This window comes from Sporomusaceae bacterium (genome assembly GCA_031460455.1).
Lineage (GTDB): Bacteria > Bacillota > Negativicutes > Sporomusales > UBA7701 > Anaeroselena.
Genome location: JAVKTQ010000020.1, coordinates 1 through 57,192 on the forward strand (window position 1 = coordinate 1; position 57,192 = coordinate 57,192).

The 57,192-nt window shown below is 54.2% G+C and carries 59 protein-coding genes and 2 riboswitches (1 of these 61 only partly in view); of the genes, 48 read left to right on the forward strand and 11 right to left on the reverse strand.

Annotated elements, in window-relative coordinates; genetic code table 11:
- Nucleotides 1–554: 554 nt before the first annotated feature.
- A complete protein-coding gene (locus tag RIN56_18800; GenBank protein MDR7868848.1) occupies nt 555–803 on the reverse strand; it encodes an SHOCT domain-containing protein in 249 nt (82 codons plus the stop codon).
- 283 nt (nt 804–1,086) lie between these two features.
- Between RIN56_18800 and RIN56_18805 the strand changes: the two genes are divergently transcribed.
- From RIN56_18805 to RIN56_18840, 8 genes are all read left to right on the forward strand, one after another.
- Nucleotides 1,087–1,386 carry a DUF421 domain-containing protein gene (locus tag RIN56_18805; GenBank protein MDR7868849.1) on the forward strand — a complete coding sequence of 100 codons (300 nt, stop codon included), beginning with the start codon at nt 1,087–1,089 and terminating at the stop codon, nt 1,384–1,386.
- A 149-nt stretch (nt 1,387–1,535) separates the two neighbouring features.
- Nucleotides 1,536–1,727 (forward strand): hypothetical protein, encoded by a 192-nt coding sequence (locus tag RIN56_18810; GenBank protein ID MDR7868850.1) that lies wholly within the window; start codon nt 1,536–1,538, stop codon nt 1,725–1,727.
- A gap of 84 nt (nt 1,728–1,811) precedes the next feature.
- Nucleotides 1,812–1,994, forward strand: coding sequence for a hypothetical protein (locus RIN56_18815; GenBank protein MDR7868851.1), 183 nt, complete (start codon nt 1,812–1,814; stop codon nt 1,992–1,994).
- Nucleotides 1,995–2,136: 142 nt separating this feature from the next.
- Entirely contained in the window at nt 2,137–2,910 is a 774-nt protein-coding gene (gene lgt / locus RIN56_18820; protein ID MDR7868852.1) for a prolipoprotein diacylglyceryl transferase, read from the forward strand.
- A 19-nt stretch (nt 2,911–2,929) separates the two neighbouring features.
- Nucleotides 2,930–3,571 carry an isoprenylcysteine carboxylmethyltransferase family protein gene (locus RIN56_18825; GenBank protein MDR7868853.1) on the forward strand — a complete coding sequence of 214 codons (642 nt, stop codon included), beginning with the start codon at nt 2,930–2,932 and terminating at the stop codon, nt 3,569–3,571.
- 480 nt (nt 3,572–4,051) lie between these two features.
- Complete coding sequence (locus tag RIN56_18830) at nt 4,052–4,216, forward strand: hypothetical protein (GenBank protein MDR7868854.1); 165 nt, start codon at nt 4,052–4,054, stop codon at nt 4,214–4,216.
- 61 nt (nt 4,217–4,277) lie between these two features.
- Nucleotides 4,278–4,970 carry a response regulator transcription factor gene (locus tag RIN56_18835; GenBank protein ID MDR7868855.1) on the forward strand — a complete coding sequence of 231 codons (693 nt, stop codon included), beginning with the start codon at nt 4,278–4,280 and terminating at the stop codon, nt 4,968–4,970.
- Nucleotides 4,967–6,076, forward strand: coding sequence for an ATP-binding protein (locus RIN56_18840; protein ID MDR7868856.1), 1,110 nt, complete (start codon nt 4,967–4,969; stop codon nt 6,074–6,076). The genes RIN56_18835 and RIN56_18840 overlap by 4 nt, the downstream gene beginning before the upstream one ends.
- On the opposite strand, the gene RIN56_18845 is transcribed toward RIN56_18840, so the two are convergent.
- Complete coding sequence (locus RIN56_18845) at nt 6,077–6,265, reverse strand: hypothetical protein (protein MDR7868857.1); 189 nt, start codon at nt 6,263–6,265, stop codon at nt 6,077–6,079.
- Between the two features lie 437 nt (nt 6,266–6,702).
- On the opposite strand from RIN56_18845, the gene RIN56_18850 reads away from it, so the two are divergent.
- The 11 genes from RIN56_18850 to RIN56_18900 all read left to right on the forward strand — a co-directional run bounded on the left by RIN56_18850 (nt 6,703) and on the right by RIN56_18900 (nt 17,249).
- Nucleotides 6,703–7,992 (forward strand): TolC family protein, encoded by a 1,290-nt coding sequence (locus tag RIN56_18850; GenBank protein MDR7868858.1) that lies wholly within the window; start codon nt 6,703–6,705, stop codon nt 7,990–7,992.
- 23 nt (nt 7,993–8,015) lie between these two features.
- A complete protein-coding gene (locus RIN56_18855) occupies nt 8,016–9,299 on the forward strand; it encodes an efflux RND transporter periplasmic adaptor subunit (GenBank protein MDR7868859.1) in 1,284 nt (427 codons plus the stop codon).
- Between the two features lie 11 nt (nt 9,300–9,310).
- Nucleotides 9,311–12,472, forward strand: a complete 3,162-nt coding sequence (locus RIN56_18860) for a CusA/CzcA family heavy metal efflux RND transporter (GenBank protein MDR7868860.1) — start codon at nt 9,311–9,313, stop codon at nt 12,470–12,472.
- Nucleotides 12,473–12,491: 19 nt separating this feature from the next.
- Nucleotides 12,492–12,932, forward strand: coding sequence for a hypothetical protein (locus tag RIN56_18865; protein ID MDR7868861.1), 441 nt, complete (start codon nt 12,492–12,494; stop codon nt 12,930–12,932).
- Nucleotides 12,933–12,955: 23 nt separating this feature from the next.
- Nucleotides 12,956–13,507 (forward strand): C40 family peptidase, encoded by a 552-nt coding sequence (locus tag RIN56_18870; GenBank protein ID MDR7868862.1) that lies wholly within the window; start codon nt 12,956–12,958, stop codon nt 13,505–13,507.
- 19 nt (nt 13,508–13,526) lie between these two features.
- Nucleotides 13,527–13,955 carry a hypothetical protein gene (locus RIN56_18875; protein MDR7868863.1) on the forward strand — a complete coding sequence of 143 codons (429 nt, stop codon included), beginning with the start codon at nt 13,527–13,529 and terminating at the stop codon, nt 13,953–13,955.
- 142 nt (nt 13,956–14,097) lie between these two features.
- Nucleotides 14,098–14,259, forward strand: coding sequence for a hypothetical protein (locus RIN56_18880; GenBank protein ID MDR7868864.1), 162 nt, complete (start codon nt 14,098–14,100; stop codon nt 14,257–14,259).
- A gap of 276 nt (nt 14,260–14,535) precedes the next feature.
- The gene (locus RIN56_18885; GenBank protein ID MDR7868865.1) at nt 14,536–15,225 is read left to right on the forward strand and encodes a response regulator transcription factor; all 690 of its coding nucleotides are present in this window, start codon (nt 14,536–14,538) and stop codon (nt 15,223–15,225) included.
- Nucleotides 15,218–16,330, forward strand: a complete 1,113-nt coding sequence (locus tag RIN56_18890) for an ATP-binding protein (protein ID MDR7868866.1) — start codon at nt 15,218–15,220, stop codon at nt 16,328–16,330. Before RIN56_18885 ends, RIN56_18890 begins: the two co-directional genes overlap by 8 nt.
- Nucleotides 16,331–16,492: 162 nt before the next feature.
- Complete coding sequence (locus tag RIN56_18895; GenBank protein MDR7868867.1) at nt 16,493–16,657, forward strand: TPM domain-containing protein; 165 nt, start codon at nt 16,493–16,495, stop codon at nt 16,655–16,657.
- A gap of 259 nt (nt 16,658–16,916) precedes the next feature.
- The gene (locus tag RIN56_18900) at nt 16,917–17,249 is read left to right on the forward strand and encodes a hypothetical protein (GenBank protein ID MDR7868868.1); all 333 of its coding nucleotides are present in this window, start codon (nt 16,917–16,919) and stop codon (nt 17,247–17,249) included.
- Between the two features lie 70 nt (nt 17,250–17,319).
- Here RIN56_18900 and metA read toward each other — a convergent pair whose 3' ends face one another.
- A complete protein-coding gene (metA, locus tag RIN56_18905) occupies nt 17,320–18,234 on the reverse strand; it encodes a homoserine O-succinyltransferase (GenBank protein ID MDR7868869.1) in 915 nt (304 codons plus the stop codon).
- A gap of 643 nt (nt 18,235–18,877) precedes the next feature.
- Nucleotides 18,878–18,978: riboswitch (SAM riboswitch) on the forward strand.
- A 206-nt stretch (nt 18,979–19,184) separates the two neighbouring features.
- Between metA and RIN56_18910 the strand changes: the two genes are divergently transcribed.
- From RIN56_18910 to cysK, 8 genes are all read left to right on the forward strand, one after another.
- Nucleotides 19,185–20,003, forward strand: a complete 819-nt coding sequence (locus RIN56_18910) for a MetQ/NlpA family ABC transporter substrate-binding protein (GenBank protein ID MDR7868870.1) — start codon at nt 19,185–19,187, stop codon at nt 20,001–20,003.
- A gap of 17 nt (nt 20,004–20,020) precedes the next feature.
- Nucleotides 20,021–21,079 carry a methionine ABC transporter ATP-binding protein gene (locus tag RIN56_18915; protein ID MDR7868871.1) on the forward strand — a complete coding sequence of 353 codons (1,059 nt, stop codon included), beginning with the start codon at nt 20,021–20,023 and terminating at the stop codon, nt 21,077–21,079.
- Nucleotides 21,048–21,701, forward strand: coding sequence for a methionine ABC transporter permease (locus RIN56_18920; GenBank protein MDR7868872.1), 654 nt, complete (start codon nt 21,048–21,050; stop codon nt 21,699–21,701). The genes RIN56_18915 and RIN56_18920 overlap by 32 nt, the downstream gene beginning before the upstream one ends.
- Nucleotides 21,702–21,792: 91 nt before the next feature.
- Nucleotides 21,793–21,893, forward strand: a riboswitch (SAM riboswitch).
- Nucleotides 21,894–22,003: 110 nt separating this feature from the next.
- Nucleotides 22,004–22,168 (forward strand): YezD family protein, encoded by a 165-nt coding sequence (locus tag RIN56_18925; protein ID MDR7868873.1) that lies wholly within the window; start codon nt 22,004–22,006, stop codon nt 22,166–22,168.
- 23 nt (nt 22,169–22,191) lie between these two features.
- The gene (locus RIN56_18930; GenBank protein ID MDR7868874.1) at nt 22,192–22,380 is read left to right on the forward strand and encodes a YezD family protein; all 189 of its coding nucleotides are present in this window, start codon (nt 22,192–22,194) and stop codon (nt 22,378–22,380) included.
- A gap of 66 nt (nt 22,381–22,446) precedes the next feature.
- The gene (locus RIN56_18935) at nt 22,447–23,736 is read left to right on the forward strand and encodes a homocysteine synthase (GenBank protein ID MDR7868875.1); all 1,290 of its coding nucleotides are present in this window, start codon (nt 22,447–22,449) and stop codon (nt 23,734–23,736) included.
- Nucleotides 23,737–23,888: 152 nt separating this feature from the next.
- Entirely contained in the window at nt 23,889–24,743 is an 855-nt protein-coding gene (larE, locus tag RIN56_18940) for an ATP-dependent sacrificial sulfur transferase LarE (GenBank protein ID MDR7868876.1), read from the forward strand.
- Complete coding sequence (gene cysK, locus RIN56_18945; GenBank protein ID MDR7868877.1) at nt 24,736–25,674, forward strand: cysteine synthase A; 939 nt, start codon at nt 24,736–24,738, stop codon at nt 25,672–25,674. The genes larE and cysK overlap by 8 nt, the downstream gene beginning before the upstream one ends.
- 653 nt (nt 25,675–26,327) lie before the next feature.
- Here cysK and RIN56_18950 read toward each other — a convergent pair.
- The gene (locus tag RIN56_18950; GenBank protein ID MDR7868878.1) at nt 26,328–27,116 is read right to left on the reverse strand and encodes an enoyl-CoA hydratase-related protein; all 789 of its coding nucleotides are present in this window, start codon (nt 27,114–27,116) and stop codon (nt 26,328–26,330) included.
- A gap of 22 nt (nt 27,117–27,138) precedes the next feature.
- A complete protein-coding gene (locus tag RIN56_18955; GenBank protein ID MDR7868879.1) occupies nt 27,139–28,110 on the reverse strand; it encodes a nitronate monooxygenase in 972 nt (323 codons plus the stop codon).
- Between the two features lie 427 nt (nt 28,111–28,537).
- Between RIN56_18955 and RIN56_18960 the strand changes: the two genes are divergently transcribed.
- From RIN56_18960 to RIN56_19025, 14 genes are all read left to right on the forward strand, one after another.
- Nucleotides 28,538–29,722, forward strand: coding sequence for a CoA transferase (locus RIN56_18960; protein ID MDR7868880.1), 1,185 nt, complete (start codon nt 28,538–28,540; stop codon nt 29,720–29,722).
- Between the two features lie 40 nt (nt 29,723–29,762).
- A complete protein-coding gene (locus tag RIN56_18965; GenBank protein ID MDR7868881.1) occupies nt 29,763–30,914 on the forward strand; it encodes an acyl-CoA dehydrogenase in 1,152 nt (383 codons plus the stop codon).
- Between the two features lie 40 nt (nt 30,915–30,954).
- Complete coding sequence (locus RIN56_18970) at nt 30,955–31,725, forward strand: electron transfer flavoprotein (GenBank protein ID MDR7868882.1); 771 nt, start codon at nt 30,955–30,957, stop codon at nt 31,723–31,725.
- 14 nt (nt 31,726–31,739) lie between these two features.
- Nucleotides 31,740–32,636, forward strand: a complete 897-nt coding sequence (locus RIN56_18975; GenBank protein ID MDR7868883.1) for an FAD-binding protein — start codon at nt 31,740–31,742, stop codon at nt 32,634–32,636.
- A gap of 31 nt (nt 32,637–32,667) precedes the next feature.
- Entirely contained in the window at nt 32,668–33,960 is a 1,293-nt protein-coding gene (locus tag RIN56_18980) for an FAD-dependent oxidoreductase (GenBank protein ID MDR7868884.1), read from the forward strand.
- A complete protein-coding gene (locus tag RIN56_18985; GenBank protein ID MDR7868885.1) occupies nt 33,957–34,241 on the forward strand; it encodes a ferredoxin family protein in 285 nt (94 codons plus the stop codon). The genes RIN56_18980 and RIN56_18985 overlap by 4 nt, the downstream gene beginning before the upstream one ends.
- Nucleotides 34,242–34,258: 17 nt before the next feature.
- On the forward strand, nt 34,259–35,395 hold the full coding sequence (locus RIN56_18990; GenBank protein MDR7868886.1) for an acyl-CoA dehydrogenase family protein: 1,137 nt from the start codon (nt 34,259–34,261) through the stop codon (nt 35,393–35,395).
- Between the two features lie 133 nt (nt 35,396–35,528).
- Complete coding sequence (locus tag RIN56_18995) at nt 35,529–36,929, forward strand: anion permease (protein MDR7868887.1); 1,401 nt, start codon at nt 35,529–35,531, stop codon at nt 36,927–36,929.
- 69 nt (nt 36,930–36,998) lie between these two features.
- Nucleotides 36,999–37,811, forward strand: coding sequence for a hypothetical protein (locus RIN56_19000; GenBank protein ID MDR7868888.1), 813 nt, complete (start codon nt 36,999–37,001; stop codon nt 37,809–37,811).
- Between the two features lie 126 nt (nt 37,812–37,937).
- Nucleotides 37,938–39,182: an MFS transporter gene (locus tag RIN56_19005; GenBank protein ID MDR7868889.1), complete on the forward strand. Its 1,245-nt coding sequence runs from the start codon at nt 37,938–37,940 to the stop codon at nt 39,180–39,182.
- A gap of 8 nt (nt 39,183–39,190) precedes the next feature.
- The gene (locus RIN56_19010; protein MDR7868890.1) at nt 39,191–40,006 is read left to right on the forward strand and encodes a methyl-accepting chemotaxis protein; all 816 of its coding nucleotides are present in this window, start codon (nt 39,191–39,193) and stop codon (nt 40,004–40,006) included.
- A gap of 160 nt (nt 40,007–40,166) precedes the next feature.
- Nucleotides 40,167–42,134: a sigma 54-interacting transcriptional regulator gene (locus RIN56_19015; protein MDR7868891.1), complete on the forward strand. Its 1,968-nt coding sequence runs from the start codon at nt 40,167–40,169 to the stop codon at nt 42,132–42,134.
- A 157-nt stretch (nt 42,135–42,291) separates the two neighbouring features.
- The gene (locus tag RIN56_19020; protein ID MDR7868892.1) at nt 42,292–42,678 is read left to right on the forward strand and encodes a MerR family transcriptional regulator; all 387 of its coding nucleotides are present in this window, start codon (nt 42,292–42,294) and stop codon (nt 42,676–42,678) included.
- Between the two features lie 74 nt (nt 42,679–42,752).
- Nucleotides 42,753–43,889, forward strand: a complete 1,137-nt coding sequence (locus tag RIN56_19025; protein ID MDR7868893.1) for an MBL fold metallo-hydrolase — start codon at nt 42,753–42,755, stop codon at nt 43,887–43,889.
- Nucleotides 43,890–43,951: 62 nt separating this feature from the next.
- Here the strand turns inward: RIN56_19025 and RIN56_19030 are convergent, their stop codons facing one another.
- From RIN56_19030 to RIN56_19040, 3 genes are all read right to left on the reverse strand, one after another.
- Entirely contained in the window at nt 43,952–44,290 is a 339-nt protein-coding gene (locus RIN56_19030; protein MDR7868894.1) for a cupin domain-containing protein, read from the reverse strand.
- Nucleotides 44,291–44,393: 103 nt separating this feature from the next.
- Complete coding sequence (locus RIN56_19035; protein MDR7868895.1) at nt 44,394–45,494, reverse strand: DUF362 domain-containing protein; 1,101 nt, start codon at nt 45,492–45,494, stop codon at nt 44,394–44,396.
- Nucleotides 45,495–45,520: 26 nt separating this feature from the next.
- A complete protein-coding gene (locus tag RIN56_19040) occupies nt 45,521–46,627 on the reverse strand; it encodes a DUF362 domain-containing protein (protein MDR7868896.1) in 1,107 nt (368 codons plus the stop codon).
- Between the two features lie 194 nt (nt 46,628–46,821).
- Between RIN56_19040 and RIN56_19045 the strand changes: the two genes are divergently transcribed.
- The 7 genes from RIN56_19045 (at nt 46,822) to RIN56_19075 (ending at nt 53,350) form a co-directional block, all read left to right on the forward strand.
- Nucleotides 46,822–47,184, forward strand: coding sequence for an alpha/beta hydrolase (locus tag RIN56_19045; GenBank protein ID MDR7868897.1), 363 nt, complete (start codon nt 46,822–46,824; stop codon nt 47,182–47,184).
- 302 nt (nt 47,185–47,486) lie between these two features.
- Nucleotides 47,487–48,131, forward strand: coding sequence for a flavodoxin (locus tag RIN56_19050; GenBank protein ID MDR7868898.1), 645 nt, complete (start codon nt 47,487–47,489; stop codon nt 48,129–48,131).
- Nucleotides 48,128–48,802, forward strand: coding sequence for a DUF4405 domain-containing protein (locus RIN56_19055; protein MDR7868899.1), 675 nt, complete (start codon nt 48,128–48,130; stop codon nt 48,800–48,802). Before RIN56_19050 ends, RIN56_19055 begins: the two co-directional genes overlap by 4 nt.
- A gap of 49 nt (nt 48,803–48,851) precedes the next feature.
- The gene (locus RIN56_19060; protein ID MDR7868900.1) at nt 48,852–50,066 is read left to right on the forward strand and encodes an aldo/keto reductase; all 1,215 of its coding nucleotides are present in this window, start codon (nt 48,852–48,854) and stop codon (nt 50,064–50,066) included.
- Nucleotides 50,067–50,096: 30 nt separating this feature from the next.
- The gene (locus RIN56_19065; protein ID MDR7868901.1) at nt 50,097–50,777 is read left to right on the forward strand and encodes a flavodoxin family protein; all 681 of its coding nucleotides are present in this window, start codon (nt 50,097–50,099) and stop codon (nt 50,775–50,777) included.
- Nucleotides 50,778–51,263: 486 nt separating this feature from the next.
- Nucleotides 51,264–52,286, forward strand: a complete 1,023-nt coding sequence (locus tag RIN56_19070; protein ID MDR7868902.1) for a DUF3231 family protein — start codon at nt 51,264–51,266, stop codon at nt 52,284–52,286.
- Between the two features lie 38 nt (nt 52,287–52,324).
- Nucleotides 52,325–53,350, forward strand: a complete 1,026-nt coding sequence (locus RIN56_19075) for a DUF3231 family protein (protein ID MDR7868903.1) — start codon at nt 52,325–52,327, stop codon at nt 53,348–53,350.
- 83 nt (nt 53,351–53,433) lie between these two features.
- Here RIN56_19075 and RIN56_19080 read toward each other — a convergent pair whose 3' ends face one another.
- The 3 genes from RIN56_19080 to RIN56_19090 all read right to left on the reverse strand — a co-directional run.
- Nucleotides 53,434–54,651 carry an IS256 family transposase gene (locus RIN56_19080; protein MDR7868904.1) on the reverse strand — a complete coding sequence of 406 codons (1,218 nt, stop codon included), beginning with the start codon at nt 54,649–54,651 and terminating at the stop codon, nt 53,434–53,436.
- A gap of 298 nt (nt 54,652–54,949) precedes the next feature.
- Nucleotides 54,950–55,714 (reverse strand): LytTR family DNA-binding domain-containing protein, encoded by a 765-nt coding sequence (locus RIN56_19085; protein ID MDR7868905.1) that lies wholly within the window; start codon nt 55,712–55,714, stop codon nt 54,950–54,952.
- Nucleotides 55,689–57,192: the 3' portion of a LytS/YhcK type 5TM receptor domain-containing protein gene (locus tag RIN56_19090; protein MDR7868906.1), read on the reverse strand. 236 nt of this gene lie beyond the right edge of the window; the window shows 1,504 of its 1,740 coding nt (coding positions 237–1,740); the start codon falls outside the window, past its right edge — the gene reads right to left on this strand; it ends in the stop codon at nt 55,689–55,691. The genes RIN56_19085 and RIN56_19090 overlap by 26 nt, the downstream gene beginning before the upstream one ends.

The window sequence follows — 57,192 nt, forward strand, 5'->3', positions numbered from 1 at the left end:
ATGTCATCAACACGCTGTTCGAACAGAAACAACAGTAACCCGTCGCCACAAACATGCAAATTTCAAACGCCACTTTCATGCAAAATCAAATCGGCGTTGACAATGGGACTGACGCTTCTCAGTGACAATGCGAATCGTTTGGTTGTTATAATCAACGTCCCCGAGGCGAACGGAAAGCAGTTCGCCCCGGTACGCAGGAGCATTAGACAGAGAAACCAAGACACGTAATAGTGTCCTTTAGACTGGGCCCGAGCAGGAGCCTTGTTTCGTCGAGAGTAAGGTACTTGGGCACCTTGCGGGATAGTGCTCGGGTAACTTCACGGGGGTTATGGACAATAGGAAGCAAATCATATCCTCCTTTAAACAAAATACAACATCTTTTGATTAATATTATACCATAAAATGGATAAAATGGATAGGGAAATGCGGGTAAATGCGTGGTGTGACATTAGTATATTAAACAATTTAATATATATTGTTCATTTCTCCCAACAGGGGAGATAGATACAAAAGAAACCGCAGCGTTAAACAGCTGCGGTTTCTTTACTACCTGCCTATATCGAAGCTAGCTCTTTTTTCATCCGTTGGTAATCTTCAAGCGAGATTTCACCTTTGGCGTAGCGCTGCTTCAAGATTATCTCGGCCTTGCGTTCCCCGGAGTACTGCTCCGCCCCGCGGAACAGTGATCTGAATAGCCATATCGCAGCGAGCACTACCATTACCGCGAAAGCAATGTGAATTACCATGCCTAGCACCATTGGCAGCCAGCCGAGAGGGCCGTCAAATCCGTACATCATCATCATGTGAACACCTCCTGTTTTGATAGTTTCTGTTGATTTCATTATAGAAAGACAATATGAAAATCCTGTGAAGGGAATGTGCAGATTTAGTGTTTTTATCCCGGCGACGTAATAGCTCAACCCGTTACACAGAATAATAGGGGCAGAAGCGCAGCGTTGGAGGGGATTAGATGCTGAAGGACAAGGATAATGCGGGAAAGACAGGTGGGGATTCTGTCCGGACACAATTATCTCGTAGCGGCAGGCATCGTAAGTCTGGCGGCGGTCAGGATGGTCAACCCTAAATGTGTTCAATATTGGCGAGGTCGAATACGCGATAATGGAGACGAGCGGGCATGTCAGCGTCATCAAAAAGCCCGGGCACAGTCCTGTTTCCGCCAAGGACCTCGGTGTGCCCGCTCCTGCCAGGCCGGCGCCGTTGATCGTCGTAAATGACGGCCATTTGGTCGAAGAGAGTATCATTCGACTCGGTTATTCGCTGTCTGGCTTCAGAGAATTTTTTTCGCTGAATTGCCCGCGACCGATAAATGAGGTATACGTCGCGACGCTCGACACGGAAGGCACTTTGTTTTTTTCGGAGATGTAGCAGAGAACCGGGCCACGGCCCGGTTCTCTGCTACGATAAGTGCGTTTGACGAGTCATTGATTATTAACACAACATTTTCACAGTGCGTTCATTAGTTCTTCATAAGAAACTGGTAAAGTTAAGGCAATAAATGAAATGGGGGAACAACCATGAAGAAGAGCGTCGTAGTATTAACGGCTATACTGTTCCTGGGGGTATTGGCTGCAGATGTAGCGCTGCAGCAACCTATGGCAGCTTACGCTGCCGCACAAAGCTCGGGTACTCAGGCGGAAGGCGCTACAAACAATGCCAAGGACGGTCAAGGCGGTAAAGTCAATGACGGCCACTCCGAGCATCATTAATGATGCGGTCTGCTTAAAATGAGCTAGGGGAATAGATCGACAGTCGACTACCTCCAATATTACTTGATAAGGAGGCCGGGAAAGATGGAATTGAAAGATGTAATCAACATATTGTTTTTCGGTGGGTTGATATTCTTCATGATGAGATTCGGCTGCTGCGGGGGACATCGCCACGGCGGATTAAAGCATGAGGGGCAAAAGGGCGGTTGCTGCGGCGGAAAGCCGGCGGAGAAAAGAAGTGACGCCAAAAGCGACGCAGCCCTGTAAGCTACACCTAACCAATAGAAGTTGCCGTTAAGCGTAATACGCAGATGGAATCCCCTGTGATATTGGGGATTCCAGATGTTTTCCGGTATGGATAGGCACCAGCGTTGCCAGAGAACGACTAGACGCACAAGGAGTGGTTACGATGCATCCGATTCTTTTTTCGATAGGCAGTCTGGAAATTCGGGCCTGGGGTTTGCTGCTTGCTCTGGGGATTTTGGCGGGGTTGTGGCTTGGGTTGCGACTTGCCCGTGGTAGCGAATTCAAAGAGGATGTCCTGATGAACTATGCTCTTTATGGAACATTGGCAGGGCTGATCGGTGCTCGCCTGTGGGAAGTGGCTTTCTCCTGGGACAGATTCGCTTCGGAACCATGGCAGGCCCTAATGCTCTGGAAAGGCGGTTTATCAATCCAAGGGGCGGTCGCCGCGAATGTCTTGCTGGCATTGTGGTACTTTAGCTCGAAGGGTTTATCATTCCGGAGGTTCGCCGACATAGGCGCTCCCGGACTTATTCTGGGCCAGGCAATCGGCAGGATCGGCTGCTTCTTGAACGGCGATGCCTACGGTAAGCCGACCACAGCTTGGTACGGCGTAGTATACCAGCCGGGTACCCCCGCGTACAACGCTTGGGGAACGACCCCTTTGGTCCCGGCCGAGCTTTTTGAGGCAGGCGCCGATATGCTTATCCTGGGTGTATTGCTGTACCTGTTCCCGCGACGGAAGTTTGACGGTCAGGTGGCGCTGGCCTACTTCGTCCTCTATTCTACCGCCCGCTTTGCCTTGGAGTTCTTGCGTACCGATAGCCTGATGGTTGGCGGTATCAAGGCGGCCCAGGCGACAGCGTTGGTTACGGCCGTTGTGGCCGCGGGCTTGATGATCCGTTACGGAATAAGGCGGTTTGCCGCCGTGCGCAGCTAGCACGAAAGGGGCTTTTAAAATGTCCGCATATGGTTTGTGGCCGATTGTGGTTGTGAATTCGCTGGTGTTCGTTATTTTCGCCTTCAGTTTCACTCGCCCGCGTTCTCTCCGGGACTGGCGCTTGTTCGGGGCTTTTTCGGCGTTCGTCGTGGCTCTGTTTACGGAAATGTATGGCTTCCCTTTGACAATCTACCTGCTTTCCGGGTGGCTGGGGAGCATGTATCCGGACGTCGACCTATTCTCCCACGAGGCGGGGCATATTTGGTATACCGTGCTGGGTCTTACCGGAGACCCGCATAGTATGGCGATACACTCCCTCAGCAATTGGCTGACCCTAGGTGGCCTGATATTCTTGGGGTTTACCTGGAGATTCCTCTACCGGGCTCAGCGCAATAATACCTTGGCAACCACCGGACCATACGCCTATGTCCGCCATCCTCAGTATGTGGCGTTCATCGTGATTCTGCTAGGCTTCCTGCTGCAATGGCCTACACTACTGACTGTGGTTATGTTTCCGGTGCTTGTTGCAATGTATTTGCGACTGGCACGCTTGGAAGAGAAGGACGCGCTGGCTGGGTTCGGGGAGGAATATGCGCGGTATATGGCCGTAACCCCGGCTTTCATACCCAGATTCAGAAGAGGAGATGCTGTCCCTAGATGATCAGATGAGGGAGAAGGGCTGCTCCAGCAGGCGCCCGGAAAGCTCATGAAGATGTTATGCGGAGGGATGATATATGGGACATTATGGATCGGGAAGATCACGACCATGATGATTGATTATGAAACCTTTTGAAAAGAGAAACCGCGGTTTATATGACCGCTGTTTCTTGTCTTATGGAGAGGATATTTACTCTTCAGAGATATGAATATCTGCTTGGTGCCCGTCTGGAAATGCCGGCGATGAGGAAGATGTTGGGGCTGGGGCGGTTCCGCCCAGGGGAGTAAGTAAACTCATAATAGGGATATGAACTTCTGATGGAGAAAATATGAATTAATGATTTTTTCATTTGTTGCCACGATTTCGTGCTAGTAGGGACACTGTCGCGTTAACAAAACAACGCAAGATTTTCACGACTGCTTCACAAGTTCTTCATATTTCAATAGTAAAATAAAGGCAAGTACAAGAAAGAGGGGGATCTTAGTGAAAAAAACTGTTGTAACCGTTATTACGGCGATATTTCTCGGTGTGTTTGCCGCAAATATCGCCGACCTACCGATGCAGACGGTTTATGCGGCTGAACAGAACTCGGACGAGCAGCCGGCTACGGCGGAAAAGAAAGACGATGGTCATTCCGGGCATCACTAGATGGTACTGGAGACTGACGTGGGCAACCTATAGGCAGACTAATTACTACGGAGGTAAACTTATGCCACACCAGTCGGTATTTATCGTCGATGATGACGTCAAGATTACGAAACTGCTGAAATCCTACTTCGATAAAGAAGGCTTCATCACGTATCTGGCCCACGAGGGCGGCGGTGCGGTGCAGGCCATACGCGACAAGAACCCGGACATCGTGATACTCGACCTTATGCTGCCCGGCATGGACGGCTGGGATATCTGTCGCAAGCTTCGCAAGGAGAGTGAAGTGCCGATCATCATGCTCACCGCCCGCGACGAAGAGACAGACCGTGTCATCGGTCTGGAGATGGGCGCTGACGACTATGTCGCGAAACCGTTCAGTCCGCGCGAAGTGGTCGCCCGGGCCAAAGCTATTTTGCGACGGACCCAGAAGGCGGTCGTGAAGGCTGAACCGATACGGGAGGGAGACTTGCTTGTCGACGTAGAGCGGCACCTGGTCAAGAAGGGCAATACTGTGCTCGATCTGACGCCGACGGAGTTCAAAATTCTCGAACAGTTACTGACGAACCCCGGCCGGGTATTCACCAGGCTGCAGATCGTCGAACGAGTGCAAGGGTATTCGTTTGAGGGATATGAAAGAACCGTCGACGCTCATATGAAAAACCTGCGGCGCAAAATTGAGGACAACCCGAAAGAGCCTCGCTACATTCTTACTGTATACGGGGTTGGCTACAGGTTTTCCGGTGAGGGCGAATGATTAGCATCACTTACCGCATCACCGGGCTGATGTTCCTGGTCATCACTTTCACGGTTTTCCTGCTGATTTATCTCGCCAACCAGCAGATGACCAGCCTGTTTCACGACTACCTCGCCAACCTCGCCGCCCAGTTCGGCGGAAATATTGCCGGACACGTGGCGGGAGGAGCGGAAGAGGAGTTTCTGAAATCGGTTCATGATTCCTTGCTCTGGGTGGGCGCGGCGATCATCCTAATCGGCCTCGCCGCCAGCTATACCCTTGCCCGCAGTATCACCGTGCCGCTGCGCGTGCTAAACGCCGGGGTCCGGGCGGTTGAACGCGGCGAGTTCTCCCACAAGGTCAAGGTTGATTCCAATGACGAGGTCGAGCAGCTGGCCGCCGCCTTCAACCGCATGGCCGAAGCCCTGGAAATGAACAACCGGCTGCGTAAGCAACTGCTCGCTGATATCGCCCACGAACTGAAGACTCCTTTGGCGGTGATCCAGGGCAACCTGGAAGGCATGGTCGATGGGGTAGTCGAGACCGACAAGGAACAACTGAGCTCTTTATTCGAAGAGTCGGTTCATCTCAACAGGCTCATCAACGACCTGCGGGACCTGTCACTTGCCGAGGCCGGCCAACTATCGCTGGATAAAACCCCCGCCGACATCAATCAGCTCGTTTCCCATGCAGTCGGCATGGTGAAGCGGCTGGCGAACGAAAAGAAAATCCAGCTTGAGTGTGACCTGGGCGAACTGCCGACACTGGAAGTTGACGCAAACCGTATTCGCCAGGTCGTTTTCAACCTTTTGACGAATGCCGTGCGTTACACCGACGCCGGCGGCAGGGTGGAAGTGGCAACCGTGGTTGAGTGTAGGGAAGAAAAGAAGTGGATCGTGATTTCCGTCGGCGATACCGGCCAGGGGATAGCAGCCGAGGATCTGCCCCATATTTTCGACCATTTCTACCGGGCGGACAAATCCCGTAACCGCAAGAGCGGCGGCACGGGCATTGGTCTGGCGATCGTCAAGCAACTGGTAGAAACACACGGCGGCAGAGTACTTGTCGAAAGCAAGGCGGGCAAGGGCAGCTGTTTTCGTGTGTTGCTGCCGGCAGGATGCCAATAGTTAGGTTTCGAACGTGAAAAATGCATCGCCGCTGGTAGAAAGCCCGATTATTTCCCGAATGCTTAGCGTAATCACGTGCAATAAAGAATCAGAAATGACCGTAGCGAATTTTGCAATAAGGCAACCGCCGATTGGCGGTTGCCTTATTGCATCAATGGCGGCAATTAACACAAGTTCTTCAGAAGTCATTCATTAGTTCTTCATATTTTCCCGTTAAGATATAAACTAGCGGCGCACCGTAGAGTATAAATGTTCACTGCTGGCGATGTCCGGTATTCAAAGGGAAAGAGAGGTGATGGGTTATGATGCTGATATTCCTGGCGATAAGCGTTCTGCTTCTTTTCTGTGCTCTCAACGCTATGCGCAGTGTGGAGATGACCGAAGAGCTTCGCAAGTAGCTGCGGCAAGCGCCTGCCATGCCGTTGGCTGTTATATATTTCGCAAAGGGAAGAGTTGAAGTTATGGTAAGATCGGGAATATTATTCCGAATAATTGCGCTATTTATAACCGTTGTTTCCTATGGAATCTCGACTGGCTGACAGGAGATTTGCTTTTAATTAGGTTAAATCTTATGTGTACTTAATCATAAAATGTGTGTTGCCGATTCTCACAGGGGAGGAATGCAAATGAAGTGGCAAAGATACCGTTTTTGGCTGGCGCCGATAGTCGCCATTACGCTCGTGGTCAACGGAGTAAGCCCGGCGCTGGCGGCTGGTGCGCTGACACTCGATGAAGCGGTCAGCGCGGCCGTGACCAACAACCCGGCGGTGATCGAATCCCAGAAACGCTGGGAAGAGAAGAAGGCGGGCGTACCGATCGCCAGTACGCTCCCTAACCCCAAGGTCGGGATAATGAAGGACGACATCCCCACCGGAACGCTGGGCCCTGGACAGGGGGCGATGACTGAGTACACGCTGAGCCAGGAGTTCATGTTTCCCGGCAAGCTCGGCCTGATGGGCAAGATGGCGGCGAACGACGCCGCGATGTCGGAGGGCGGTTATCGGGAGAAGCAGCTACAGGTCTATGTGGATGCGAAGACGGCCTATTACGACCTGCTCTACGCCAGCAAGGCGCTGGAAATCGGCAAGGAGAACCAGCTGCTGATGGGCCAGCTCGCCAAGGTCGCCCAGGTCAACTACGCCACCGGCATGGTGCCGCTGCAGGACACCCTGCGGGCCCAGACCGAGTACTCGAAGATGACCACCGACCTGATATCGATGGCCGGCATGGAGGCGGTGTCCAGGGCCAAACTTAACGTGATAATGGGCCGCCCGGCCGACGCCGAGCTGGCGGTGAGCGAGGAATTCAACGCACCGCCCCCCAACTTCGAGCTCGCCGGCCTCCAGAGTACGGCGACGAGCGCCAAACCGTCGCTGCAGGGCATGCAGTCCCAGGTGGCGATGGCGGAAAACGGCGTGGAGCTCGCCAAAAAGCAGTCGCTGCCCGACTTTGAGCTGCGGCTCGGCTACAAGGTGCCGCGGGACCTGGAGATGTCTCAGAAGACCTGGAAGGTCGAGCTGATGGCGATGCTGCCCATCTGGCAGGGCAAGAACAAGGCCCAGGTGGACAGCGCCAAGGCGAATCTCGAAGCCAGCAAAGCCGCTCTTACCGGCATGCGGAACATGATCGGCCTCGACGTCCAGATGGCGCTGACCGAAGCGCAGACCGCCTGGAGCCAGATCGACCTGTACAAGAACACCATCGTTCCACAGACCGAGCAGTCCTACCAGGCCGCGGTGATCAGCTACACCAACGGTAAGGCCGACTTCATGGCGGTGCTGGACGCGATTACGACGCTGAGAAACGCCAAACTCGGCTATTATAAGGCCAAAATCGATTACGAGAAAGCTGCCGCCAGTATCGAAAAAGCGGTGGGGAAACCCCTGTTCGGAAGCATCAGCCAGTCTAATAAATAACCATGAGAAACGGAGAGGACAGCATGCTTGATCGTATCAAGGCCAATAAATTAGTGGTCGCCGGGGTGGTGGCGGCGCTTGTCGCCGCCGGCGGCTGGGGTTATTACACCTATGCGGGCAAGAAAGCCGCCGCGCCGCCGGCGGGGAACGCCGCGCAGAGCGCCGCCGGGCATGCCGGCCACGGGGCGGGCGGTGAGGTCGTGACCCTCGACGCCAAGGCCAGGCAGCTCGCCGGCGTGCAGACGGCGACTGTCGTGAAGAAGGCGCTGGCCAAGGACGTGAAGACGACCGGCAAGATCGCGCTCAACGAAAACAGCCGGTCTTACATTACCTCGCGGGTGGAGGGCAGGATCGACGAACTTTATATAACCGCCGAAGGCCAGTATATCGCCCCCGGCCAGGCGATCGCCGCCGTGTACAGCCCGACGTACATTTCGGCCCAGGAGGAATACCTGCTGGCCTTGGAAAGCGTCCAGAAGCTGCGCGGCGCCAGCCGTGAGGTGGTGCAGCTCAACAACAAACTGCTGGAGGCGGCCAGACGCAAGATGATCCTGCTCGGCATCCCCGAGGGGGATATCGAGCATCTGACGCATACTCGCAAAGCCAACAACACCATGATAATCCGCGCCCAGTTCGGCGGCACGGTGATGGAGAAAGCGATGCTGTCCGGGGCGTACATTATGCCCGGCGACAAGCTTTTCACCCTGTCCGACCTCTCCAGTGTCTGGCTCAACGCCGACATCTACGAAAAAGACATTGCCGCCGTCCGCGTCGGCCAGGAAGTGCAGGTTGCCAGCAACGCCTATCCCGGCCAGACCTTTGGCGGTACGGTAACCTTCATAAACCCGGTGGTCGACGACGCCACGCGGGCGGTCAAGGTCAGGATCGAGCTGCCGAATCCCGACGGCAAGCTCAGGCCCAACATGTTCGTGAGCGCGGCCGTACGCCTGCCGCTGGGCGAAAGCCTGGCCATCCCGGTCTCCAGCCTGCTTGACACCGGCACCCGCAAGGTGGTATACGTCGCCCAGAGCGAGGACAGCTTCGTCAAACGCGACATCACCACCGGCCAGGAGGCGGACGGCTACATCCAGGTGCTGTCCGGCCTGCAGCCCGGCGACGTTGTCGTCACCGCAGCCGCCTTCCTGATCGACTCGCAGACCCAGCTCGGCAGCTTCGGCAGCCACGCCGGCCACGGCGGCAGCAAGCCGGCCGGTGGCGGCGCGCCCGCCGCTCAGCCCCAGGCGGCCCCGGCCGCGAACTCCGTCCAGCCGCCTGCCGGCAAAGCTAACGAACACAGCGGTCATTAGGGGGGATAAGAATGCTGAACAAACTGATCGAATTCTCCCTTAAAAACCGCGTTATCATCATCGCCCTGTCGGTGCTGATCGTGGGCTGGGGTATCTTCGTGGTCAAAGACACGCCCATAGATGCCTTTCCCGACCTGAGCGAGAACCAAGTGCTGGTGTACGCCGACTGGATGGGTCGCGGCCCCCAGGAGGTCCAGGACCAGGTAACTTACCCGCTTGAAACCGCCCTCCGCGGCCTGCCGAAGGTCAAGGACGTCCGCTCCGCTTCGTCGTTCGGCTTCTCGATGGTGACCGTCATCTTCGAGGACGGCGTGGACACCTACTTCGCCCGCCAGGTCGTCAACGAGAAGGTCCAGCAGGCCATCCCCCGGCTGCCGCGCGGTGTGCAGCCCGCCCTCGGGCCGGTAAGCACCCCGATGGGCCAGGTGTTCATGTACACCATCGAGAGTGACCGCCATAACTTGGCCGAGCTCAGGACCATGCAGGACTTCGTCATCAAACCGCAGCTGAGCGCCGTTCCCGGCGTGGCCGAGGTCGCCAGCATCGGCGGCTACGTCCTTCAGTACCAGGTCAACATCGACCCCGACCTGATGAAAGCTTACCGCGTGAGCGTCGGCCAGGTATTCGCCGCCATCGGCGCCAACAACGCCAACATCGGCGCCAAGGTCGTCGAGCAGAACGGCCAGGAGTATGTCATCCGCGGCCTTGGCCTCATCCAGTCGGTCGACGACATCGCCAACATCGTTATAACCCAGAACAACAACGTGCCCGTTTACGTCAAGAACGTCGCCAGGGTCAACCTCGGGCCTGATTTCCGCCGCGGCGTGCTGACAAAGTACGGCCAGGAAGCGGCCGGCGGCATCGTCGTCCAGCGGATGGGCGAGAACACCCTGAACGTCATCGACCAGGTCAAGGTGAAGATGGACGAGATCCAGTCCACGCTGCCCCAAGGCATGAAGTTGGTGCCCTACTACGACCAGACCGAGCTGGTCAAGAAGGCGGTCAATACCTTAAACCGCGCCCTGATCGAAGAGTTTATCCTCGTCTCCCTCATTGTCTTCCTGTTCCTCGGCAACTTCCGCTCCAGCATTATCGTCACCAGCGCCATCCCGATAGGCATCCTCATCGCCTTCATCTGGATGAAGGGCATCCATCTGTCGGCCAACCTCATGTCGCTCGGCGGCATCGCCATCGGCATCGGCGTCATGACCGACGCGGCCATCGTAATGGTGGAAAACGTCTACCGCCATCTGGCCGAGGACGGCGGCAAGCGTAACATCATTGACGTGACGCTGGAAGCGGCCAAGGAAGTGGCTGTCCCGATCTTCTTCTCGATCACCATCATCATCGTCACCTTCCTGCCGGTCTTCACCATGACGGGCACCGAAGGAAAGATGTTCAGCCCCATGGCCTGGACCAAGACCTTCGCCATGACCGGGTCGCTCATCCTGGCCTTCACCCTGGTGCCGGTGCTCTGCACCCTGCTGCTCCGCGGCAAGATCAAGGAAGAGGAGACCTGGATAGTAAGGAAGCTGCACCAGTTATACGTACCCATCCTTAAAAAAGTCATCCAGTACCGGAAAACGACGATAGTCATTGCTGTGATCATAATGATCGCCGGCTTCTCTCTGCTGCCGTTCATCGGCACCGAGTTCATGCCGGCCCTTGACGAAGGGACCTTCCTGGTGATGCCGACGATGCTGCCGAGTGTCTCGCTGACCGAGGCAATGGAGGCGGCCAAGAAGATGGACCGTTTGATAATGGAAGTGCCGGAGGTCGCGATGTCGGTGGGCAAGGTCGGCCGGGCCGAATCGGCGACAGACCCGGCTCCCATCAACATGATCGAGACGATCGTCACCCTGAAGCCCAAAGACGAGTGGCGGCCGGGGATGACGAAAGCGGACATCGAGCATGAGATGGCGACCAAACTTTCCTCGCTGCCCGGTCTCAATCAGGCGTACACCCAACCGATCGCCGGCCGGCTCTCGATGCTGACCACCGGTGTGCGCACCGAACTCGGCGTCAAGATTTACGGCGACGACCTCAAGGTGCTGCAACAGAAGGCTTTTGAAATCGAGAAGGTGCTCGCCACCGTTCCCGGTGTCGGTGACCTGCTTGCCGAGCGGATCTTCGGCGCCCCGTACCTCGAAGTCCAGGTCGACCGCGACAAGGTCGCCCGCTACGGCCTGAACATCAATGAAGTGGAGGACGCCATCGAGCTGGCGGTCGGCGGCCGCGCGGCCACGACGACCATCGAGGGCCGCAAGCGCTTCGACGTGCTGGTCCGCTACAACCGCGACAACCGCGAGAATATTGACGCGATGAAAAATATCCTCATCCCCGTGACGGGCGGTGCCCCCAAGGCGGCCGGCGGCGGTATGGGCGGCATGGGCGGCGGCGGTTCGCCCGCGGCCGCGGCGCCGAACGGCGCCAGCATTCCCCTCGGTGAAGTCGCCCAGTTTCGGGTGGTGGACGGGCCGTCGATGATCAGCAGCGAAAACGCCACCTACCGGGTTATCATCCAACTCAACACCCGCGGCCGTGACGTGGTGAGCTTCGTCGATGAAGCCAATAAACTGATCAGGGAGAAGGTCGACCTGCCGCCGGGCTACTCCGTCCAGTGGACCGGACAGTACGAAAACCAGCAGCGCGCTAAAAGCCGTCTGGCCGTAGTCGTGCCGCTGGCCATCATCCTCACCTTCTTCCTGTTGTATATGACCTTCAGTTCGGCCAAGGACGCCCTGCTCATCCTGCTCAACGTGCCCTTCTCGCTCATCGGCGGCATCGTCGCCATCTGGGCCTCAGGCATGTATCTCACCGTCGCGGCGGCTGTCGGCTTCATCGCTCTCTTCGGCATCGCCGTGCAGAACGGGGTCATCATGGTGACCTACATCAATCACCTCCGCGACCACAAGCCGCTGGAGGAAGCGATAATCGAAGGCGCGGTCACCAGGCTGCGGCCGGTTATGATCACCGCCCTTGTCGCCAGCCTCGGCCTCTTCCCGCTCATTCTCGCCACCGGCACCGGCGCCGAGGTGCAGCGGCCGATGGCGACGGTGGTGGTTGGCGGTCTGGTGACGGCCACAGTCCTGACGCTGGTCGTTCTGCCGAGTATCTATTATGTGTGGTACGATCGGCGGGAGCGGAACGAGACGCAGCAGAAAACAGCTTAAAACAATGGAGGAATGTCCGATGAAGAAAAGCAAACTAATCATTATCAGCCTGGCGCTCATCCTGTCCCTGGTCGTCGTGGCCGGGTGCGGGGGCGCCGGCGACAGCAAGCCCCAGCAACAAGCGCCTAAAGCCCAGTCTTCCATGCCGACCGGCGACCCGATGCCGATGATGAAAGACATGGACGCCAGCATGCAGGACATGCTGAAGCAGGTCAAGGCCGGGCAGATGATGGAAGCGCAGAAATCGGCCGCCCAGATGGCCGGCATGGCCGACAAGGTCATGCCGCATATGACCGACAGCGCCCTCAAGGAGCAGATGAAGAAGGCGGCCTACGATCTCCGCGACACAATGAACGGCGGCAAGGCCGACCAGACGGTGATCGAGGAAAAGATGAAGGCGATGCAGGATATCATGAAACGTACCGTCAACAACCTGCAGTCCCAGAAGCACAATCACTAACCGGTGAGGGAGGGGGCGGGCAGGTGAAAAAGTGGATAGTTGTACTGGCGGTGGCGCTCGCCGCCGTCGGGACGGCTCCGGCCCAAGCCGCCCCGGCCTCGAACCATAGCCAGTTTCTGAAGTCGCTCGAAGGTATCCTGGCCACCGGAGCGGCGATCCCCATCGCCGCCGACATTATGGTGGAAACTCCGGTCGGCCTCAACGCCGGCGTTGTTACGGCGGCGAAATATCTGCTCGGCAGCCGGGTGGTGTGGGGCGGGGCCTCCCCCGCTCAGGGGTTTGACTGCTCCGGGCTTGTGCAGTACATCTTCCGCCAGATGGGTGTCGAGCTTCCCAGGACGGCCGATCTCCAGTACCTGGCGGGAGGATTCGTCCCCAGGACCGCCCTCAGACCGGGAGATCTTGTATACTTCACGACCTATGCCCCAGGGGCGTCCCATGTGGGCCTCTACATCGGCGGCGAGAAGTTTATCCACACCTCCTACAGCCAGGGAGTGGTAGCCGTCGGCGATATGAACGATCCGTATTTCGCGCAGCGCTATTATGGAGCCAACCGTATCCTGAAAACATTTTAATGCAGGGAAGGATGTAAGAATGAACAAGAAATTAATCGCAGGAATCGCCGTAGCCTTGGTATCGGTTGTCGCTCTGAGTTTCACCTTCGGGACAACCACCGGCAGCGCCGCGGAACCGGCCAAACAGCCGCCGATGATGATGCAGCCCGGAAACATGGATCCCAAGGCCATGGCCGAGCAAATGAAGTCGCCCGAGATGCAGAAGCAGTGTGTCGAGATGATGAGAAGCCCTGAAATGCAGCAGGCGATGATGGGCATGATGAAACAGCCTGAGATGCAGGCGGCCATGAAGCAGATGCTGCAGCGGGACGCCGGCTTCCACCAGATGATGCTCGACCTGGTGAACTCGGTCGACATTAATGCAGACCATGGCAATACGTCAGGGAATAACCAGCCTTCGGGCAGTCCCTCAACCGGCTTCGATCACGGTTCTCATCACAGACAATAACAGACACCCAAGCAGCCCGTGAGTTTTTCACGGGCTGCTTTCCTTTAGTCAATAACATAAGTTTTCCATACTTCCTTCATCGGATATTCATAGTGGTATTGTAGGATATTATCAGGAAGACAAATACAAAGGAGGAAAAACCATGAGTAAAAAGATTACAGTGGGCATCCTGTTCGCGATGTTACTTTCAGTGCCGTTCGGACTGTCCTATTTTGCCGGCGCAGACTCCGTGTCGGGCCTGCCGGCTGCAGACACGACGGCCTTCTACCACAATACGTCGCCCGACTGCAACGATCACGTTTAAATGTGGCTGTGCGAGGGCTGATTTCTCCGAGCAATAAAAGCATGCGGACAGCATGCTTTTATTTTGAGTACCCAACGTCCGCGGCAAAATATTCAAACTGATACTCGCATCCCCGTGAAAAAAAGGTTGCCGGCGAAGCCGGCAACCTTTCATATTTAGGCTGCGGTATGTGGTGAATAACATAGTATCTTCATACAACCTTCACGGGATATTCATATTTTTTCGATACAATCAGGAAGTAAAGATTGGTAGATGCACAAGCAGGGGGTAGCAATTTTGAAGGTTCTTGTCGTTGACGATGACGAGAAATTGGTTGCGGTGCTCAAAGCCTACTTGCTCAAAGAAGGATATGTCGTGGATACGGCTCCGGACGGTTTTTCGGCCATAGAAAGGGCGGCCAGATTCCAGCCGGATGTTATCCTGCTTGATTTGATGCTGCCCGATCTTGACGGTTGGGAAGTTTGCAAGGGAATACGGCGGACAAGCAACGTGCCGATCATCATGCTTACCGCCGTAACCGGCGAGGATCAGCAGGTCAACGGCCTTGATCTGGGGGCCGACGATTACGTGACCAAACCGTTCAGCCCGCGCGAGGTGATGGCGCGCATCAGGGCGATAATCCGGCGGATCAAGCCGGCTACCTCCGATGGAGGCGGCGTTCTTAGCCAGGGTAATATCGAACTGAATACAATTCGCCATACAGTGGCGGTTAATAGCGTCCCAATCGACCTCACTCCGACTGAGCATAAGCTGCTGGAGCTGTTCATGTCCCGCCCTGGACAGGCTTTTACTAGGCTGCAGCTTGTGGAGCGGATCCAGGGCTACGGTTACGAAGGCTACGAGCGGACCATCGATTCGCATATCAAGAACCTGCGCAAAAAGATCGGCGATGAGCAGGACAAGCCCGGCTATATCAAAACAATCTACGGTGTCGGCTATAAGATGATCGGTGACGGCCATGAGTAGTCTGCTGGCGCGCATTATGGCGTTCTCATTCCTGTCGACCGCAGCAATGCTGATCGCCCTGGCCGTGATCGTCAACTATCAGGTCTCGGCGAGCTTCAACCATTATCTTATCATGTATCACAGCACCGGCATGCACGGCATGATGGGGGCCAACATGGCCTCCATGATGGGAGGGCCGGAAACAGAGTTCATAGCTTCGTTCAGAAAAGCCCTGACGCTGGTAGCGGCTTTCATGACGGCCGCAGGGGCCGTGGTTAGTTACTACCTCGCTCGCAGCATTTCGCGGCCGGTAATGAAACTCAATAATGCGGTCAACGCGGTTGCCAAAGGCAATTTGGACATTGCCGTGCCGGTCAGCCGGCAAGATGAAATAGGCCAACTGGCGAGGTCGTTCAATTCCATGACGGTAAGCCTCAAAGCAAACAACGTGCTGCGGCAAAGGTTTCTCGCCGGTGTCGCCCACGAATTGCGCACGCCGCTGGCGATATTAAAGGCCAATCTTGAAGGTATCGCAGACGGAGTTGTGAACCCAGATGCTAAACAAATGGGATCGCTGAGCGAAGAGGTGGACCGTTTGGCCAAAATCGTCGAGGATTTGCGTGACTTGTCCCTACTTGAGTCGGGGCAACTGCGGTTCGACTTTTCGGCGGTCGATGTCGACGCTGTTTTGACAGACATTGTCGGCATGATCAGGCCGCTTGCCGATGCGAAGGAGGTAACACTCGCTTTGAATCTGCCCAATGAGCCAGCCTTTGCCTGGGCCGACCCTGCCAGGACCCGTCAGATTGTCTATAACCTGGTCGTCAACGCGATAAAATACACGGGACCAGGCGGCACGGTCACGTTGTCCACGATCACTGACGGCACGAAAACCGAGATTCGCGTCGCCGACACCGGGATCGGTATCCCGCCCGAAAACCTGCCGTTTATCTTTGATTACTTCTACCGCGTGGATTCCTCGCGATCCAAGCAAAGCGGCGGCAGCGGACTGGGGCTCGCCATCGTCCGCCAGCTTGTGACTGCGCAGAACGGGACGGTGAAGGCGGACAGCGCGCCCGGTGTAGGCAGCACCTTCTCGGTCGCGTTGCCGGTGAGACGACCATAAAGGTTTAAAATGGGCCGGCGTAAAATCCTGACGGCAAACCGACATCAGCTAAAGCCGCCGAGCATAAGCTTGGCGGCTTTGTTCGTAAACCACATTAGTTATTAAAAATGCCTTCATAACTAATTCATACAGTTTTGTTATCCTGAATGCGAAATTGATAGACTGGGTTCTGCTTTGGAAACAAAGACAAAGGCCCGGCTTGTTGCGGTAACGGTCAATACGCTGAACGGACGGACTATCGAAGAGTATGCGCTGGACCTCATGCGGCGATGGGGCATCGGTGATAAAACGGCCAAAACGACGGTCTGGGAGCGCTGCAAATGGTAAAAAGGGCACAGCCTGAAATCATCGGTATTGAGCTGGTGCGGCCGCGTATGGTCGGCCCTGAAGTCTGCCGCAGACTACGGAACGAACCTAGTGCACACGCAGTCATCATGCTAACGGGTAGGGGGCAGAAAGATGCCCGAATCTCTAGGGCTGCTGCGGCAGCCAGCGAAAACATCATTACTTTTCCATAGTTCCTCCATACGATTTCCACATTTATCAGCTATGATAAAGCCATAAACCTTAAGGGAGGAACATAACGATGAAAAAGAAAATCTCGATCATTACGGCAATCGTCATGCTGGTCGCGGCCACTGCATTCGCCGCTCCCAGCGACCAAACGGGAACGGGAAACCAAAGCGGGTTTGAACAAATGTATCAATACTGCAACCAGGTAATGCAGCAGTGGGGTAACGGCAATCAGGCCACCCAAGGCGTCCAGGCTCAAGGGCAGCCGATGTCGTACAACGGCGGCATGATGATGGGCGGCATGATGAACGGGATGATGGGCGGCGGCAACTACGGTAATATGATGGGCGGTATGATGGGCAACGGTACATATGGCAATATGATGGGGAGCTTAGAGGTTCGGTAGGTTTGAGAAAAACAACGGCCAGAGCGGCACCGGATGGTGAAAATCGCTCTGGCCTTTTTTATGAAAGGGCTTATAACTGCGACAGGTCGAAGGGGGTTTCTTGGTAGACGTAGTAGTTGAGCCAGTTGGCGAACAGGAGGTTGGCAGAGCTGCGCCAGCGGACGACGGGCTCACGCGTGGGGTCGTCGCCGAAGTAGTAGTTGATGGGGATGTTGATGGGCAGACCCTGGGAGATGTCGCGGTCGTATTCGCTTTTGAGGGTGAGGGGGTCGTATTCCGAGTGGCCGGTGATGTAAAAGTTCCGCCTGCGGGCGTCGGTTACGGCGTAAACGCCGGAAGTCTCCGATTCCGAGAGTATATGAAGTTCGGGGTGGGCGACGATATCTTCCCGCCGGATTTCGGTGTGACGGGAATGGGGGACGTAGAAGAGGTCGTCGAAGCCGCGGAAGAGTTTTTCGTGTTTGAGGCTGAGGGTGTGGGGGAAGACGCCGAACATTTTGGCGGGGAGCGGGTATTTGGGGATGCCGTAGTGGTGGTATAGGGCGGCTTGTGCGCCCCAGCAGACGTGGAGGGTGGAGTAGACGCTGGTTTTGCTCCATTCCATGATCCGGCAGAGTTCGTCCCAGTAGGCCACTTCCTCGAAGGGCATCTGCTCGACGGGGGCGCCGGTGATTATCATGCCGTCGTAGCGGCGCGACCGGACGTCGTCGAAGGTTTCGTAGAATTTGACGAGGTGTTCCTGCGGGGTGTTGGTGGGGGAGTAGGTGACGGTGTAAATGAAGTCGACTTCGACCTGCAGGGAGGAGTTGCCGAGGAGGCGGAGGAACTGGGTCTCGGTGGCGATCTTGGTGGGCATGAGGTTTAGCAGCAGTATCTTGAGCGGGCGGATATCCTGGTGGTAGGCCCGGTCTTCGCGCATGACGAAGATGTTTTCGCCCTCCAGGATGCTTGTCGCCGGCAGGTTATCGGGAATTTTGATCGGCATGGTATTTTCCTCCCTCGCTTGGTCTGCGCCGTAGAACTAAAAAGGCATTCGATTTTGGCATGCCAAAAATCGAATGCCTCCGGTTTTCCAGTCAGCATTTGGTTAATAATTATTGTAGTGCCTAACGGGATCGATGTCAATTATTACATTCGGGTTGTGCGCGATAAGGGGTACATGCGCTCATGACTTGACGTTGCCGAGACGACGGTATATTATCACTTTAGGATTGAAAAGCGGAAACGTGACGAATTGCGGCCCTTTCGAGGAGGTATTGAAATGACCGTCGATTGTCAACACACGAATACCTGTACGGAATTATTGACGGTTCACGATCTCGCGCAAAGGTATCCTTCCTTGCTGAAAAGTAGCCCAGGCGGCGATGGCGCAGCAAGGCGATGCATGATCGATCTGCTTGCGGAATGTGGTTACAGATTCGCGGACAGAGAGGACATTATCCGCGCTCAAAACGGCGAGTTCGCCGATCCGCGGGCCTGCATTTCCTGCAGGGTGACAAAAATCATTTATTGCCCTTAGTGCGGGGGGGCAGCTGACGGTCGGGATGAGATCGCGAAGTAAGCGGCAGAAAAAGTTATTGACAGCGTCGATAGCCCTGTGCTATTATCAAAAACAATTAAATATTCTACTCTTATCCAGAGAGGTCGAGGGACTGGCCCGATGACACCCGGCAACCGGCGGCAACGCAGTGGTGCCAAATCCAGCAGGAGCAATCCTGACAGATGAGAGGAACGGCATGTGTGACTGAACGCCCTTCCTCGGAGGGCGTTTTTAATATTGTTACACTTGGCTGATCAGAAAGACTGAAGGCCAGGGCACCCCGAGAGGGGCTGTCTTGGCCTTTTCATTTTCACAGCAAGCGGCGAGGAGGCGGTCGGCGAACAAAACATGCACCAGTTAGCCCATAACCCCAACTATAGAATGGAGGAATTGAAATGAAAAAGTTATTTTCGGTATTGGCAATCATCTTTATTTCGGCCACGCTGGTCGCCGGCTGCGGCGGCCAGAAGGCGGCCGCACCCGCACACCCGAAGAAGAAGAGCATCAAGGTGGGGGTGACCGCCGGCCCGCATGCGGAGATCATGGAGACGGTGAAAAAGCTCGCTGCCAAGGACGGACTGGAGATCCAGATCGTCGAGTTCAGCGACTATATGACACCCAACATCGCTCTCAGCCAGGGCGACATTGACGCCAACAGTTACCAGCACCAGCCGTTCCTCGACAATCAGATCAAGGATCGCAAATACGATATCGTGGCGATCGGCAAGACGGTAATCTTCCCGATGGGCGTCTACTCGAAGAAGGTCAAGAATTTGGCCGAGCTGAAAAACGGGGCGACGGTAGCCATACCCAACGACCCCAGTAACGGCGGGCGGGCGCTGCTTCTGCTGGAGAAGGCCAACCTTATCAAGCTGAAGCCTGAGGCAGGCATCAAGGCGACGGTCGCCGACATCACCGCCAACCCGAAAAACATTAAGCTCAGGGAACTCGACGCCGCTCAGATCCCGCGGTCGCTCGACGACATCGACGCCGCCGCCATCAACACCAACTACGCAATCCCGGCCGGGCTTGTTCCTACCAAGGACGCCCTAACGATCGAAAACGCCGATTCGCCCTACGCCAACCTGATTGCGGTGAGGACGAAAGACAAGGACGACGCTGCCTTCCAGAAGCTGCTGAAAGCCTACCGCTCGCCGGAAGTCAAGCAGTGGATCGAGGAGAAGTACAAGGGCACGTTTGTTCCGACCTGGTAATAATGGGAGGTTGAACTATGATTGAGCTTTCCGGAATAGAGAAGGAATACCGCGGGTCGGCAGGACCGATCAAGGCGCTCAGAGGTGTCGATCTTAGCGTCAAGGCCGGCGAGATTTTCGGTATCATCGGTCTGAGCGGCGCAGGCAAGAGCACACTCATCCGCTGCATAAACATGCTGGAAAAGCCGACCGCCGGCCGGGTGACGGTGGACGGCGCGGAGATGACCGCCCTGTCGGAGCGGCAGCTGCGCGAGGCACGCAAGAAGATCGGCATGATTTTTCAGCACTTCAATCTGGTGTCCTGCCGGACGGTGTTCGAGAATGTGGCTTTCCCGCTCGAACTGGCCGGGAAAAGCAGGGCGGAGATCGAGGCCGAGGTATCGCCGCTGCTGGACCTGGTCGGGCTGACCGACCGCAAGAACCAGTACCCGGCGCAATTGAGCGGCGGGCAGAAGCAGCGGGTGGCCATCGCCCGGGCATTGGCCAACAGGCCCAAGGTGCTGCTGTGCGACGAGGCCACGTCGGCTCTCGACCCGCAGACGACCCGCTCGATTCTCGAACTTCTCAGGGACATCAACCGCAAGCTGCAGCTGACCATCGTGCTCATCACCCACGAGATGCAGGTCATCAAGGAGATCTGCGACCGGGTGGCCGTTATCGAGGACGGCGCCATAATCGAGCAGGGGACGGTCATCGACCTGTTCGTCCGCCCGCGGACAGCCACGACCCGCGAGTTCGTCCGCACCATCATCAGCCACGATCTGCCGCCCATTTTGGCCGGGCACGACTTTTCCCCCGTGCCTCGGGATGGCGGCGGCCTGATGCTACGGCTGACCTTCCTGGGCAGCCTGGCCGAAGAGCCGTTCATCGCCAGACTCATCCGCAAATTCAACGTCGATGTCAACATCCTCTTCGGCAACATCGACACTATCCAGGATAATCTTTTCGGCACGCTGGTCGTGGAGCTGGCCGGCGAGCAGGCGGCCATAAACAGCGCCCTGAATTACCTGCAGGCGCATGAACTGGGAATTGAGGTGATCGGCTATGTCGCCAGACATCATCGCGTTACTGGCTGAATCGCTCCTGGAGACAATTTATATGGTCGGCGTATCGGCGCTGATCGCGGCGATTGCGGGCATCCCCCTCGGCATCGTGCTGGTGACTACGAGCAAGGGACACATCATGGAGAACGCCAAGCTCAACGCCGTGCTGGGGAGCGTCGTCAACGCCACCCGCTCGACCCCCTTCATCATCCTGATGGTGGCCATCATTCCCGTGACGCGGGTAATCGTCGGCACCTCCATCGGCACGAACGCCGCCATCGTTCCGCTCAGCATCGCGGCCATCCCCTTCCTGGGGCGGATCGTCGAGGCGGCCATCCGTGAGGTAGACCACGGCGTCATCGAGGCCGCCCAGGCGATGGGGGCGTCGCCGCTGCAGATAATCCGCAAGGTGCTCATCCCCGAAGCGCTTCCCGCCCTCGTGCTCGGCGTCACCATCACCCTCGTCAGCCTCATCGGCTATTCGGCCATGGCCGGGGCGATCGGCGGCGGCGGCCTGGGCGACCTGGCGATCCGCTACGGCTATCAGCGCTTCCGCCCGGACGTGATGCTGGCGACCGTCGTCATCCTGATCGCGACGGTGCAGATCGTCCAGTCCTGCGGCGACAGGCTGGCGAGACGCCTGAACAAGCGCTAGTGAGGTCGGGTAGGTGATATAGATTTTTTGTAGTATTTATATTGACTTTGTTTATGAATGTGTGTAATATCATAAGCAACCGAATATTTAACTCTTATCCAGAGAGGTCGAGGGACTGGCCCGATGACACCCGGCAACCGGCGGCAACGCAGTGGTGCCAAATCCAGCAGGAGCAATCCTGGAAGATGAGAGGAGCGGCGCACGCGACGAATCCTTTCCTCCGGGGAAGGATTTTTTGTTTGCCCCGGACCTGTATAATGGCGCTTATCCGCAGACAATAACGGCAACGGAGGGAAAAGAAGATGGCGGACAAAAAGAATCCCTCGGCGCAGGACAGCCTGCCGCCGCGGGTGTGGGAAAAGATCGAGACGGCGGTGCGGAGCATCGGCTATGGCTCGATAACGGTCGTCGTTCAGGACGGCAAAGTTATCCAGATCGAGATTAACGAGAAAATCCGGCTGGCCTGACGGGGCTTCGGGGGGAGATAACGATGGACGCTAAGAAAACGGCCGGCGGCCAGGATTTTCAGACGCTGCGGACGGAGATAACCAAAGCGCTCGGCGGTCTGCAATATGGGCAACTGGTCATCATGATCAAAGACGGGAAAGTGGTTCAGATCGATAGGACGGAGAAGAGACGGCTGCCCAGCCTGCAAGGGATTAACGGCGAGGGCATCTGATTTCGGGCCGATCAGACAGACTGAAGGCTAGGGATATATCAAAAAACATCAGAGGAGGAAACAACAATGGCGTTACCCGAAAACCTGCGTTTCGACACCCTAGCCGTCCATGGCGGGCAGGAGCCCGACCCGACGACCGGGTCGCGGGCCGTGCCCATCTACCAGACAACCTCGTACGTGTTTAACGACACCGAGCATGCCGCCAATCTTTTCGCCCTCAAGGAGTTTGGCAACATTTACACCCGGCTGATGAATCCGACCACCGATGTCTTCGAGAAACGCATTGCCGCCCTGGAAGGCGGCGTGGGGGCGCTGGCGTTCGCGTCCGGCCACGCGGCCATCAGCGCCGCTATCTTCAACATCGCCGAAGCCGGGGAAGAGATCGTCAGTTCGTCCACCCTTTACGGCGGTACATACAACATGTTCGCGTACACCCTGCCGCGGCTGGGCATCAAGGTCAAGTTCGTCGACCCCCGCGACCCGGAGAATTTCCGGAAAGCCATCACGCCCAAGACCAAGGCGCTATATGCCGAGACAATCGGCAACCCGAAGATCGATGTGCTGGATATCGAGAAAGTGGCGGCGGTGGCCCATGAGAACGACATCCCGCTCATCATCGACAGCACATTCGCCACTCCTTACCTCTGCCGGCCGGTCGAGTTCGGCGCCGACATCGTCGTCCATTCGGCAACCAAGTTCATCGGCGGGCACGGCACCTCGATGGGCGGCGTGGTGGTCGACAGCGGCAAATTCGACTGGGCGAACGGCAAGTTCCCGCTGCTGAGCGAGCCCGACCCCAGCTACAACGGCCTGCGCTATACGGAAGCCTTAGGGCCGCTGGCCTTCATCATCCGCCTGCGGACCCAGATCCTCCGCGACCTGGGCGCCGCCGTCAGCCCGTTTAACAGCTTCCTCTTCCTGCAGGGGCTGGAGACGCTGCCGCTCAGGATGGAGCGGCACAGCGCCAACGCCCTGGCGGTGGCTCGATACCTGGCCGGACACCAACTGGTAGAATGGGTGAGCTACCCCGGCCTGCCGGGACATCCCGACCATAAGCTGGCCGGCAAGTACCTGCCCAAGGGCGCGGGCGCCATCCTGACCTTCGGTATCAAAGGCGGTTTGGAGGCGGGCAAAAAGTTCATCGACGCTTTGAAGCTCTTCTCGCTGCTGGCCAACGTCGGCGACGCCAAGTCGCTCGTAATCCACCCGGCCAGCACGACCCACTCTCAGCTCACGCCCGCCCAGCGGGCCAGCGCCGGTGCGCCGGACGAACTCATCCGCCTGTCGCTGGGTCTCGAAGACGCCGCCGACCTTATCGCCGACCTGGAGCAGGCCCTGGTCGCCTCGCAAGGGTAAAAAAACAATGTTGACAAGGACAGTCGGGTATGATAATCTTAAGCCAACGCAATATTTCCGGCTGATCAGCAAGACTGAAGGCCGAGGATGTCCCGACAGGGGCTGTCCTCGGCCTTGTTATTTTAGGATGGTATTCAAAGGGGGGCGTTCAAGTGGCGGCTATTCATGACAAGCTGCAAAAGCTCAATAACCTATTGGCCGAGATGGGCAGCGCGGTTGTAGGCTTCTCCGGCGGCGTCGACAGCTCTTTCTTGGCCGCTGCCGCACATCGCGCCCTTGGAGATAGGGCGGTGGCCGTAACCTGCTATTCGCCTACCCTCCCGCAAAGCGAGCGGGAAGAGGCGGCTGAGGTCGCACGCTGGATAGGCATCCGCCATGTGCTGCTGCCGCAGAACGAGCTGGACAGCGCCGAATTCGTCAGAAACGACGCCGACCGATGTTATTACTGCAAGAAAGGACGGTTTACGGCGCTCGCGGCGTGGGCCGCCGCCGAAGGGTTCCGCTGGGTGCTTGAGGGCGCCAACGCCGACGATTGCGGCGATTACCGGCCGGGCATGAAGGCGGTGGCTGAGCTGGCGGCAGTGCGCAGCCCGCTGCTGGAAGTCGGCCTTACCAAAGACGAGATTCGCGACTTATCCCGCCAGTGGCGGCTGCCCACCTGGAACAAGCCTGCCGCCGCCTGCCTTTCTTCGCGGGTGGCATATGGTCAGCCGGTCACCGAGGCAAAGCTCGGCCAGATCGAAAAAGCCGAGGCGGTGCTAAAGAAAATCTTTACCGGGCCGGTTAGGGTGAGGCACCACGGCGAGCTGGCCCGGATCGAGGTGAGCCTTGAGGAAATGGCCCGTATCGCCGACCCGTCGACAGCGAAGGAAATCGACGCCTATCTCAAGGCTCTCGGATTCACCTACGTGGCGGTCGACCTCGCCGGCTACCGCACCGGCAGCATGAATCAAGTGCTGGACCAGGAAATAATCAAAAAATCGCAGGAGGTAACGACAAATGGCTAAAATAGCGAAAAACCTGACTGACCTAATCGGCAACACGCCGCTGCTCGAACTGGCGAACTACGGCAGGAACAAAGGGCTGAACGCCAGAATTGTCGCCAAATTAGAATACTTCAACCCGCTGTCGAGCGTGAAGGACCGCATCGGCTATGCCATGATTCAGGACGCCGAAGACAGGGGGCATATCAACAAGGACAGCGTCATCATCGAGCCGACCAGCGGCAACACCGGTATCGCCCTGGCCTTCGTGGCCGCCGCCAAGGGCTACCGGCTCATTCTGACGATGCCGGAAACGTTCAGCGTCGAGCGGCGCAACCTGCTGAAGGCGCTGGGCGCCGAACTGGTGCTGACGCCGGGGGCCGAGGGGATGAAAGGGGCGATCGCCAGGGCCGAGGAACTGGCGGCGAACACGCCCAAATCCTTCGTGCCCCAGCAGTTCAAGAACCCGGCCAACCCCGCTATCCACCGCCGGACAACGGCCGAAGAGATCTGGACGGACACCGACGGGCTGGTGGATATCTTCGTGGGCGGCGTCGGCACCGGCGGCACCGTCACCGGGGTGGGGGAAGTCCTAAAGGCGCGCCGGCCGGGGCTCAAAGTGGTTGCCGTTGAGCCCGCCGACTCGCCCGTGCTCTCCGGTGGCAATCCCGGTCCGCACAAGATCCAGGGCATCGGCGCCGGCTTCGTGCCCGACATCCTTAATGTGAAGGTATTCGACGAGATCGTCAAGGTCAAAAACGAAGACGCTTTCGCTACCTCCCGGGCACTCGCCAGATTGGAAGGGCTGCTTGTCGGCATATCGAGTGGCGCCGCCGCCCACGCCGCTACCCAGCTCGCCCTCCGTCCCGAGAACGCCGGCAAGACGATCGTCGTACTGCTGCCGGATACGGGGGAGAGGTATTTGTCCACGCCGCTGTTTCAGGAAGAGGCATAGATTATATCTGGTGCATCGATTTACCTCTTGACTAACATTTGTAAAACGGACATCGTTATTTAGGTGTGGAACAGCTGGATGTCTTTGTACAATTGAACCTTGATTTGGATGGCTCAGACAGTAATGTTTCGTTCCAGCCACTTTTACAAATGACCCACCGTATGTAATTTCATGAGCGGCATGATGTAAAACCGGATCATCAAATCGATAATCTGCGACTACCCGCTACGTACGTAGAGAGGCAAACGGACTTTAAATAAGTTAAGTATCTGACTCTTGTCTAACGGACACCTATATTTTTATCTGCTAGAGGTTTTGTACACAAAAACGCCAGCCAAGAGGCCGGGTTGCTAAACCTTGCTAATCAGACACCTTGGAATAGGTTACATTCCTGCGTATGTGTTTCATGAAAAATCCTACAGAAACAGCATTTCTTTCTCGTAAAGACTCTTGTTTCACAACTTGCGCTTGAATGGCATTCAAGAGGTCAGCGGTTCGATCCCGCTTACCTCCACCAGTCACGACAAAAGCTTCGCGGAAACGCGAAGCTTTTGTTTTTGTCTTTAGTCTAACATTTGTCTAAATGAAGCCGCTCAGCGTATACGCAAAGCCAAGCGTTGGTAGGCAGTATTCCTCCCAAGATAATATTAGCCTTACAATCCGGTAAACTGGGGCTTGCGCTTTTTGACGAAGGCGCTGACTCCTTCCCGGTGGTCGTGCGTCTTGGAGCACAACACCTGGTATTCCGCTTCTCTTTCGATTTCCTGGTCGAGGTCATTGAAGGCCACATGGTTTATCATCGCTTTGATGCAGCCATAGGCCTGCGTCGGCCCGCTGGCCAGTTTAGTGGCCAGCTTGAGCGTTGCCGCCGCGAGCTCGCCGGCGGCAACCACGTCGTTGACTAAGCCCCACTCGTGCGCTTCCTGGGCGGTGAACAGCTTGCCCGTCATCAGCAGTTCGGTGGCTTTTGCCGCTCCCAGGATCCTGACGAGTGATAGCGGTCCGCCCACATCCGGTATCAGTCCGATGTGGACGAAAGCGAAGACGAATTTCGTATCCTCGGCGGCGATGCGGAAATCGCAGCCAAGAGCCAGGCTCAGCCCGCCCCCGGCCGCAGCGCCGTGGATGGCGGCGATGACCGGCTTGCGGATAGTCCGCAGTTTAATGAAGGCAGTGCCGAGTTTTTTAGTCCCCGGCCGGTAATCGGCGGTGCCGGCATCGAGGCGCTCCAGCATGGACTTCACGTTGCCGCCGGCGCTGAAAGCAGGCCCCTCGCCGCGCAGCACGACGACCCGCACTTCAGGGTCACGGTCGCATTCGTCCAGCAGCCCGGTCAGCGTGTCGGCGGTAGCAGCCGACAAAGCATTGCGGTTTTCCGGGTCGTTCAGGGTGATGTAGGCAATGCTGTCCTGCTTAGTCAAAATTACTTTCTGCGCTTCCATCGTCATCCTCCCCGCCGGATACCTATTTATGGAAGGCGTTCAGCCGTTTCATGACCGCTTCCGCCTCGCTGATCACGTCGTCGATCACCTGCTTGGCGGGTTTAATGTCGTTTATAAGGCCGGTCGCCTGGCCGACGGCGAAGATGCCGCCGTTCAAGTCACCTTCCAGCTGGGAGGCTTTGCTTTTCTTGCCCGAGATGACGGTCAGCAGCTCCGGCAGGCCGACGCCCTGGTTCTCCAGCTCTAGGCATTTGCGGGCCGTATCGTTCTTCATGGCGCGGATCATATTTTTGATCGACCGCTGGATGAGGATGGTATCGTTTTCGTTGCTTTCCACGATCCATTTTTTGAAGCTCGGGTGGATGATGCACTCTTCGGTAGCCACGAACCTCGTCCCCATGACGATTCCATCGCCGCCCAGGGCCAGCGCGGCGACCATCCCGGGCCCGTCGGCGATGCCCCCGCCGATAAGCACGGGGATTTTTACCGTTCTGGCGACTTTGTTGCCGAGGATCATCGTCGTGATGTCGTCCATACCGGGATGACCGGCGCATTCCAGGCCGACAATGGTGACGATGTCGGCGCCGGCAGCCTCGGCCTTTTTCGCGTATTTCACCGCCGCTACCTTATGGATGAGCTTAATGCCTGCCGCTTTGAGCATGGGTACGAAGTCCTTGGGGTCGCGGCCAGCGGTTTCAACCACGGAAACGCCTTCTTCGACGATAACCTTGAAATATTCCGGCGTCAGTTCGCCCGGCGAAAGGGTGGGCAGCATCGATACGTTGACGCAGAAGGGGTTTTTAGTAAGCGATTTGACCTTGCGGATGGCATCCCGGAATTCGGGGATAGTTGGATAGATTGTTGCATTCATTGTGCCGAGACCGCCGGCATTCGAAACGGCGGCTGCCAGTTCAGGAACTCCCAGGTGCTGCATGCCGCCCTGCATAATTGGATACTTGATCTTCAATAGGTCTGTTACGCGGGTTTTAAACATCGTGATCGCTCCTTTGTGTGGTGTTTGCTACGATAAAAAGTAAAAAGCAAGAAATGTGCCAAAAACGGCAGGGCACTAATTCTCAGCAATACCGCCGTTTTAAGTCCTTAGCTTATTCCCGTTCAACCCGTGTTCACTCTTTACGGGGCACGCGAGATACAGCGACAGCGTCCTTGCCGGTCGATCAACATCATTAATAGTGTTATTGCAGTATCCTCACTATGATTGGGGACAAATGTGACACATGTAATGACACTTGATTCAGGGTTGAACGATTTTTATATGGGTATGAATATATAGTTATGTGTTTCGCGGTATCACAAACACTTATATATTGCGCTTTCGAGCCGCATGTCAAATGCGGTTATTTTTATTGGCACAGTAATTGCTCTTAATAGTGCGAAACATTTAGGAGGGAGATCGTACTATGAAAAATTTGTTTGATGGACTAAGGGTGGCAGATTTCACGATGAATACCGCCGGCCCTTACGCAACGGCCATGCTGGCCGATTTCGGCGCCGAGGTAATCAAGATCGAAAAGCCGAAGCTGGGGGACGATCAGCGGAACTACTCTCCGCAGCTCGACGGTACCGCGGTCGGCTTTCTCTGGTGCAACAGGGGCAAGAAGTCGATCGTTCTCGATATGGATGACCCGGAAGGGATAGCAATCGCTAAGAAGCTCATCGAGACAGCCGATGTCGTGGCTGAGAGCTTTAAGCCGGGGACGATGGCAAAGTTCGGGCTGGGGTACGAAGAGGTAAAGAAGATCAACCCGAAGATCATTTACTGTTCGGTCTCAGCGTACGGCCAGACCGGCCCGATGCGCAGCAAGCCCGGCTATGACATGATCGCCCAGGCGTTGAGCGGCGTAATGGATTTAACGGGTGAGCCGAGTGGGCCGCCTTCGCGGATTGGGATTGTGGTAGCTGACTTGAGCGCCGGGTGCCATGCCTTTGGGGCGATCGCGAGCGCTTTGTACCACCGTGAGCGTACAGGCCAGGGTCAGTATATCGACATAGCGCTGCTCGATAGTATCGTGGCCTTTAATTCCTATGTCGAGCATAACGCGGCCGGCAATTTCGTTCGGCGCACCGGCAACAATACGCCAACCCTGGCGCCGTTCGGCGTCTTCAGAGGCAAGGACAGCTACGCGATAATCTGCGCCCCCAATGTCAAGCTCTGGGCCGGATTGTGCAAAGTGATGGGCCGCGAGGATCTGACGACCGATCCCCAGTTCAACACGGTGGTGGCCCGTGTGAAGAATTATCCGCAACTGATCGAGCTTATCGAAAATTGGCTCAAAACGTTTGACAATATCGATGTTCCGTTGGCCATGATGGATAAAGCAGGAGTCCCTTGCGCCAAAATCAACAGCACTCTGGACGTGCTAAACGACGAACAGCTGATAGCGCGCGAAATGATCATCGATTTCGGGACGCCGAAAGGGACGCCGTTGAAGGCGAAGGGGAGCCCGCTGAAGTTTTCGGAAGTGAAGGCGGACATCAAGCTGCCGCCGGCGCTGGGACAGAACCAGGACGAGGTGCTAAAGGCGCTGGGTTACAGTGACGAGGCCATTGCAGATATCAAGACCAGATGGAGTATAGTGCGCTAAAAGAGTCACTGTTTATAATCGGTGATTTGTATAAGGAGAGATGATCAACATGGATTTTCGTTTAACCGATGAGCAGGAACTGCTGCTGGAAGGGCTGAGGGAAGTCATTGCCCGCCACGGGACGGAAGAGTACTTCAGAGATTGCGATGAGAACCATAGATATCCGACCGAATGGATGCAAGCAATGACTGACAACGGGTTCGGTTTGCTGGGCGTACCGGAAGAGTATGGCGGTACCCCGGTAGATGTGCTGACTCTTATGCTGTTTACCGAAGAAGCAGCGCGTCTGGGCTGTCCCTATTACTTCCTGGGCCGGTCGATCCAGATCGACGATATGATGAAATTTGGCAGTGAAGAGCAAAAAAGAGTCACCATGGAATATGCCATGCAGGGCAAATACGCTTTTTGCCTGGGCTTTACCGAGCCGCAGTCGGGATCGGACAGCACGGCCATCACTGCCACGGCAACCCGCAAAAACGGCAAGGTATATATTAGCGGCCACAAGACCTTTATTACCGGCGCCGACAGCGTTCCTTACATGCTGTGCATGACAAAAGACCCGGAAAGCACGAAATCGGCTTATGAAGCCTGTACATTATGGTGGGTGCCGATGACCGCGCCGGGCGTAAAGATTGAGCCTCTTAAAAAAGTGGGCTGGCATATGAAGAACACCTGTGAGGTGTATCTTGATAATGTTGAGATCGAAGAAAAAGACATGGTCGGCAAAGAGGGCGAAGGCTTCAAGAATCTGATGCACAACTTCGAAATTGAACGCCTGCAGATGGCGGCCGGTTCTTTGGGTCAGGCAGAATGCGCCTTCGAAGATGCGGCCCGCTATGCAAACCAGCGGATGCAGTTCGGCAAACCAATCGGCAGTTTCCAGCTCATCCAGGAAAAGCTCGTTTATATGGCCATCAAGATCAAAAACATGAAAAACCTTGTCTATCAAACAGCCTGGGAAAAAGACAACGGAATTACCATCAATACCTCGGTGGCTCTGGCGAAACTATATTGCGCTCAGTCGGCTTTTGAGGTCATCGACGATGCCATGCAGATTCTGGGAGGGATCGGTTATGCCGACCACCGGGTGGCCAGGCTTTGGCGCGACAGCCGCGTGAACCGGATCGGCGGCGGCACAGACCAGATTATGATCCATATCGCCGGCAGGGCATTGCTGAAGCAATATAAATAATCGAAGAAGCGGACCCGAATATTTAAGCTGAGGTGTGAACATGCAAATTATAACCTGCTTTAAAGTGGTGCCTGAAGAGCAAGACATTGAAGTGAATTCCAGCGGCTCTCTGTCGTTCGAGAGAGCCAAGCTGACGATCAGCGCGTATGATTTGAACGCGATCGAGGTTGGGGCCCAGTTGGCTGAAGCCCATGGCGCCAACCTGGTCGGCCTTAGCGCCGGGGCAGCAAACATTGATGAGTCCAAATTGAAGAAGAATGCCTTATCCCGGGGGCCGGAAAGTCTGTATCTGGTGGCGGACAATGGGTTGGCCGACATGGACACGTATCAGACTGCGGCAGTTTTGCAAGCGGCAATCGCAAAAATCGGCGTCTACGATCTGGTCCTCTGCGGCGAAGGCTCGGCCGACCTCTATGCACAGCAGGTTGGTGTTCAATTGGGCCAAATGCTGAACGTCCCGACCATTAACAGTGTTAGCAAAGTGACCTTGGAAGGCCAGCACGTTATCGTTGAGCGTACGCTGGAAGACGAAGTGGAAACCTTGGAAATTGCTTTGCCGGCTGTAATATCGGTTACCTCGGATATCAATCTGCCGCGCATCCCAAGCATGAAGCAAATCCTGGCAGCCGGTAAAAAAGAATCTACTACCTGGACGGGAGCCGATATCGGCCTATCCAGCCCGGTAAAATCTATCGAGACTATAGAAACGAAGGCGCCCAAGCAAACAGACCGTAAGCAGGAAATCGTCGAGGGCGATTCCGATGAGGCAGTGCAGAAATTCCTTGAAAAAATCGCCAAAGAGCTGAAGTAAAGGTGGTCGAAACAATGAAGATTTTGGTATTTGCCGAGCGAAACGCTGCTCTCGCTGAACTGTGCAGCGGTGCACGCGCTTTGGGGACTCAGGTTGAGGCTATTGTTATCGGTGCCCTAGACGTTCCCGTTGATGCGGATAAAGTCTACTCCATCCCGGCACAGGCTGACGTTATGCTCGAAGATTATACGGAATCGGTTGCCGCCATCATGGATAAAGCGGGAGCCGCGCTGCTGATGGTAGAGCCGACAAAGCGGTGCAAAGTTATTGCCGGCCGGATTGCGGCGATGAAAGGCACCAGCGTTATTACCGATATCATGGAGATATCAGCCGGCCTGGAAACCAAACGCATGGTCTACGGCGGGATGGCGATCCGGAAAGAAAAGGCTGCCAGCGGTACAATGATCGCGATGGTCGGCCCCGGAGTCCTGGTCGCCTCGACGGCCGCACCGGTGCAAGGAGCCGTGGAAACAGTTGCTTTTGTGGAACCAAGCGCGAAAATCAAAGTTGTCGGCAGACAGAAGAAGCCTAAAGTATCCGTAAATCTTCCCAGTGCTAAGCGGGTCATCGGTGTCGGCCGCGGGGTGGGCAAAGAAGAAGACTTGGCAATGATCCGGGAGTTTGCCGATGCGGTCAATGGTGAAGTCGGGTGTTCGAGGCCGATCGCCGAAGCTGAAAAATGGCTGCCCAAAGAGGCGTATATCGGGGTATCCGGGCTTATGATCGCACCCGAAGTATATGTTGCGGTGGGCATTTCCGGTCAGATCCAGCATATGGTCGGCGTTAACAGAGCAAAAACAATCATTGCCATCAACAAAGACAAAAACGCGCCGATTTTCAAGCAGGCTGATTACGGCATCGTCGGCGACCTGTACAAGGTGGTGCCCGCATTGGTCAAACAATTGAAATAGCTGCGCAAGGCAAGACTGAAAGGGTGTAAAAATGGCTGAAGAAAAATTTGATGCGATAATCGTGGGTGGCGGAGTAGCCGGCACTATAGCGAGCTATCTGCTGGCCAGGGAAGGCCTGGAAGTTCTGCTTGTCGAACGAGGAAATTTCGCCGGCAGCAAAAATGTCAGCGGCGGGCGAATCTACAGCCATAGCCTGGAAAAGATTTTCCCGAATTTTGGTCAGGAGGCCCCGGTGGAAAGGAAGATCACCAGGGAAAAAATCAGCCTCATGACCGAAGAAAGCAATGTAACTTTGGATTTTTATTCGGACGCCTTGGGCAAACAGGGGAGCGACTCATATTCGGTTCTGCGCAGCGTTCTCGACCAATGGCTGGCCCAGAAAGCCGAAGAAGCGGGCGTTCAGATTATCAGCGGCATTAGGGTTGACGATCTGATTGTCAGAGACGGCAAGGTCTGCGGCGTCATTGCCGGTGAGGATGAGTTGGAGGCCAATGTCACGATCCTTGCCGATGGCGTAAACTCGCTCCTGGCGCAAAAGATCGGCTTCCGCGGCGAACTGAAGCCAGACCAGGTTGCCGTAGGGGCAAAGGAAATTATCGAACTGCCGACTGAAGTCATCAATGACCGCTTTAATTGCCGGAACGGCGAAGGCACGGCCTGGCTCTTTGCCGGCACGCCTTCGGGTGGAAGAGTGGGCGGCGGATTCCTGTACACAAATAAAAGCAGCCTATCCTTCGGCATTGTATGCACGCTCGGCGATTTGATCAAGGCAAATAAATCAGTGCCGCAGATGCTGGAAGACTTCAAGCAGCATCCCGCCATCGAACCACTGCTCAAAGGGGGCAAACTCATTGAGTACTCGGGCCACTTGGTGCCGGAAGGCGGCCTGAAGATGGTTCCCAAGCTAGTCGGTGACGGTGTGCTGGTGATCGGCGATGCCGCCGGTTTCTGCATCAACATTGGTTATGCGGTAAGGGGTATGGATCTGGCTGTCACCTCCGCCGAGTGTGCGGCCAAAGCCGTGCTGGCGGCAAAAGAAAAACAGGACTACAGTGAGAGCGCCCTAAAAGTGTACCGGACAAACCTCGACAACAGCTATCTCATGCAGGATTTGGACCTATACAAAAAGTTCCCCCACTTCCTGGAGGAAACGCCGCGTATCTTCGCAGGCTATCCCCGGATGGCAGCCGATATGCTGGCCGATATGTTTGTCGTCAACGGCCAACCAGCCAAGCCGCTTATGAAAAATATGTTTAAGCATGTGCAGAGAATCGGCATTGCCAACGTAATGAAAGACGGCTGGAAAGGGGTGCGGGCGCTATGAGCGGTGTAAACGTAGATCAAAAGCTTGGCTTGGATAAATTCTACGTGGATGAGGAAAACGCCCACATCGTCCTGAAAGCCGATCCTGACCGGAACGAGCTAGCAAAGTTAATTCTCGCCTGCCCGGCCGGGCTCTACAAGGTCGATGAAAAAGGAGCGGTTCTCTTCGACTATGCCGGCTGTTTGGAATGCGGGACTTGCCGGGTGCTTTGCGGCAACACGATCCTGGAAAAATGGGAATTTCCTGTAGGCACTTTAGGTGTCGAATTTCGCTGGGGATAAAGGAAGGAGTAATTACGATGACAATGGTATTAACGGAAGAGCAAGAGCTGATCGTGAGCACGGCCCGCGAATTCGCGGTGAGGGAGATTCGCCCTCGTATCAGGCAAATCGAAGAGACGGACGAGCGCCCGATGGATCTGATGGACAAGGCGGCCGAACTGGGATTCCGGGGAATCATGATTCCGGAGGAATGGGGCGGCTTGGGCCTGGGGCTCAAAACTCAGGTGCTGGTCGTTGAGGAGCTGGCAAAAGAGGGTTATATCGGCGGGTCGTTGGCCAACAACATGATGGCCATCCCCATGTGGAAGGCGGGCAGCCAGGAACAGAAAGAGCGGTTTTTGGAAGACTTGGCGACCGGGTCTTACAAGATGGGCTTCGCTTTCACGGAGGCCGCGGCCGGCTCGGATGCTTCGGCTATTCAGACTACTGCCGTCAAAGACGGCGACGAGTGGGTACTGAACGGAACGAAAATTTGGATCAGCGGCGCCAAGAGCAACGATGCTTTCCTGGTGTCGGCGCGGACCAATGAGACTGCTCCCGGCGGCATTTCGGCGTTTATTGTCGAGAAAAAGTTTCCCGGCTATTCCGTTGGCGCCATGTTCGAGAAGATCGGCCTCCATGGTTCCGAAACAGGGGAGATCAACCTCACAAATTGCCGTGTCCCTGCCAAAAATATGATGGGTGAAGAAAACAAAGGGCTCCGGGTCGTGCTGTCTGCTTTGGATTGCGGGCGTGTCATCGTCGCCGCCATCGCGCTGGGTATGGCTCAGGGCGTGTTTGAGCGGGCTGTGGCTTATGCGAAGCAGCGCGTTCAGTTTGGTAAACCCATAGCGGAATTCCAGGTGATTCAGCATTATGCCGCCGATATGCTGAAGGAAATCCAGGTAGCCCGAGCGATGATCTATTCTACCGCCGAACTCGCCGATGCCAAGAAGCCTTATTCCACCGAAGCGTCGATAGCTAAGCTGTACGCAACCGAAATGTGCTGCCACGTAGCCGACAGGGCGATTCAAATCTGTGGCGGCTTCGGACTGACCAAAGACGGCGACATCGAACGCTATTACCGTGATGCCAGAATTCTGCCCATAGTAGAAGGTACAAGTGAAATACAGAAGATGGTTATCGCCAGAACGATATTCCCAAAAACAAGGTAGGTTTATTTAGAGTCAGATATTGGTTTCGGCTGATATCTGGCTCCCCTATCAAGATATTAGAGGAGGTAACGACGTGGCTGAGCCTAGTAAGAGCGGAACTGGCGCCGTCGCAACGGAAAAGAAAAAATCCGGAATGAACTGGAAATTGATCGGGGGGGTCTTAGGCATAGCTATAGCCCTTTGGTTCGCTAACTTGCCTGTTTTTCCGGGCTTAACGGAAAAAGCGATGTGGGCTGTAGCGATATTCTTATGCACCGTTGTGTGGTGGATGGCTGATGTTTTCCCGGATTACGTCACGTGCATATTCATGTGCGCAGCTTGGGCACTTTTTAAAGTCGTGCCTTTTACAGTCGCTTTTTCATCATTCTCCAACACTATCTTCTGGCTGCTTATCGGGGCGCTGGGAATCGCGGTGGCGGTCGGTAAAAGCGGCCTGCTTAACAGAATTGCCCTGCTTGTGATGAGCAAGTTTCCGCTGACTTTCAAAGGGCAGACGCTGGCTTTATTGGTCACCGGCACTGTTCTGACCCCGCTTATCCCCTCCTCAAACGCTAAAATCGCCGTTGTTGCGCCTTTCGCCACTGCGATCAGCGACAACATGGGCTATGCGCGGAAAAGCGCCGGCGCGGCCGGTATCTTCAGCGCGATGTACGTTTCGCTGGGCTGCATCCATCCATTGTTTATCAGCGGATCGTTCATGGGCTATGCGGTCAACGGACTGCTGCCCAAAGACATCCAGGCTCAAATGACATGGACCAACTGGTTCATCAATGCTCTACCATGGGGTATTACGCTGCTGGTGCTAAGCTATTTGGCAATACTGGTGCTTTATAAACCAGCCGAAGACAAACGCTTATCGCCGGAGTTGATCAAGGAACAGATAGCGGCGCTCGGGCCGATGAAGAAAGGCGAAATAATCGTCACCGTTGTGCTGGCGCTTACGCTGCTGTTCTGGATGACCGAGAAACTCCACGGGGTAAATTCCGCTATCGTCGCACTGACTTCGATGGGTGTGCTTCTGGCTTTCAACCTGTTCGACCGCACCAGTTTCCGGGCAGCCATCCCCTGGGATGCGGCAGTGTTCATGGGCGGCATCCTGAACCTCTCCGTGGTCTTTCCGATGCTCAAAATCGACAAGTGGATAGGCGACCTGATGGGGGCATACGTAGTGCCGGTAATATCGCAAAACATCCTTGTCTTTTTCACGGTCATGTGCGTCGTGATTTACGTTATCAGATACGTTTTGGCCTCCCAACTGGCGACCATAACGATATTCACGCTGTTACTGAGCCCGTTCGCCGTAAAGGCGGGCATAAGCCCCTGGATAATCGCTTTCACCTCCTATGTCGCGATTAACGTCTGGACGGTGATGTACCAGAACATCCAATACGTCACGGCCTTCTACCTGTCCGGGAACGGCGAACTTGTCAGTCACAAGCAGATGATTAAGCTGTCCGTGGCTTATATGGTCATCTCACTGATCGGCATAATGGTCAGCGTACCGGTGTGGAAACTTACTGGCCTGATCAAGTAACGGCGGATTCTGGCGAAGCGGCGGTTACGCCGGATTGCCGTGTGAACATTCTGCAAAGGGGGCGGGCTTTTGTCACTCGAACAACTCAGATACAGGAAATACACCAGCGACGAAATTGCGAAGCTGCTCGCCCCGGAAACGGTGTGGTATTCACGCCGGGTGTCTTTCAATGACGGCGCTGTCATCTGCGCCGACAAAATAACGGCAGCGGCGGTCCAGACGGCGGTCGGCACGTTGCAGTTGACCGTGCGGGCCACCTTTTACAACACCATGGAGGCGATCACCTCGCAGCTTGCGGCAAATGGGTTCACCGCGCGGCGGATCGACGGCGGCGCGGTTCACGAGCGCGTATGGAGCAGCAGCATTGACCGCCGAGAGGGCGCCGTGGCGACCTTCGCCCGTGTTGCAGGAGCCGTCGACGACGCCGCGGCCGGATTACCGCTGCTGTTGTATTCCTCGCGGTTGAGGAAGATTGTCGCCGACTACCTTCAAGTGATGAATTATGTCAGTGCGCAAGTCCCTGTAAGGAAGCTAAGCGCCGATATCGGCGAATGCGCCGAGTTTGCCCGCCTCCAGGCGCCAATGTTTTTTGTTGCGCGGACGGCGGACTCGGAATGGGTGTCTTGGCTCCCCGGCGACGAGTTTGCCCCGGCTTTCTCGTCGCAAGATGCTGCCGGCGTGTTCGCTAGAGCGCGGCAGCGCCTGCTGGGGCTGCCGGGCAACAGCGACATCCAGGTCGTTGAACCGCCGGCCAGGAACGTTTACAAACTGATCGACAACAAGAAAAGCCTCAGAGAAAGAATATCGTGGCTACGCCACGAAAGCGCGCGCCTGGAGAGGCTGTTGCCAGCCTTCGCCCCGCAGCTGGGGCAGGCGAAGTAAGACAAGTATATTTCATGTGCTCAAAGCCTTGCTTTAGTGCAGGAATCGATCTGAAGGGGGCATGTTATATTGGATAAACCACAGCCAGATGCCTTCGATCTAAATCCGGCAAACTCGCAAACCCGTGTGAGACACAAGCTTGCGGTGATACTGTTGATTACCCTTCTCGTAGCGTACATCGACCGGGTCAACGTCTCCGTGCTTGTCGCGGACCGGACGTTCCTCGTCGACATGGGTATCGCCGACGACCCGGTGGGAAAAGGGATGCTCATGTCGGTATTCCTTATCTGTTTCGGGATCGGCAGTGTCGTGTTGAGCCCTCTCGGCGACTGGCTCGGACCGCGCAAGACGATGATAATATCCATCTTGCTCTGGACGGTCGCCTTGATATGGGGCGGACTGGCGGCCGCTTTCGCCTCGATGCTCGTGTCCCGGGTTCTGCTGGGCTTCGGCGAATCGATGCATTTTCCCATGCTGAGCAAATTCGTCAAGAACTGGTTCCCCCTGCACGAGCGGGGCAAAGCCAACGCGATCTGGCTGCTCGGCGTAAACGTCGGGCCGCTGCTCGGCGTCCCCCTCGTTGCCTGGGCGATCACCTCATTCGGCTGGCGCGCCAACTTCTACCTGCTGGCGGCGCTGGGCGTAATACCGGTAATCCTTTTATGGAAGTATACTGCCGACCATCCGCACCAATACAAAGGAATCGGCAAAGCTGAGCTGGACTACATCGAAGCGGCGCTCCGGGAAGAGAAGGAAAAGGAGGCCAGGTTCGACAAGGGCGGCGTGAAGGAAAACCTGATGATGATTGTTCGCGATTATCGCGTCTGGCTGCTGGTGCTGGCTTACTCTGGCACTAGCTCCATCTGGTGGGGGACGGTAACATGGCTGCCTGCCTATCTTAAAGAGGCCAGGGGTTTCAGTTGGGCGGCGATGGGACTATGGTCGACCCTGCCATATGTATTCGCGATCATCGTCAAACTCGCCGCCGGCTACGCAGTGGACAAGTGGCGCTATCCGGCCCAGTTCTATGCGGCGGGGCTTTTCGGTTCGGCGGTCTTTATCTACTTCGGCGCCTTTGCGGAGAGCAGCATGGCCGCCACCTGGCTAATTTCCCTCGGCATCGGTACGTTGGCGATGGGGACGCCCTGCGCCTGGCTGCTGCTGCAGCAAATATTGCCGGGTAAAGTGATCGGTACCGGCTCGGGGCTCATGAGCGGCGTATCCAGCGGTATATCGGCGGCGGCGCCGGTGATGGTCGGCGTATTCATTGCGCTTACCGGCAGCTATGTCGGCGGCTTGATGTTCATGGTCGGTTGGGGCGTTCTCGGCGGGATCATGTGTCTTGTGCTGGCCGCAAAGCAAAAGAGGTGAAAACATGTATGGGGGTAATCGACTCGGTTGTTGCGTCGGCTCCGTTCTACCAGCAGATCAGCACGCTGGATTCGAGTATTACGATCGCCGATGCCGAGGGTACGATACTATATTACCTTAAGGCGAAAACCTTTGGCGGCGACTTGAAGCTCGGATCAAAAATCGCTGAAAAAGGCTCAGGCATGGAATGTTTAAGAACAGAAAGGGTCATTCGCAGAGTTCTCCCCAAAGAGATCTATGGCATTACGATAAAAAGCACCAGTATTCCGATAGTAGAAAACGATCAGATCGTCGGCGTCATTATTACGGCCACGAGCATAGAAACTCAGCAGATTCTGCATGAATCCGCCCAATCGATAGCTGCTACGGCCGAACAGCTGACTGCAACCGCACAAGAACTGGCCGCTACGGCGGGCCAACTCTCTCAAGACCTGGCGACCGCCAAGGGTGGCGGCGAACGGATTCTGCAAGAAATTAAGAAAACGGATGACATACTGCATTTCATCAGAGAGATATCGGCCAACTCCAACTTGTTGGGACTAAACGCCGCCATTGAAGCCGCGAGGGCCGGCGAGCACGGCCGGGGGTTCGCCGTTGTTGCCGAGGAGATTCGCAAGATGGCGGACAACAGTTCGCAAGCCGTTACCGACATTAAGGATATTCTAAACACTATCCGCCAGGAGAATGAACTGATGGTCGATATCATTATCCGGACGGCGCAGCTGGGCGAGCGACAGGCGGCGGCGACCGAAGAAGTATCGGCATCGATGCAGCAGTTGGCTTCATCGGCCAGCGATATCGAAGGCATATCCGGCAAGCTCTGATTAATAGTTTGAATAAGGGGTTCGCACAGCGGCTGGATATCTCCGGCCGTTTTTTTCCGCCAACAATAACAAAGGAATGTCTATGTAATGTAGAGAATTGTTATACGAATAAAAACAAAAGTTATGGCCGGCCTGGGGTTGCTGTGATCAGGAGGTTGATATGGAAGTACTAAAAAACAACGACTGGAGCAAAATTAACGAGGCATATCAAGTTTTCATCAACACGGGACGTATTTTGCCCAATACCGTCAGAATAGAGATAGAGAACTCCTGGAAAAGGAGCCGGTCGATTAATCCCTGGACACCAAGGCCCGAACCGTTGGATGACGAGCAATTCAATGCAGTTTTAAAAGAAAATGAGGAATTGGTAAGATTCGCCGAACCGGTGATGCAGTATGTTTACGCGACAAATGGCCACCTTTATGAGGATAACCTGGTTCATCTCATGGAAAAGACCGGAGTAGTTTTAGCCTTGTGCACTAGGGTCTGTTCATACCCGATACCGCTTAAGAAGAGGCTTTGTGAGTCTATAATCGGTACAAGTATTTCATCGACCGTATTGGTTGAAGAGAAGCCTTTGGAGATGGGCGGAACCGAATTGTACAAAGCCTGCTATCAGACTTGTTTCGGGGGCGCCGCACCAATAAAGGACCGTAACGGCAATCTGATAGGGGTAATCTCCCTTTACAATAATTACGGCAAGATTCCCGAGCAACCGCTTGAACTTGTGGAAACCGCTGCGCACCTAATCGAGGACCTTCTCAAAAACCCGGCCGCTGCCAGCAAGAAGTCGGTTGTATATCACCCGCTTTTTACCAAAATGGTGAACTACGCAAATTACCACGTGCTTGTTGTTGATTCAAAAGGTAAGATTGCCAATTGCAACGATAGTTTCAAAGAACTTCTCGGGCTGCCGGATGGAGAGGATATCGTCGGCAAGCATTGTCACCAGTTCGGCATAAAGCTGGAAGAGATCATTTCCGACGGGACATACGGAAACAAAGATGTGTTCAAGATAGATACAGCTGGTCTAAAGTACAATTGTTATTTGCAGAATAACAAAACGATAAAATGGCTGAATAATCAGGAGCATACTATCCTCCTTTTCAGCATCGTCGAATCGCCGGTAAAACGCGCCAAAGTTGTGAACTTAAAAAAGAATATAGATACATTTGAAAGAATCGTCGGGCGGAGCGCCGAGCATGCAAAACTGCTTGCTACGGCCAGGCGCGCGGCCAAAGTCCCCACGAATGTATTGATAGACGGGGAGAGCGGTACCGGCAAGGAGGTGTTCGCTCGGGCCATCCACAATGCCAGCGCCAGGGCATCGAAACCTTTCATCGCCATCAATTGCGGCTCGATTCCGCGGGAGATTCTGCAAAGCGAGCTTTTCGGGTACGAGGAGGGGGCTTTCACCGGCGGAAAAAAGGGCGGTCAGGTCGGAAAATTCGAGGCGGCCGACGGTGGCACAATACTGTTGGATGAGATCGGGGAGATGCCTCTGGAAATGCAAATCAGCCTATTGCGTTTTCTGCAGGATAGAACCGTCACCCGCGTCGGGGGGCGCCAAGCGAAAACAGTCGACGTGCGAATCATTGCGGCGACCAACCGCGATCTCCAGCAGCTAGTTGCCGATGGGTTATTTCGGAGGGACTTGTATTATCGTTTGAACGTGATTCGCATTACGCTACCGCCTCTAAGCAACAGAAAAGAGGATATTCTGCCGATAGCAGAGTATTATGTGGATTTTTATTCGCAGCTCTACGGGCTGGATAAGACGACCATTACCCAGGAGACGCGCAACCTGTTGTACCAGTATAATTGGCCGGGCAATATCCGCGAGCTGGCGAATGTTATCGAGAAGGCTGTAGTATATTCGGATAGTTCGCAGATTACTCCCGATCTGCTGCCCGGTGAGATTCTCGAATACCAGCCGGGTCTGACGAAAATAAGCCCCGAAGGATTTGAACAGCGCGAGAAACAGACTATCGCCCGGGCATTGAATGCTGCCAAAGGTAATGTTTCGGAGGCCGCGAAATCAATCGGGATTTCCCGCAATACACTTTATCGGAAGTTAGATAAGTACGGGCTACATTGCCAGAAATACTGGGGCGGGGAGTCAAACTAATTTTTTAATCGCCAAAAACTCGCCATAAATGGCGGGTTTTTGTGTTTTTGTGGGACGTGATGGGGGAAGCAGTGATCAAGAAACAAGTTTTTTCGAATTAGTCTTGACTTGGAGTTGACTCCAAGCATTATAATACGGATATCGGGAGGTGGAAATCATGACGATTTCGGAAGTGAGCGAGAAATTCGATATGCCCCAGGACACTATCCGCTATTACGAACGCATCGGGCTTATCCCCCGCGTGAACCGTAATAAGAGCGGTATCAGGGATTTTACGGACATAGACTGCAATTGGGTCGAATTTATCAAATGCATGCGAGGGGCGGGTTTGCCGATAGAGGTATTAATTGAGTATGTTGCGCTGTATCAGCAGGGCGACGAGACCCTCAAAGCAAGAAAGGCGCTTTTTATCGAGCAACGCAGGCTGCTGCTCAAAAGAATGGAAGACATGCAGACCACCCTTGAACGCCTGGATTATAAAATTGCCATATTTGACGATAAAATAGTCGAAGCGGAAAAAGCGCTCGGCACACCTGAGAATTAGTTTTGAGGTAAAATATATAAAAGCAAATGTGCCCGGTGTTTTTTGCACCGTGTAGATTATGTTCGGAGAATTTCATGAAGAGATGGGTAAGAAAAATGCTATTGGCCTTGGTAATAGGTATTGTCATCTTGTCGATCGGTGTAGGCTTTTATATCCGGCAGCCTAAGTTCGGAACATTGCCCCATGGCGCCCGCCTTGAAAGCATCCGAAACTCGCCTAATTACGCTGACGGGAAATTTCGGAATCTGATGCCCACTCCTCAATTCAGCTCAGGAAACAACACTGCTTCCGTATGGTGGTACTTTCTGTTTGAGAAGAAAGAGCGGCTGATACCGACAGCTTCCATTCCTGCCGTAAAAACAGACTTGAAGAGCCTGGACAAAGGGCGGGATGAGGTTGTCTGGCTTGGCCATTCGTCGTACTATATCCAGCTTGGCGGCAAGAGGGTTCTGATCGATCCGGTGTTCAGTCCTTCTGCGGCGCCTGTTTCTTTCGCCAACAAGGCGTTTGCCGGGACGAATCAATATACGGCCGAGGATATGCCGGAAATCGATTATCTGCTCATTTCCCACGATCATTGGGACCATCTGGACTATCCCACGATTATGGCCCTGAAGCCCAAGGTCAAAGCTGTTGTCTGCGGTTTGGGTGTTGGGTCGTATTTCGCGGAATGGGGCTTTGAGCAAAAGCTCGTCCATGAGGTCGACTGGTTTACGGCGCTGGAATTTGGCGATGGCTTCACCGTCCATGTATTGCCGTCACGCCATTTTTCCGGCCGTCTATTAACCAGAAACAAGACTTTGTGGACCGGCTTCGCCCTGGTAACGCCTGAGCGCCGTATATTTTACAGCGGCGACGGCGGCTATGGGCCGCATTTCAAGCAGATTGGCGAGATGCTCAACGGATTCGACCTGGCAATTATGGAAAACGGCCAGTACGACAGAAACTGGCCGTATATCCACATGATGCCGGAAGAGGCAGCGCAAGCCGCCGAAGATCTGAAAGCCAAGGCGTTGTTGCCGGGGCACTCAGGCAAGTTCTCGATCGCCAACCACCCGTGGGATGAGCCGTTCAAGCGTATTACCGCGGCTAGCGCCAGTAGAGGGTACAGGCTTGTTACCCCGATGATCGGGGAGTCGGTAGACCTTGCGAACCAACAGCAGTTGTTTTCCCGCTGGTGGGAAAAGGTCGAACATATTACTGCAAAATGAAGCTTTAAGATGTAAGAAAACAGGCTCTATTCGAGCCTGTTTTCTTACATCCGGTCCGTTTTTTAAGGGTGCTTTACTTCGTATTGCCTGTCGCCGACCTGCTCCAGCCATACGGCGGCTTGGCCGTCGAGCACTCCCGTGAGGGCGATATGCGTCATCGCCGTGGTTGGCGAGGCGCCGTGCCAATGCTTGACTCCAGGCGCCCACCAGACGACATCGCCTGGCCGAATCTCGACGATAGGACCACCCCGCTCCTGAATCAGGCCGGCGCCGGCGGTAACTACAAGGCGCTGCCCGGTCGGATGGGTATGCCAGGCGGTTCGGGCGCCCGGCTCGAACGTAACGTAAGCAGCGGAAAAGGGGGCCGAATCGTTGGCATCAAATAGAGGGTCGATACGCACATTGCCGGTAAAATATGCGGCAGGGCCCTTGACGGAAGGCTGCGAGCCGGCGCGAATAACGTGTAGAGAGCTGGTTGTCCCGGACGTGGTCATATTTAGCACCTCAAATTTCGATCAGATTGTATTCCCGGCTGCCCATGCCCAATGCTTCCATATATTCGAGCTGATGGAGGCCGCTGCGGGATTCGATGCGTTCGACGATATCGCGGCGCTCGCTGGCAGGCAGCTGATAGATGAGGTCGATGCACGCCTGGTCGGCAGCAAGTATATCCGTTGAACCGATTATTCCGATATCGTCGCAAGTCGGTTTGGCGGCGCTGGCCCCCGCGCAGTCACAGTCGACGGAGATGTTTTTCAGAACGTTGATGTAGGCGATATGACCTTTGAAATGCTCGGTTATAGCCTTGCCGGATTCCACCATCCGTTCATGGAATCCGTTGCCCCCCAGCCAGCCTTCCCCATGGATCATTCTCTTACCTACTTTGCCGGAGGCCATGCCGATGCCGATGTTCTTTAAGGAGCCGCCGAAACCGCCCATGGTATGGCCCTTGAAATGCGTATAAACCAGCAGCGAATCATATTTGAGGACGTTCTTGCCTATTGCGACCTCGTGAAGATGAACTCCCCGCTCAAAAGGGTAGGGGCCCTGGAAATTATCCATGTATTGGTCGAGAAATTCTTTCAATCCTACTACCGGCAGCATTACATCGCCATCGGCGTCGAGGATGTCGACGGGACAGAAATCGAAGCCGTTGGTCTTGATTGTTTCGCGGTGCGTCGCCGTTTCCCGGCGCGGACCTTTGTAAAGCACGTTGCACTCGACGATGGCGCTGCCGGGAATCTTGCTTTGCAGGTTTTTGATGTACTCGATCGGCAAGAGATTCGGTCCATGCGGTTCGCCGGTATGCAGTTTAATCCCGACTCTGCCGGTAACTCCCTTGTTAATCTTTTCATAAATCTTTTGAACGCCTTCCGCGCTTAAGTCCCTGGTAAAATAGACAACCGGCTTGTTCGGGTCATGCGGCGATACCGCATGCGAGCCATCCCAGGTCACTTGTGGCTGCCCACTCGCCTGGGCGTGCGCCGATAACTGCAGAAACGAGGGGATCGCCGCCAGGGCCATCGTGCCGCCGGCCGCCTTTAAAAAATCACGCCTGGTAAAATCACCGGTCTTTTTCCCTTCATGGTTATCCGATGTCGCCATTTCTCCACTCCTTTTTACTTTTTCGCCTACAAGGCAATCAATTCATACTCGCGGCTGCCCATGCCGATTTCTTCGCCGTATCTAAGCTGGACAGTTGCATCAATATGAGAGCGCAGACCGTGAAACTTGTCCGCGTCGGCCTCCCAATTGGCGGAAAGAAACGTATTGGCGATGCCTAGCTGCTTGTTAACCAGATCGAAGCTCGCCTGATCGATGGCCACAGGATCTGTCGACGCCAAAAAACCGATATCGGGGACAATCGGCGCATCGCTCCACGAGGCGCAGTCGCAATCCGGCGTGATATTGAGCAGAAAGTTTATATAACCTATCCGCTTTTCATGAGCTTTGGCAAAGCCGTAGCCGTATTCGGTCAGCCGCTCAAGCATAGCGGCGAGGTCGGTCTGCCAGTCCATGCCGATGGCCTTTACCGGGCAGACGGTCATACACTCGCCGCAGCCGATGCACTTATCCAGGGCGATGTGCGCCTTCTTTTCCGTCAGGGTGACCGCCGCTTCCGGACACACCTCGCGACACTTTCCGCAGCCGACGCATTTTTGCTGATCGACAAAAATCTTGGCGGCATGCTGCTCCTTTTTGCCAACCGCCGGTGCCCCGCCCATGGCGAGATTTTTTATCGCTCCGCCGAACCCCGCCATCTCGTGGCCTTTAAAGTGGGAAAGGACGATTGCGCTGTCGGCGCTGACAATGTCTCTGGCCAGCTTGACCTTAGCAAAATGTTTTTTGTCGATCCGTACTTCGGCAACATTCTCGCTGCATAAGCCGTCGGCGATGATGATCGGCGCCCCGGTAACCGTGTAATCGAAACCGTGTTCCAGGGCGGTCAGCAAGTGATCGACAGCGTTATGGCGGCTGCCGGAGTAGAGCGTATTAGTGTCGGTCAGGAAAGGCTTGGCGCCCTTCTCCTTAACTTTATCCACCACCTGACGGACAAAAACGGGATTGATAAAGCCGTCGCTGCCGCGTTCACCGAAAGTCAGCTTTATCGCCGTAAGGTCACCCGGCTGAATAAGCTCGCCGAACCCGGCACGCTCGAAAAGGTTTCTGATTTTGCTGATTTTGTTGGTCTTATCGGTTCTCGCGCGCAGATTGGCAAAATATACTTTGCTGGCCATGCGTCATTACCCCTCTCCGGTATAAATTTTGCGGAGGACGGTTCCGATTATTGGTATACATCTTATGCTACAACTTTGAGTTAACTCGAAGTCAATAGGTTTTTAATAACATTTTTTAAAATGGTTACTATCGCGGCCTTCACCGTCAGGCTCATTTTAACATCGGGCTTAACGTCGGGTTAACCGAAGCGCGGATGGAGAGCCTTGTGTCGGTTCTCGCAACAAGAGTAGGCAAGAGGAAAGGCACTCCGCGGGGCGAATTCACTCCCACTGGCTCGTCACCTAAGCTCACGACGCACCCGACGCTGACCAGCAACATCAAGTTCATGAATTTCTACCCGTTCAACGACATCGAGATGATTTCTCCTCGTCCCCTGCTTTTCATCGCGGGTGAGAACGCTCACTCCAGAGAGTTCAGCGAAGACGCTTACAAGCTGGCGGCCGAACCGAAGGAACTCTACATTGTTCCGGGCGCAGGCCATGTGGATCTGTATGACCGGGTAAATATCATCCCCTTTGACAAGCTCACAGCCTTCTTTACCGAGTATTTGAAATAGGGTGATGAGGGGGCTGTTTGCTGCTCCTTGAAAATGGTATTTTGAATGTGAAAGGGAACTCCGCACTTATCGCCGGGGTTCCCCTTCATCTTAAGAGTCGGCTGTCAATTACTTAAAGGAGGATACATTGGACTATCATAAGCTTCCTTAACCGTGGGCCTATTATATGCGAGAAAAATTGTTAAAAAATGCTTGACTGTGAGTGGACTCCAAGTGATAAGGTTTTCCTAAAGCTAGATTTTCCAAAATAATGGGATTGTTTGCTGACGAATAAAATCAGACTATTACTTTAGGAGGTCCGCATGAACAGAAGACTATTCATTGCAGGTGCCGGAGCAGGGATCATGACTATGATGTTGGGTGGTTGTAATTTTATGTCGAAAAATGAAGCTCAACAAAAGTCTGTTGCCCAGGCAGCAACGGACAGTAGTACAAGTACCGGTAATAAGAATGAGCAACTGGTTGGGACGGATAAAAAGATTCTGATAGCCTATTTTTCCCACACGGGCAATACGAAAGCCTTTGCGGAAAGCATCCAAAGGCAGGTCGGCGGGAATTTCTTCGCCATCGAACCGCAGGATGCCTATCCGCAAAACTACGATAAAGTCGTACAACAGGCCAAAGGCGAAGTCGCGTCTAAATTCAGGCCCAAAATCACCAATAAAATCGCCGATATACGCGCCTACGATGTAATCTTCATCGGTACGCCGATTTGGTGGTATACGGTGGCGCCGCCGGTCAGAACCTTCCTCGCGGAATACGATCTGGCAGGCAAAACGATCGTTCCTTTCAGCACCCATAAAGGCAGCGGCCTTTCCGGTATCGACAAAGCTATACAGGAACTTCAACCCCAAGCGAAAGTATTGGACGGATTCGCCGTTTGGGATAACCAGGCAAAAGATAAACAGGGGGAAATCGCCAACTGGCTGCAGAGGTTGAAGGCATGATCAGAAACACCCTGAATCTCGTGATGCTGCTGTGTATCCTGGCTGTCATGGATTATCGCTTTACCGACAACGCCATTCATGAAATACTCGGCGTGGTTATTCTACTGTTGTTCATCGGCCATAACATCCTGAATCGCCGTTGGTACATGGCAATCGGCAGAGGAAAAACGAGCCTGCATCGGATACTGCTCACCGTTGTCAACTTTCTGCTTTTGCTCGTGATGGTGACGGTCACCGTAACAGGGGTGCTCATCTCGCAAACAGTTTTTTCCGCCCTTTCGCTGAGCGGCAATCTTTGGGTCCACGAGCTGCATACGTTGTCCGCTTATTCAGGCTTTATCCTCAGTGCGATCCATCTCGGTTTTCACTGGAAGGCACTTTGGGGAAAACTGTGCCGCTGGCTTGGCATCGAGCGCACAGCTTCTGGTTATATCCTCCTGCGCCGCGCAGCTTCACTGATTATCGTCGGCTATGGTATCTATGCCTCGTTTACACGCCAGATCGGTTCTAAATTACTTCTCCAGCATGTTTTTATCGGCTGGGACGCTGCTCAGCCTTCGCTTGCCGGGTTCATTTTTGACTATACGGCGATTATGGGTTGCTATGTCGCCGCAGCGTATTACCTGACACAGATACTGCAAAAAACAGAATTACAAAAATACAGAGCTTGAATGCTTGAAAGAGATGAGGCTAATGAAGCGGCGGGACTTTATACAGGCAATGGGAGCCGGAGCTGTAAGCCTGATGCTCGGGGGATGCAGCCTCAATTCACCATCTACGGCTAAGGTTTCCGACAATGCGCCGTCCAGCAGCGAGATCGTGCAGAAGCTGGCCGAGACTGTCAAATATCGGGCGATGCCTCGCACCGGTGAAAAAATAAGCACTATCGGCCTGGGGTCGAGCGTACTGCATGAATCTTCCGCCGCCCAGATCGAGAATATTGTCTCCTACGCCTGCGACAACGGCATAAACCTTATGGATACGGTCATGTCAAATTTCGGTCCGGCCGAAGCAATCGGCCGCGCTTTAAAGGGCCGCCGGGATAAGATGCTGACCCAGATGCATATCGGCGTCAATTATCCCGGCGGAGTGTACAACAGGACGCGCGATTTGCGGCAAGTACGGCAGGGGTTTGAGCAACAGTTAAAAACACTGGGAACCGATTACAGCGACATCGGCCTTATACACTATGTCGATCAGGCAGATGATTTTGCGACGATAATATCTAACGGCGTCTTCGATTATGCCAGAAAACTGAAGCAGGACGGTACGATCCGCTATCTCGGTTTTTCTTCCCATTCGGTCGACATCTGCCGCCGCTTTTTGGAAACCGGCGCAATCGACCTATTTATGCTTAGCGTCAACGCAGCTTATGATTTTGAGCCGTCCGACGGTAAACTGGTCATCTCGCAGGAACGGCGGCAACTATATCAGGAATGTGAAAAGCGCGGTGTTGCCATAACGGTTATGAAGCCCTATGGCGGCGGACGCCTCCTCAATGCCGGTACGTCGCCATTCGGCCGTGCCATGTCGGTGCATCAGTGCATCCAGTACGCATTGGACAGGCCGGCGACGATATCGTGTCTCCCAGGCGTGCGCAATATGGCGGACCTGACCGGCGTCCTGGCTTATTACAATACTTCCCGCGGAGAACGCGACTATTCTTTTATCGCTGCGGCCCAGCATCAGGATATGAACGGCCTGTGCATTTACTGCGGCCATTGCCAGCCCTGCCCTGCCGGCATTGACATCGCTGCCGTAAATAAGTATCTGGACTTAGTCACCTCCGGCGACGAATTAGCCAAAGACCACTATCTCAAGTTGGCAAGGCATGCCGGCGCCTGCACGGCCTGCGGCGCCTGCGAACAGCGCTGTCCGGCCCGCGTAAAGGTTCGCGAGCGGATGAAACAGGCCGTCGGCATGTTTGGAAAATAAAAAGTGTGCTAAACCAATAGGAGGGGCGCCATGAATAGGAAAGATTTTATCGTCGGTGCCGGAGCAGGGCTTGTAACTGTCCTGCTGGGCGGTTGCAGCAGCTTTGCATCGCAGGGCAAAGGGCAACAACCGCCAGTTGCCCTGGCAGCAACGAATGGGAATAATGAGAGGGGCAAGAAGATGAAAATTACCGTTATTACAGGCAGTCCGCATAAGGATGGTACATCGGCATTATTGGCGGATAAGTTCATCGAAGGAGCTGGAACAGCCGGCCATGACGTTTTCCGGTTTAATGCGGCGTTCGAGGATGTACATCCTTGCATTGGCTGCGACCGCTGTGGGATGAATGGTCCCTGTATATATAAAGATTCGATGGAAAAGCTCAATCCGGAACTAGTGGCAGCAGAGCTTGTCGCCTTTGTGACCCCTCTTTACTATTACGGTATGTCGGCCCAGATAAAAACCGTCATCGACCGTTTTTATGCCAACAATTCCCGATTGCATGTAACCAAAAAAGCGATGCTGATGGCGACTGCCTATAATTCGAGCGACTGGACCTTTAATGCGCTTACCGAGCATTACAAGACTCTGGTGCGTTATATGGGCTGGGAAGATGCGGGGATGGTAATGGCATACGGGTGCGGTTCAAGAAGCGCCATCGAGCGGACGGATTTCCCCAATCAAGCCTATAAGCTGGGAGCGAATTTATAAAACTACGGCAAGGCTTGTATATGAACAGGCCGAGCAGCCTGCTCATGAACCGTCGCCCACTGCTTGTTGACTACGCGGCGCCACTTACTACAGTCGTCGCACGCGCCATGGCCCGTATAGAAGACAAGGTTTACGAAAGGCGGGAAGTGTATACGTTTTTGTGTAAATGGGTTCCCCCATGCATAACGAGATAAGATCGATATAGTGTTCTAAGTTATACTTTACGGTCGGATTCAGTATACTCATCATTGCCAGGTAGTTATGGATATCATTCCTTTGATATGGAATAATATCCATATTTTTTTTATCGCGTCTCGCTGTGAGGAGAGCACCGCAAATACCGAGACACTCGAAATCAAAGATATCTTCACGGGTTTAATATTTGCGCGCTGGATGCGTGGCTTTTTTCCGATCAGCGCTGCTCGGAATATATACTCCTATTCTGTTTAGAATAATACTGTCTAATTTTCACACGGAGGTCCTCACATGAACACAGCCGCGCACAATATCCGTCTCACAGCCGCTGAGGTTGGCAGTCTCTGGATTCACTTCATGAATGGCAGCCTGTCAAAGTGTACTTTGTCATACTTCCGGGCAAGGACCAAGGACACCGAGATACAGCCGGTCCTTGACACAGCTTTGTCGATGTTGAATTCGCAATTAAATACCATAACGAAGATATTGCAGCAGGAAGAATATCCTCTTCCCGTCGGGTTCACCGATAAGGACGTAATGATGGAGACACCTCGGCTATTTTCCGATCCTTTCCACCTCAACTATGTCAGAAACCTCGCTAAAACCAATATGGTAGCTCATGCTCTATCCGTCTCGATGACGACACGGGCGGATAAGCGTGCCTTGTCTATGCAATCTCTAAAGGACGCCGGCGATCTGGACGAGCAGGCGACCAAGGTGATGCAATCCAAAGGACTGGCGGTCCGTCCCCCGTATATCACCCCTCGTGGTCACGCAGAATATATACAGAGCACCGACTTCCTGGGGAGCTTTTTCGGCCAGCAGCGGATGCTTAGTTCACTTGAAATCACCCACTTATTTCTCAATGCCCAGTCCAATGCCGTCGCCAAAGCCTTATTTATCGGCTTTTCCCAGGTTGCCCACGACGAAGTTCTTCGGGATTTATTTGTACGCGCAGCGGACATAGTAGATAAGCACGTTGAAATATTCAACACCACCCTAAAAGAAAGTGGCGTCCCCGGACCCATGAGCCTGGATTCGGATATCACGGTTTCGACCACACCGCCTTTTTCGGACAAGCTCATGCTATACCATCTTGTAGCCCTGATGAACATGGCTCTTGGCTATTACGCCTCAGCCATGGGAGCAAGTCTTCGGGCAGACCTGATGCTTGACTATACGCGTCTCACGGTGGAAATCGAAAAAATCAATTGGGAAGCTATAAGTTTATTGATCGACAGAGGTTGGGCTGAACAGCCGCCTATGGCCCCCGATCGGAAAAAGTTGGCTTATTCCGGTAAATCATCGCTTTAGACTAGACCCTTTCTCGGTACCATAAGGAGGCTAGGACAGTGACAACAACCGCGCATAATATTCGCCTCACCGCCTCAGAGATTGGCATTCTGTGGACTCAGTATTTGATGGACAGTCTGGCCGTTTGCGTCATGAAATATTTCATAGCAAAAACGGAGGATACGCAGATTAAGACGGTTCTACATACTGCCAGGCAGCTCTCTCAGTCCCATGTGCAGAAGATTGAAACGCTTTTTTCTCAGGAAGGCTTCCCTGTACCCTTCGGCTTTACCGATAAAGACGTAAACGTGGGCGCGCCTCGACTTTATTCCGATCCCTCACATCTAAACTACATCAAAAACATGACCAAAGCAGGCATGGTTGCTTATGGTCTTGCCTTGTCTCTCTCTTCCCGCGCCGATGTCCGCCAGCATTACCTGCAGTGTTTAAAGACAAGCGCCGATCTGGATGATCAGGCGACTCAGGTGATGCTGTCAAAAGGCTTTTATGTTCGCCCGCCTTATATCACCGCGCCTACCCATGCTGAATTCATCAAAAACACTGATTATCTTGGAACTTTTTTCGGTCAGCAACGTGTCCTAAATTGCATGGAAATTACCCATCTGTTCCTAAACGCCCAGTCCAATGGCTTTGAAAAGGCTTTAATCACCGGCTTTAGCCAGGTCGCCCATGACGTGGATGTGCGAGATTTGTTCAAACGTAGGGTGGAAATCTTCAACAAGCACGTCGAGGTTATGCTCGTACCCCTTAAAGAGAGCGGTATCCCAGGGCCCATGAGCGTCGAGTCCGATGTCTTTAATTCTGTGGTCGCTCCTTTTTCCGATAAATTGATGCTTTTCTATGCCGCTGTCTTAAATAATATGCGTTTAGGTTTTTATGCCGCAGCCGCAGGTGCCAGTCTCCGAGCTGATGTTATCGCCGACTATGCGCGCCTTTCGGCAGAGCTTATGAAATTCGGATTGGAGGCCATACGGCTGCTCATTAATAAAGGCTGGGCAGAGGAGCCGCCTTTGTTCGTTGACCGCAAAGAACTGGCGACAAGCGGCAAAGGATCATCACAATAATATGGCGAAAACCACCAGCTAATACTGGTGGTTTTATTTTTGAGGCAGTTCTACCTACAACTTTGCCCCTCAGGTGTGCCTCGTTAATATAGCCACTGCTCATCAAAGCGTCCTTCGAAGTATATTACTAGCTGTGAAATACAGTCTGTCCAGTTTCTGAGCGGCATAGTCCATTTTTTGGCGGCATCCACCGTTGCCAGATAAATGATCTTGCGAAGAGCTTCATCAGAAGGATAGGCTGTTTTTGTTTTAGTCACTTTCCTGAGTTGTCGGTGGTATCCTTCAATGATGTTGGTGGTATAGATCATTCGGCGGATTTCATGGGGGTATTTGAAATAAGTCGTCAGCTCCAACCAGTTGTTTTCCCAGGAGCGGATTACAGCAGCATGCTTTTTGCCCCACTGGTCTTTAAACACTGTAAACGCCATTTCCGCTTCTTCCAAGGTAAGGGCCTGGTATACTTTTTTGAGGTCGACCATCATGACTTCTTGATCTTTGTAGGATACATACCTCATAGAATTGCGGATTTGGTGGATGACACAGAGTTGGATTTCCGTCCGAGGAAATACAGCGGCAATAGCTTCGGAGAAGCCGGACAGACCATCTTTACAGGCAATTAATATATCTGATATGCCTCGGTTCTTCAGTTCGTTGCATACACCGAGCCAAAAGCTGGCACTTTCCGTTTCGCCAATCCATATTCCCAGGATGTCTTTCTGACCGGCCATGTTGATGCCAAGAACGCTGTAGGCAGCTTTGTTGATAATCCTGTTGTCTTTGCGGACTTTGAAATGGATAGCGTCTAGGAATAAGACCGCGTAGACTTTTTCCAGCGGGCGGGACTGCCACTCGGCCACCTGAGGCATGATTTTGTCAGTAACTCGGCTAACTAGGCTAGGCGACACGTCAATGCCGTAGATATCCCGCATCTGGTCTTCAATGTCGCGGGTAGACATTCCCTTGGCGTACATACCGATGATTTGCTCTTCGATGGCATTGGCGGTTTTCTCATGCTTCTGAATGATCTGAGGCTCAAATTCAGAGTTGCGGTCACGAGGAACCTGAATTTCCGTTGATCCGTATTTGGATTTTATAGTCTTCTTGCTGTACCCGTTGCGGCTATTACCGGTGTTGTCGCCTTCCGGGCTATGCTTGTCGTAGCCCAAGTGCTCCGCCATTTCGGCTTCAAGAATATGCTGCAGAGAGTCCTTGAAAAGCTCCTTTAGTTTGATATGGATGTCCTCGACGGTCCGGCATTCTTTTGCCAATTCTTTGGCGAGCTGCATCTGTACACTTTGCATAAATGGCCATCTCCTTCGTGGATATTATTACCATTTGCACAAAATCTGAGACACTCTCGAAAGGCGCGGACGGATTAATCCGTCCGCGCTTATTTTATTGCGACAGCATACTATCGATTTTCTGAGGAAGTTTTTCAACCATATCTTTCTGAGCCTCTTGGCACCTATCATGCGTAACCTTGCCCGTGTATGCCTCATAAGCCTTGGTGCAAGTTTTGCGTCGACACCGGCGCGAAGCAGTAGAGGCGCGCACGTGTGATGCAAAAGCTGCGCGAAAAAGCTCACATAAAGTTCCTGCCTATATTTTTTGAAAGGCTTTCTGGAAATCTTTAATATAGTGGCGGGCTACCGGTATTCTCTCTGTTTCGTAGCCTTCCAGCACAAGCATAAGAGTGTTATTGAACCAGGGAATTATTTCTCTTACCTTATCCGGGTTCACTAAATAACTTTTGTGGATTCTCAGCAACTGAGTCGACGCAAGCTTTGCTTCAAAATCTTTCAGGGGCAGTCTGGTAGGGAAATTGCCGCGTTCGCTGACAATAATCGTTTTGCCCATCTCTTCGGATTTAACGAAGATAATATCCTTGGGCTGCAATATAATCATTTTGCCGTTTTGATAAACACAAAACCTTGTATTCTTGGATGTTAGCGCATTATTAAAAAAATCGCAGACATTGGCATTGGAGAGACGTTCGGAAAATTGCAGTTCTTGCAGCTTTTTAGCTGTCTGCGCCAAGCGGCGTTCGTCATACGGCTTCATAATATAGTCTACGGCGTTTAATTCAAAAGCCTTGACCGCGTATTCGCCGAACCCGGTGACAAAAACGATATAAGGGGCGGACGGCAATTGCAGAATTTCCCATGCTGTAGTAATGCCATCCTTGCAGCGCATCTGCACGTCAAGGAAGACGACATCAGCCTGGTTCGGCGTTTTTAGATACTCGATCACCTCGCTGCCGTCCTCGAAAGCCGCGATCACCCGAAAATTCGGCAACTCGCTGATCAGGCTTTTCAGCTCTTCGCGGGCAGGAAACTCATCATCGACTATTATCGCATTTAGCATTACCGGCATCCCCTCCAAGCGGAAACGTCAAAGTCACCCTGGTACCCTCGCCAACCTTGCTTTCAACCGACAATTGATAATTCTCGCCATAAAAGCTTTTCAGGCGGGCATTTACATTAGCTATGCCGATATGGCTGGAATCGGGATTAAGGACATTGCGCACCTGCGCTCCATCCATGCCGACGCCGTCGTCTTCCACAACAACGACGACATTCCGCGCAACAACACGGCCCGAGATAATCACCTTTCCGCCATCCCGCTTCTTATACAGGCCATGTTTTATTGCATTTTCCACTATCGGCTGAATAATTAAAGCCGGCACCTGACAAGCGCACTCACCCGGAATATCGTATATTACCTTAAGCTTTCCCTGAAATCTGGCTGTTTCGATTTTCACATAATCGTTCACGCGCTGCAGCTCAGCATCAAGGCTGATTAAATGATCAGGCGCAGCCAGATTATTGCGGTAATAATTGCCCAGATGAATCAACAGCTCCCGGGCTACGTCCGGTTGCTTCCGGCAGTAGTAGACGATCGTGTTGAGCGCGTTAAAAAGAAAATGCGGGTTTACCTGGGCCTGCAGGGATTGTATCTCCGCCCGGGCTAACAAAACCGCCTGATGCTCGCTTTTGCTTATTTCGAGTTGCGTGGATATCAACAGAGCCAGGCCCTTGATCAGTTCGATCTCGAACGGCTTGATATCATTTTCCTGGAGCTTATAAATCATCAGTGTCCCTATTACCTGGTCATTATCCTTTAGGGGAGCGACAATTTTCGAACCGAGAGGGCAATCATGCCTGTGGCAGCCGATTTCCTTGCGGTTCTTATAAATGGTGTACTCGCACTCGCCTAACGCGATGGACAGTTTTGTACTCGTTGTCGGTATTAAAGTACTATGGTGCTCCACCCCGGTGCCGACAAACGCCAGAACCTTGTCGCGGTCCGTTATGGCCACGGCAGCCAAGGTATGGGCTGTTTCATAGATGATTTGCGCCGTTTTTTGCGCGGATTGGGGGTTTAAGCCCTTGCGCAGAAAAGTTACGGTATTGCTGGCGATTTTTAGTGTCAATCTGGCCGCAGACCCTTCAACCTTCTCCTGCGCGCGCATGACATTTTCCAGTATGGCGATAATTGCCGCCACACCGACAGGATTCATAATCAGCATCGGCAGACTTATGTTAGATACTAAGTGCAGCGCCTGCTCGAACGGCCGGGACAAGACCAGCAGCGATACCATCCGGAAAACTTCCAGTATTAAGCTTAATGCCAGCGCATATGTCCATTTTTCTCTCCCGTGGGGGAATTTTTTTTTGAGCAGGCCGGCGACCAAACCCTCTAAAATCGTCGACAATGTACTGGCAAAAACGCTGAATCCTCCCAGGGAATAACGGTGAACTCCGGCGATCAGACCGGCGCCGAATCCGGATATAGGGCCGCCGACAAGACCGCCGGCGATGACGCCGACCGCCCGCGCGTTG

Excerpts from the sequence above, each read along its gene's own strand:
- RIN56_19070 (MDR7868902.1), top strand. The coding sequence starts at position 51,264 with ATGAACACAGCCGCGCACAATATCCGTCTCACAGCCGCTGAGGTTGGC.
- RIN56_19055 (MDR7868899.1), top strand. The coding sequence starts at position 48,128 with ATGATCAGAAACACCCTGAATCTCGTGATGCTGCTGTGTATCCTGGCT.
- RIN56_18860 (MDR7868860.1), top strand. The coding sequence starts at position 9,311 with ATGCTGAACAAACTGATCGAATTCTCCCTTAAAAACCGCGTTATCATC.
- RIN56_19080 (MDR7868904.1), bottom strand. The coding sequence starts at position 54,651 with ATGCAAAGTGTACAGATGCAGCTCGCCAAAGAATTGGCAAAAGAATGC.
- RIN56_19015 (MDR7868891.1), top strand. The coding sequence starts at position 40,167 with ATGGAAGTACTAAAAAACAACGACTGGAGCAAAATTAACGAGGCATAT.
- RIN56_18900 (MDR7868868.1), top strand. The coding sequence starts at position 16,917 with ATGAAAAAGAAAATCTCGATCATTACGGCAATCGTCATGCTGGTCGCG.
- RIN56_19020 (MDR7868892.1), top strand. The coding sequence starts at position 42,292 with ATGACGATTTCGGAAGTGAGCGAGAAATTCGATATGCCCCAGGACACT.
- RIN56_19050 (MDR7868898.1), top strand. The coding sequence starts at position 47,487 with ATGAACAGAAGACTATTCATTGCAGGTGCCGGAGCAGGGATCATGACT.
- RIN56_19085 (MDR7868905.1), bottom strand. The coding sequence starts at position 55,714 with ATGCTAAATGCGATAATAGTCGATGATGAGTTTCCTGCCCGCGAAGAG.
- RIN56_18995 (MDR7868887.1), top strand. The coding sequence starts at position 35,529 with ATGAACTGGAAATTGATCGGGGGGGTCTTAGGCATAGCTATAGCCCTT.
- RIN56_18845 (MDR7868857.1), bottom strand. The coding sequence starts at position 6,265 with ATGACTTCTGAAGAACTTGTGTTAATTGCCGCCATTGATGCAATAAGG.
- RIN56_18800 (MDR7868848.1), bottom strand. The coding sequence starts at position 803 with ATGATGATGATGTACGGATTTGACGGCCCTCTCGGCTGGCTGCCAATG.
- RIN56_19060 (MDR7868900.1), top strand. The coding sequence starts at position 48,852 with ATGGGAGCCGGAGCTGTAAGCCTGATGCTCGGGGGATGCAGCCTCAAT.
- RIN56_19065 (MDR7868901.1), top strand. The coding sequence starts at position 50,097 with ATGAATAGGAAAGATTTTATCGTCGGTGCCGGAGCAGGGCTTGTAACT.
- RIN56_19040 (MDR7868896.1), bottom strand. The coding sequence starts at position 46,627 with ATGGCCAGCAAAGTATATTTTGCCAATCTGCGCGCGAGAACCGATAAG.
- RIN56_18855 (MDR7868859.1), top strand. The coding sequence starts at position 8,016 with ATGCTTGATCGTATCAAGGCCAATAAATTAGTGGTCGCCGGGGTGGTG.
- RIN56_18890 (MDR7868866.1), top strand. The coding sequence starts at position 15,218 with ATGAGTAGTCTGCTGGCGCGCATTATGGCGTTCTCATTCCTGTCGACC.
- RIN56_18875 (MDR7868863.1), top strand. The coding sequence starts at position 13,527 with ATGAACAAGAAATTAATCGCAGGAATCGCCGTAGCCTTGGTATCGGTT.
- metA (MDR7868869.1), bottom strand. The coding sequence starts at position 18,234 with ATGCCGATCAAAATTCCCGATAACCTGCCGGCGACAAGCATCCTGGAG.
- RIN56_19025 (MDR7868893.1), top strand. The coding sequence starts at position 42,753 with ATGAAGAGATGGGTAAGAAAAATGCTATTGGCCTTGGTAATAGGTATT.
- RIN56_19045 (MDR7868897.1), top strand. The coding sequence starts at position 46,822 with ATGGAGAGCCTTGTGTCGGTTCTCGCAACAAGAGTAGGCAAGAGGAAA.
- RIN56_18850 (MDR7868858.1), top strand. The coding sequence starts at position 6,703 with ATGAAGTGGCAAAGATACCGTTTTTGGCTGGCGCCGATAGTCGCCATT.
- RIN56_18990 (MDR7868886.1), top strand. The coding sequence starts at position 34,259 with ATGACAATGGTATTAACGGAAGAGCAAGAGCTGATCGTGAGCACGGCC.
- RIN56_18965 (MDR7868881.1), top strand. The coding sequence starts at position 29,763 with ATGATCAACATGGATTTTCGTTTAACCGATGAGCAGGAACTGCTGCTG.
- RIN56_18975 (MDR7868883.1), top strand. The coding sequence starts at position 31,740 with ATGAAGATTTTGGTATTTGCCGAGCGAAACGCTGCTCTCGCTGAACTG.
- RIN56_19010 (MDR7868890.1), top strand. The coding sequence starts at position 39,191 with ATGGGGGTAATCGACTCGGTTGTTGCGTCGGCTCCGTTCTACCAGCAG.
- RIN56_18950 (MDR7868878.1), bottom strand. The coding sequence starts at position 27,116 with ATGGAAGCGCAGAAAGTAATTTTGACTAAGCAGGACAGCATTGCCTAC.
- lgt (MDR7868852.1), top strand. The coding sequence starts at position 2,137 with ATGCATCCGATTCTTTTTTCGATAGGCAGTCTGGAAATTCGGGCCTGG.
- cysK (MDR7868877.1), top strand. The coding sequence starts at position 24,736 with ATGGCTAAAATAGCGAAAAACCTGACTGACCTAATCGGCAACACGCCG.
- RIN56_18910 (MDR7868870.1), top strand. The coding sequence starts at position 19,185 with ATGAAAAAGTTATTTTCGGTATTGGCAATCATCTTTATTTCGGCCACG.
- RIN56_18920 (MDR7868872.1), top strand. The coding sequence starts at position 21,048 with ATGTCGCCAGACATCATCGCGTTACTGGCTGAATCGCTCCTGGAGACA.
- RIN56_18980 (MDR7868884.1), top strand. The coding sequence starts at position 32,668 with ATGGCTGAAGAAAAATTTGATGCGATAATCGTGGGTGGCGGAGTAGCC.
- RIN56_18915 (MDR7868871.1), top strand. The coding sequence starts at position 20,021 with ATGATTGAGCTTTCCGGAATAGAGAAGGAATACCGCGGGTCGGCAGGA.
- RIN56_18840 (MDR7868856.1), top strand. The coding sequence starts at position 4,967 with ATGATTAGCATCACTTACCGCATCACCGGGCTGATGTTCCTGGTCATC.
- RIN56_18825 (MDR7868853.1), top strand. The coding sequence starts at position 2,930 with ATGTCCGCATATGGTTTGTGGCCGATTGTGGTTGTGAATTCGCTGGTG.
- RIN56_18985 (MDR7868885.1), top strand. The coding sequence starts at position 33,957 with ATGAGCGGTGTAAACGTAGATCAAAAGCTTGGCTTGGATAAATTCTAC.
- RIN56_18810 (MDR7868850.1), top strand. The coding sequence starts at position 1,536 with ATGAAGAAGAGCGTCGTAGTATTAACGGCTATACTGTTCCTGGGGGTA.
- RIN56_18880 (MDR7868864.1), top strand. The coding sequence starts at position 14,098 with ATGAGTAAAAAGATTACAGTGGGCATCCTGTTCGCGATGTTACTTTCA.
- RIN56_19035 (MDR7868895.1), bottom strand. The coding sequence starts at position 45,494 with ATGGCGACATCGGATAACCATGAAGGGAAAAAGACCGGTGATTTTACC.
- RIN56_18925 (MDR7868873.1), top strand. The coding sequence starts at position 22,004 with ATGGCGGACAAAAAGAATCCCTCGGCGCAGGACAGCCTGCCGCCGCGG.
- RIN56_18955 (MDR7868879.1), bottom strand. The coding sequence starts at position 28,110 with ATGTTTAAAACCCGCGTAACAGACCTATTGAAGATCAAGTATCCAATT.
- RIN56_18930 (MDR7868874.1), top strand. The coding sequence starts at position 22,192 with ATGGACGCTAAGAAAACGGCCGGCGGCCAGGATTTTCAGACGCTGCGG.
- RIN56_18835 (MDR7868855.1), top strand. The coding sequence starts at position 4,278 with ATGCCACACCAGTCGGTATTTATCGTCGATGATGACGTCAAGATTACG.
- RIN56_18865 (MDR7868861.1), top strand. The coding sequence starts at position 12,492 with ATGAAGAAAAGCAAACTAATCATTATCAGCCTGGCGCTCATCCTGTCC.
- RIN56_18970 (MDR7868882.1), top strand. The coding sequence starts at position 30,955 with ATGCAAATTATAACCTGCTTTAAAGTGGTGCCTGAAGAGCAAGACATT.
- RIN56_18935 (MDR7868875.1), top strand. The coding sequence starts at position 22,447 with ATGGCGTTACCCGAAAACCTGCGTTTCGACACCCTAGCCGTCCATGGC.
- RIN56_18960 (MDR7868880.1), top strand. The coding sequence starts at position 28,538 with ATGAAAAATTTGTTTGATGGACTAAGGGTGGCAGATTTCACGATGAAT.
- RIN56_18815 (MDR7868851.1), top strand. The coding sequence starts at position 1,812 with ATGGAATTGAAAGATGTAATCAACATATTGTTTTTCGGTGGGTTGATA.